Genomic DNA, 54,560 nt, shown 5'->3' with positions numbered 1-54,560 from the left:
ATGACGACGGACATGTAGACCATGGCCCCGGCCCCCACCAGGTGGTGGAGGTGGTGCGCGGCGGCCCGCGCCGCCCACAGCGCGGGCACCGCGGCCGCCCCGGACACCACCGCGTAGACGGGCCAGGCCCACGGCGGCGGAGTGAACGCCGCCGCCGGCACGGCCATCGCCGCCATTCCGAAACCCATCAGCGCCTCACCGCCCGCGGTGCCGCGCTGCTCCCCGGCGCCGCCGCGCATCCGCACCAGGCAGTAGGCGCCGGTCACCGCGCACAGCGCCACCAGCAGCCAGCCGGACGTAGCCGGTCCGTGCACGCCCACCCTCCCCGCTCGACGGTCAGCTCGGCAGTCGGTCCATCGATGCCCGGGCCGTGCGGCGCGCACGCGAGCGCAAGGGTGTACACGGGGGGCATTCGACGGAGCACAGCAGGTGAGGGGATGTGTTTTACAGATAAAACACCTGTTAACCTTACCTCTTGTGAGCAGTACGACCCCCGCCCCCGTCTCCCCGCCCGCCCGGCGTCTCCCGCTGGCGGGCGTGCTGCGCGTCGGCCGTCCCTCGGACATCTGGTTCAAGCCCGCGCTGAGCGTGGTCGCGGCGATCGCCCCGCCCAGCCTCACCCTGCTGGCGCTCGGCCGGCTCGACCTGGCGATGTACACGATGGCCGGATCCCTGTGCGCGCTGTACGCCCACAACCGGCCCTACGCCGCCCGCGCCCGGGCCTTGGTGTGGGTGGTGCTCGGCATGCTCGGCGGGCTCGCCGTCGCCCTGGTCGCGGCCTCGCTCACCGGCAGCGCCGTGGTGCTGGTCACCGTCGGCGCACTCCTGGCCGCCGCGCAGAAGGTGCTGTGCGACGCGACCAGGGTCGGACCGCCCGGCCATGTCGTCCTCACGTTCGTCAGCTCCGCCTCGCTCTTCGCGCCGCAGACCCTCGCCCAGGTCCCCGGCCATCTGGCCCTGGCCGCCGCGACGGGCGTCTGGGCCTGGCTGGTCTGCATGGCGCCCGCGCTGGTCCGCCCGCACGGCCCGGAGCGCCGCGCCACCGCCGCCGCGCTGAAGGCCGCCGCCGCGTTCGCCGCCACGTACGCCGACACGGGCGGCACCGGCGGGGCGGTCGAGGGCCGGGCCCGGGCCCGCGCCGCGGGCTACGCCATTGTCCAGGCCGCCTGGCAGTCGCTGCTGTCCACCGGAGCCCGGTCCCGGACCCGGCGCGCGCTCGAACGGCTCGTCGTCCGTGCCGAGGTGGCCCTCGCCGCGCCGACGGAGGCGGACGCCGGCCGCCTGCGGGCCTGGGCGGACGCACTGCGCGGCACCGGACCCGTCCCGCAGGCCGGGCTGCCGCGCGCGGCCGCCGACGAACTGCTCGGTGTGGACACGGCCCGCGGCCCCTGGGCGCGGCTCGGCCCGCTGACCCCGCTCGCGGCCCGCACCGCGCTCGGCTGCGCGCTCGCCGGCTACGCCTCCCTCGCCCTCGGCGTCGGCCGCCCCTACTGGGCCCTGGTCACCGCCGCCTCGCTCTACCAGGCGAACATCGCCCTGACCTGGAACCGGGCCGTCCAGCGCGTGGTGGGCAACGTCGTCGGAGTGCTCGTCTTCGCGGCCGTCGTACCGCTCGCGCACCTGGGCCGGGCGGCCCTCGTGGTGTGCTGCCTCGCCTTCAGCTTCGGTGCCGAGCTGCTGATCAGCCGCAACTACTGGCTCGGCAGCGTCTGCGTGACCCCCATGGCGCTACTCGTCACCGAGTTCGCCGGGTACCAGAAGCCGGGCGAGCTGATGACGGAGCGGCTCGTGGACACGGTCGTCGGCGCGCTGGTCGGCTTCGCCGCCGCCGTGGCCGTCACCAACCGTCGAGCGGGCGACCGGGCGGAACGCGCCCTGACCGGCGCCGACCGGGCCCGCGAGCGCGCCGCCCGCCTCCTGGCCGAGCCGTACGCCGACGCCGCCGCGCTGGAGGCCGCCCGCCGCGCACTCGCCGTCGCCCTGGCCGATCTTCGCGCCACCGCCGACGCGGCGGCCGGCGAATGGTGGCAGCGCGCCCTGCCCCAGGAGCGGGTCGTGCTCGCCGAGCAGTCAGGACACCGTACGCTCGCCGCGACGGCACGACGCCAGGGGCTGCTCCCGGACCGGGGCACGGACACGAAGACGGAGGACGCACGGCCATGACGGCGACGGAGGGACCATCGTCCGACGGGGGCGGGCCGGTGGAGAACAGGCGGGCGGTCGGCGGGGCCCAGGCGGCGGGGGAGGACCTGTCGGGACGAGGCCGGGCGGCCGGAGGGGATCCGGCCCGTGAGGCCCGCGCGGCTCTGGCCGATGACGCCCCTGAAGCCGGAGCGGGCCTGGCCGGTGAGCCGGTTGCAGTCGGTGCGGACCCCGTCGGGCAGCGGCAGGGCGATACCGTCGCCGCTGTCGTCCGGCAGTGGCAGGCCGTCCACCCCGGGCTCGACACCGGGCCGATGGAGATCATCGGGCGGATCAACCGGTGCGCCGCCCTCCTCCAGCAGGCCGAGGACGCGCCGCTGCGCAGGGCGGGGCTCAGCCGTCCCGAGTTCGATCTGCTCGGCGCGCTGCGCCGCACCGGGCACGAGCTGACGCCCGGGGAGCTGGCCCGGGAGACCTTCTCCTCGGGCGCCGCCGTCACCAAGCGCCTCAAGCAGCTGACCGGACGCGGCCTGGTCGAACGCCGCGGCGACGCCCGCGACCGCCGTGTCGCCCATCTCCGCCTCACCGACGCCGGACGTGAACTCGTCGACGGCATCCTGCCCGCCCAGCTCGCCTACGAGACGGCCGCCCTGTCCGGTCTTGGCGCCCCCGAGCAGGGCGAACTGGCCTCCCTGCTCGGAGAGTTGCTCGCCCAGCTGGAAGGCCGCCTGGGCGCGCTGCGGAGCTGAGGCGTCCACCAGCCGCCCCGCCGTGCTGTCAGAGCACGTCGTGTGCCGTGCGCCGGTGTGTGGAGCGGCGGTCCTCGATGGACTGCCAGCGGTCGCCGTAGATGTTCCGGGTGATGTCGGGATCGCGGACGAAGTCGTGCGGGAAGCCCAGCGGCACCGCGCTCACCTCGTCGAGGCGGGCGAGGGCGTCCGCGTCGAGGCGGACGTCGACGCCGGCGAGATTGTCGGCGAGCTGGCTCTCCTTGGTCGCCGCGATGATCGGGACCACGTTGCCCGGCCGGGCCAGCAGCCAGGCCAGCGCCACCTGGGCCGGACTCCAGCCGCCCTGCTCGGCGACCTCCAGGACGGCACTGATCACCGCCTCCTCGCGCGGGTCGACCTCACCGCCCGTGGTGCCCAGCCGCCCCGTCTCGCCCCTGCGGTACTTGCCGGTGAGCTTCCCGGCCGCGAGCGGCGCCCAGGCCAGCACGGCCAGGTCGAACGCCCGGGCCTGGGGCAGCAGTTCGCGCTCCGGGGTCCGCTCCAGCAGGCTGTAGCGCAGTTGCGAACCGGCGAACGCGGTCCAGCCCCGCAGCTCCGCCATCGTGTTGGCCTGCGCGATCTCCCAGGCCGGCCAGTCCGAGACACCGACGTACAGCACCTTGCCCGCGCGGACGAGGTCGTCCAGCGCCCGCATGACCTCCTCGACGGGCGTGAAGTTGTCCCGGGCGTGCACCCACAGCACGTCCAGCCGGTCCGTGCGCAGCCGCTGAAGGCTCGCCTCCACCGACTGGAGAAGGTTCTTGCGGTGGTTGCCCGCGGCGTTGACGTCGCCCTCGCGGATCCCGCAGGTGTACTTGCTGGCCAGTACGAACGTGTCGCGCCGCCCCTGGAGCAGCTCGCCCAGGATCCGCTCCGAGCTGCCGTCGGTGTAGTTGTTGGCGGTGTCGATGAAGTTGCCGCCCGCCTCCGCGTAGGCGTCGACGATCCGGGCACTGGCCTCCTTGCCGGCGCCCCAGCCCCAGTCGTCGCCGATGGTCATCGCGCCGAGGCTCAGCTCGCTCACGCGCAGACCGGTCTTGCCGAACAGTGTGTAACGCACGGTCTTCCCTCCGGGCAGGTCGTCCGCTCGACGCTATGAGCTGGAGCGCACTCCAGCGCAAACCACGGCCCCGGCGTCACACACGCTTTTCAGCCCTCGTCGCCCGACCGGTACACGCCGAACATCGCCCCCTGCGGGTCCCGCAGCACCGCGATGCGCCGACCGCCGGGCAGGGAGGTGGGAACCATCAGGACGTCGCCGAGCTCCTGGACGACGGCGGTCGTGGCGTCCACGTCCGCCACGGCGAAGTACGGCAGCCAGTGCGCCGGAACCTCGGGCGGGAACTTGTCGTCCATCGTCACCATGCCGCCGAAGTCCGCCGCGTCGACGCCCCACTGCGTGTACCGCTCCGAAGCCTTGATGGTCCACCCGAACATCCGGCTGTAGAAGGCCACGGCCCGTTCGGGATCCCTGGTGTACAGCTCGGCCCAGCCCAGCGCACCGGGAGCGTTGAACAGCCCGGCGCCCGGGAAGGTCCCCGCCTGCCACAGCTGGAACACGGCACCGGCCGGGTCGGCGGCCACCGCGAACCGGCCCGCGTCGAACACGTCCGTCGGGCCGAACAGCGCCGCCCCGCCCGCCTTCGTCACCTCACGGACGGCGGCGTCCGCGTCGGCCACGGCGAACGCGATGTTCCACGCGACCGGCTGCGACGGCTGGTACAGCGGGGCGAGCGCCGCGACGGCCGCGTCCCCGAGGTGTGCGACGGTGTAGCCGCCCGCCTCCTGGCGCGGGTCCGTCTCCGGCCGCCAGCCGAACAGCCTCGTGTAGAACCGCTGGGCCGCCTCCAGGTCGGTGGTCCCCAGCTCGGTCCAGCAGGGCCCGCCGGTCACCGGTGCGTCGAGCTTCATGGCGTTCCTTCCGCGGTCAGTCCCCGGGCATGAGCCTCCCCAGCACGCTAAGCCGCGGCCCCGTCCCCCTGCCATCCGGGGAAACCCACTGGTGTGCCGCACCGGCCCCGGCCGTGACACCCGGCCGCGGCTCGGGTTCCGGCAGGTCGGCCACCCGGGCGATCAGGATGACCTCGGTGTCCCCGGCGTGCCGGAAGCCCGCGCGTTCGCAGACGGCCCGGATGTGCGGCCAGTTGCGGGGCAGGCCGTAGACGAGGGAGGCGGGCAGCGCGCTGTCGGCGTAGAACGCCTGGGCGTTCCAGCGGGCGAACTGTGCCAGGCTGAGGACGGTGTTCACGGAGCCGCGCCGACACCCGCATCCTCACGCCACGCCCGCGCCGCCGGCCTGGCCGATATCGGCAACCTGCGCATCGATCCGGCGCAGCACGGCACCGGACCGGAGCACTGGCTGCTCGCCCAGGCCGCCGACTGGCTCCGCCTGTGCGGCGTGGACCGGCTCGTCGCCTGCGAATCCGCCGCCGACCGCACCATGCTCGGGCACCTGACGGGCGCGGGCTTTCGCGAACCGACCCGTACCGACCGGGGCTGGGAGCACCGGCCCGGGTGACCTCAGATGCCGGGCCGGTAGCGCATGGGGTGGTCCGCCGGGACCTCGACCAGCACGATCGGTGTCCCGTCCGGATCCGCGATCCACATCTCGACCAGTCCCCAGGGCTCCTTCACCGGCGGCCGGACGATCTCCACGCCCTTCGCCCGCAGCTCGTCGTGCGCCGCCGCCGCGTCGGCGACCTGGAGCCACAGCCGCGTGGCCGGCGGCGGCGGGGTCTCGGACCGGCCGGAGACCTCCAGGAAGCCTCCGCCGAGGAAGTAGACCGTCCCGCGCTCCGGGCCCGTACCGAACTCCCGGTACACGGCGAGCCCGAGCCGGTCACCGTAGAAGGCACGGGACCGCTCGGGGTCGGTGGGACGGAGCAGGATCCGGCTGCTGAGTACATGCACCATGCACCGGAGCCTAGTGGTGGCGTTACTCTCATCCCTGCCCCAGCGCGCCACGAACGGAGACGTACACCAATGGACACGGCCGCCACCGGACTGACCTTCCGCGATGCCACGGACGCCGACGTGGACGAGCTGGTCGTGCTCATCGAGTCGGCGTACCGGGGCGATGCGAGCCGGGTCGGGTGGACCACCGAGGCGGACATCCTCCAGGGGCAGCGGACCGACCCGGAGGGGGTGCTGGCCGTCATCAAGTCGCCCGACAGCCGGCTGCTGACCGTGGAGCGGGAGGGGCGGATCGTCGCCTGCTGCCAGCTGGAGCACCGGGGTGACCACGCCTACTTCGGGATGTTCGCGGTGAGCCCCTCGTTCCAGGGCGCGGGACTCGGCAAGGTGATCATCGCTCAGGCGGAGCGGCTGGCCCGTGAGACGTGGGGTGCGACGGAGATGCACATGACGGTGATCTCCGTACGCGAGGACCTCATCGCCTGGTACGAGCGGCGCGGCTACCGCCGTACGGGACGGATGACCCCGTTCCCGTACGGCGACGAGCGCTTCGGCATCCCGCAGCGCGACGACCTGCAGTTCGAGCTGCTCGTCAAGGAGATCGCCTAGCGGCTACGCGGTGAAGCGGCCCGTGCGCTTGATGTCCGGGTGGTCGGTGGTCGCGCCGTCCAGACCGAAGGCGCGGACGAGACGCAGATGGTCCTGCGTGTTCACCACCCAGCCGATGATCCTCAGGTCGGCCTTGCGGGCACGCTCCACGATCTCCAGGGTGAGCCGGCGGATGTTCAGGCAGACGGTCTCGGCACCGGCCGCGACGGCGCGGTCCACGATGTCGGTGGTGTAGCGGCTGGCGATCAGCGCGGTGCGCACGCCCGGCACCAGTGGCTTGATCTCGGCGATCGCCTCGTCGTGGAACGAGGACACCTCCACCCGGCCGGCCAGCCCGCGCCGGTTCATCACCTCGGCCAGCGCCCGAGCCGCCTGCACGTCCTTGATCTCCGCCTGGAGCGGCGCCTGAACGGCCTCCAGGACCTCCTCGAAGACCGGCACCCGCTCGCCCCGGCCCGCGTCCAGGGCACGCAGCTCGGAGAGGGTCTTCTCGGCGATCGGGCCGCTGCCGTCGGTCGTGCGGTCCACGTCCGTGTCGTGCATGACGACGAGCGCGCCGTCCTTGCTCAGGTGCAGATCGAGTTCGATGGCGTCGAGGCCGGCCTCCTGCGCGGCGACGAAGGACCGGAGGGTGTTCTCGGGTTCCACACCCATGACTCCGCGGTGACCGATGGTGAGGAAGTTCAAGACGGGACTCTCTTCCGTCGACAGGCGGCACTGGGGGCCTGACGGCCCCCCTGACCGTATCGCCTGCGCCCGCCCTGCGCAGAGGGCGAGGGCATGGTCGGCGTGCGTGCGGGCAGAAGGGTGACCGACGGGAAAAAGTGCGGTGAAGGGCCGGGTGAGGCAGGATATTTTCCCGAGGTGACCCTTGCTGGGAGGAACCTCGTGTGTATACGGTCGATGTACGCGAGATTCTCCCGTGGAAGGTGTGACATGACGGAAATTCTTGTGCAGGTGGGTTCGGAGGAGCGGGTTCCTCCCGTGGTGCCGGTGGTGGACCACCCGGCATGGCCCGTGCTCAAGGATGCCGTGGAGCGGATCCGGCCATGGCAGTCCAAGGACGGGTCGATCGACTTCGACGCCGAGGGCGCGCCCGACCCGGCCGACGCCGAGCTCGCCGTCCGCCAGGTCACGGACGCGGTCCTGGAGCTCTCCCCGCTGCTCCCGCACGACCGCGCCTACCACGAGGCCCTGGCCAAGGACCTGACCCGGTGGGCCGACGGCGGCTTCCAGGTGCCCGACTTCCTCGACTCGCTGCTGGCCTTCCAGCCCGCCGCGAACCGCGCGGACGGCCTCCAGCACCTGGTCGTCTTCCCGATGTACACACAGAACGGCAACCCGGACCGCAACCTCGAAGCGGTCGTGCTGCGCATGGTCTGGCCGGACTGGCTGGCCGAACTGGAGCGCACCCGCTACGACAACCCGCTGTTCTGCGGCATCAAGTTCGAGGACTTCACGGCGGGCTACGACACCAACTCCGCCGTGCTCTTCCCCGAGACCATCGCCGTGCGCGAGGCCCCCGAGCGGTTCAGCTGGGGCGGCATCTTCTGCGACCGCGAGGCCGCCCGCTTCCGCCGCGTCACCGACGCCGCCGTCGAGATCCTCGGCCTGGAGCTGCCCGAGGACGTCGCCGCGATGGTCCACGACCAGAAGCGCTGCGAGGAGGCCTTCGTCCTGTGGGACATGGTCCACGACCGCACCCACAGCCACGGCGACCTGCCGTTCGACCCGTTCATGATCAAGCAGCGCCAGCCGTTCTGGATGTACGGCCTGGAGGAGCTGCGCTGCGACCTCACCGCCTTCAGGGAGGCCGTGAAGCTGGCGAAGGACGGCGTGCCCCAGGCCCGTGACGTGCAGGTCGCGGTCCTCTTCGACCGGATGTTCCGCTTCCCGGTCACCGGCGAGCGCGTGCGCAACTACGACGGCCTCGGCGGCCAGCTCCTCTTCGCCTACCTGCACAAGCACGACGTCGTCCGCTGGCGGGACAACAGGCTCTCCATCGACTGGGAGCGCGCCCCGCAGGTCACCAACGAGCTGTGCGCCGAGATCGAGCAGCTGTACCGCGACGGCATCGACCGCCCCAAGCTCGTCCACTGGTTCGCCGGGTACGAGCTCGTCTCCACCTACCTCGCGCCGCACCCGGGCTCGAAGTGGGCCAAGGGCCCCGACGCGCTGGACGTGACGCAGCCGCCGCGCAAACTCGTCGATGACGTGCTTCCGGACGAGTTTCCGCTGAGCATGTTCTATGAGGCACTGTCCAAGAAGCTGAAGAACGTGATCGCCTCCACCAAGGGCATCACGGCGGACGGCGCCGAGCGGATCGCCGCATGAGCGATCGGCGAAGCGAGAACACGGCTCAGGAGGCGAAGACCATGGCGGGGAACGGGGCGCTCAGCGGCGCGGTGATCGCGGTGGCCGGAGCGGGAGGACCCGCGGGGCGGGCCGCACTGCTCAGGCTGGCCGAGGCGGGCGCGACCGTCATCGGCTCGGACAACGACCCGGAGCGGCTGGCGGAGGCGGTGGACGCGGCGAGCTACGCGACCGGCGGCGCCACCGTCACCGGTGACACGGTCGACCTGCTCGACCTGCGGGCCACCCACGACTGGGCCACCCGCATCGAGAAGGACTACGGCCACGTCGACGGCCTGGTCCATCTCGTCGGCGGCTGGCGCGGCAGCGAGACCTTCACCCGGACCAGCCTCGACGACTGGGACTTCCTGGAGATGCTGCTCGTGCGGACCGTGCAGCACACCTCCCTCGCCTTCCACGAGGCGCTCCAGCGCAGCGACCGCGGCCGGTACGTGCTGATCAGCGCGGCCGGTGCCAGCAAGCCCACCGCGGGCAACGCCGCGTACGCCGCCGGCAAGGCGGCGGCCGAGGCCTGGACGCTGGCCATGGCCGACTACTTCCGCAAGGCCGGGGGCCCCGAGGGTCCGACCTCGGCGGCTACGATCCTGGTCGTGAAGGCACTGGTGCACGACGCCATGCGCGCCGACCGCCCCAACGCGAAGTTCGCGGGATTCACCGACGTCAAGGACCTGGCCGAGGCCATCACCGGCGTCTGGGAGAAGTCCGCCGCCGAAGTGAACGGAACCCGTCTGTGGCTCACCGAGAAGCCGTGAACCCGCCGAAGACCGACGCCCGTCGCCATCACGACCCCGAGGTCCGCGGTTTCGCCAGCGACAACTACGCCGGCGCCCACCCGGAGGTGCTCGCCGCACTGGCCCTGGCCAACGGCGGGCACCAGGTCTCCTACGGCGAGGACGCGTACACCGAGAACCTGCAGAGCGTCGTCCGCAGCCACTTCGGGGCCACGGCCGAGGCGTTCCCGGTCTTCAACGGCACCGGCGCCAACGTCGTCGCCCTCCAGGCGGTCACCGACCGCTGGGGCGCGGTGATCTGCGCCGAGAGCGCCCACATCAACGTCGACGAGTGCGGGGCGCCCGAGCGGGTCGGCGGCCTGAAACTGCTCACCGTCCCCACGCCCGACGGCAAGCTCACCCCCGAGCTGATCGACCGGCAGGCCTACGGCTGGGACGACGAGCACCGCGCGATGCCCCAGGTCGTCTCCATCGCCCAGGCCACCGAGCTGGGCACCGTCTACACGCCGGACGAGATACGCGCCATCTGCGAGCACGCCCACGCGCACGGCATGAAGGTGCACCTGGACGGCTCCCGGCTGGCCAACGCCGCCGCCACCCTGGACGTCCCGATGCGGACGCTCACCAACGCCGCCGGCGTCGACCTCTTCTCCCTGGGCGGCACGAAGAACGGCGCCCTGTTCGGCGAGGCGGTCGTGGTCCTCAACCAGGACGCCGTCAGCCACATGAAGCACCTGCGCAAGCTGTCCATGCAGCTCGCCTCCAAGATGCGCTTCGTGTCGGTGCAGCTGGAGGCCCTGCTCGCCCGGGACCTGTGGCTGCGCAACGCCCGCCACTCCAATGAGATGGCCCAGCGCCTCGCCGAGGGCGTACGCGCCGTGCACGGCGTGGAGATCCTCTACCCGGTGCAGGCGAACGCGGTGTTCGCACGCCTGCCGCACGACGTGACCGAGCGCCTCCAGAAGCGGTTCCGCTTCTACTTCTGGGACGAGGCCGCGGGCGATGTCCGCTGGATGTGCGCCTTCGACACGACCGAGGAGGACGTGGACACGTTCGTGTCGGCGCTGAAGGAGGAGATGGCCCGAGCGGGTTCGGGCCGAACTCCCTGACGCTCAGCCCGGAGTCAGTGCGCCTCGGCGGCCCGCACCTGCTCCGGCGTCGGGGCCGTGCCGCCGAGGTGGGCCGGCATCCACCAGGTGTCGTCCGGGCCCTTCGGGCGTACGGGGTAGGCGCGCTGGGCGGCCTCCAGGAGTTCCTGGACGCGCTCGCGCAGCTGACGGGTGATCGCCCCCGCGTACTTGTCGCGGGAGGCCTCGATGGCCTCGCCGACCCGGATCGTGATGGGGATGTGGCTGCGCTTGAAGTTGCGGGGGTGGCCCTTGGTCCACAGCCGCTGCGTGCCCCACACCGCCATCGGGATCAGCGGGACGCCGGCCTCCTGGGCCATGCGCGCGGCGCCCGACTTGAAGCTCTTCAGCGTGAACGACTGCGAGATGGTCGCCTCCGGGAAGACCCCGACGATCTCGCCCGACCGCAGTGAGTCCAGGGCGTGCGCGTAGGCCGCCTCGCCCTGCTCGCGGTCCACGGGGATGTGCTTCATCCCGCGCATCAGCGGACCCGAGATCTTGTGGCGGAAGACGGACTCCTTCGCCATGAAACGCACGAGACGCTTCTGCGGCAGTGCCGCGAGGCCGTTGAAGACGAAGTCCAGGTAGCTGATGTGATTGCTCACCAGCACGGCGCCGCCCGAGCGCGGGATGTTCTCCGAACCCTGGCAGTCGATCTTGAGGTCCCACGCCTTGAACAGCGTGCGGGCGAAACCGACGACGGGACGGTAGACGAGCTCTGCCATGGGCGGGCCGGACCCTTCCTGCTCTGCCTGGGAAGGGATTCCCAGTGGAAGTTACGCAGCCGTAGGTTTACGGCTTGCCGCAGATCGTGCCCGAAGAACGGCCGGGTAGCCAGTCCCCGTGCCCGCGCGGGAGGAGATTCTCGTCACGTAGCCGCCGGATCCCACCTCGTGCTTTTACGTCCCCATTACTCCGCGCGGACCGTCACCCGCCGCATGAGCAGGTACATCTCGCACCCCAGGCAGTACCCGAACGCGGCGTTCAGGAAGGCGGCCGCGAGCGCGGCGCCGGTCGCCGCGAGACCCAGCCAGCCGGGGCCCAGGGTGTAGCCGACGAGCCCGAGTCCGGCGAAGGCCAGCCCCACCGCCTGGGCGAAACGCGGCGGTTCGGGCGCCTCGAACGCGGTCGGCGGCCCGAGCCGCGGCCGTACGGCCTTGCCGTACAGCAGGCCGTAGGGCGACCGGGTCACGCCGCCGGCCGCGCCCAGCAGGAACGCCAGCGTCTGCCAGGCCAGCAGCCACACGCTCCCCGTGACCAGTGCGACCGCCAGGACGACGGTCGTCACGGCCGCGCCGAAACGCGGCCCTCGTGCATCGATGTCCATGGGAACCCAGCATTCCGCACTACGGGCCGCTGGGATGGGCGGGAATCTTTGCGGTCTCGTGAACGCTTGCAGCAGGTGATGACCGGACTGGTGGTGTGCGTACTGGTGCTCGCGGCGGCGAGCGCCTTCGGAGTGCTGCAACGGCGGCGGAGCGGGAGAGTGCGAGTGCGCGGGCGGGACGACGGCAAGCTGCTGGACGCGGCCGAGCTGGGCGCGGACCTGGGGGAGCGGGCCACACTCGTGCAGTTCTCCAGCGCCTTCTGCGCGCCCTGCCGGGCGACCCGGCGGGTCCTCGGCGAGGTCGCCGGCATGGTCCCGGGTGTGACCCACGTCGAGATCGACGCCGAGGCCCATCTCGACCTCGTACGACGGCTGGACATCCTCAAGACCCCGACCGTGCTGGTCCTCGACGCCGGCGGCCGGGTGGTGCGGCGGGCCACCGGCCAGCCGCGCAAGGCCGATGTGATCGCAGCACTGGGGGAGGCGGTGTGAGGGACACGACCCGGTCGGTGAGTCATCTCCCACATCCGGTCCCGCATCCGGGAACGAACTTGACTGCGCCAACCATTTATCGTCAGCCTGACCCCATGCCTGCGGACCTTCTCGCCACGCCCGACCTCCTGCGCTCGGTCTTCCGGCGGCACGCGGCAGGGGTAGCCGTGATCACCGCCCGTGGCGACGCCGGCCCGGTGGGCTTCACCGCCACCTCCCTGGCCTCCGTCTCGGCCGAGCCGCCCCTGCTGTCCTTCGGGGTCGGCACCGGCTCCTCCAGCTGGCCCGCGATCGCGGCGGCCGGCCATGTCGGCGTCCACATCCTCGGCGAGCACCAGCAGGAACTGGCGGCCACCTTCGCCCGCAGCGGCGCCGATCGCTTCGCGCCGCCCACCGCCTGGCGGGACGGGCCCGAGGGGGTCCCCGTGCTCGACGGTGTCCCGGCCTGGCTGGTGGGCCGGGTCGCCGCGCGCGTGCCCGCCGGAGACCACCGGATCGTGATCGCGGAGGTGGTGCACGGCGACCACACGGGCACCGGCCGGCCGCTCCTCTACCACCAGGGACGTTTCAACCGCCTGCGCGACTGATCCGCGTGTCCCCGGTGCTGCGGGACCGTCGAGTTCCGGTTACGCTGCGTTGCGAAGGTCACAGTTCAAAGCGCTTGCTTAGCGGGAACGAACTGGATGTACTGGTGAGTAATATTTCGCTCGGAGCGTGGGTCGCCCCGACCGGGATCGGCCGCTTGAGGCGCCTATGCTGCCTGCAAGTAGGCAGCATGGAAATGACGATGCAGTAGGAGAGCCGGCGTGAGCTTGAGGATCGTTGTCACTGTGAAGTACGTGCCCGACGCCACTGGCGACCGGCACTTCGCCGATGACCTGACCGTCGACCGGGACGACGTGGACGGTCTGCTCTCCGAGCTCGACGAGTACGCGGTCGAGCAGGCGCTGCAGATCTCCGAGAACGCGGGCGATGACGTGGAGATCACCGTCCTGACGGTGGGCCCCGAGGACGCCAAGGACGCCCTGCGCAAGGCGCTGTCCATGGGCGCCGACAAGGCGATCCACGTCGAGGACGACGACATCCACGGCACCGACGCCATCGGCACCTCCCTGGTCCTGGCCAAGGCGATCGAGAAGGCCGGCTACGACCTGGTGATCTCCGGCATGGCCTCCACCGACGGCACCATGGGCGTCGTGCCCGCGCTGCTCGCGGAGCGTCTGGGCGTGCCGCAGGTGACCCTGCTGTCCGAGGTGTCGGTCGAGGACGGCACGGTCAAGGGCCGCCGCGACGGCGACGCCGCCTCCGAGAGCCTGGAGGCGTCCCTGCCGGCGGTCGTGTCGGTCACCGACCAGTCGGGCGAGGCGCGTTACCCGTCCTTCAAGGGCATCATGGCGGCCAAGAAGAAGCCGGTTCAGTCCTGGGACCTGTCCGACCTCGACATCGAGGCGGAGGAGGTCGGCCTGGCGGGCGCCTACACCACGGTCGACAACGCGGCCGAGCGTCCGGCCCGTACCGCGGGCACGATCGTCAAGGACGAGGGCGAGGGCGGCAAGCAGCTCGCCGAGTTCCTCGCGGGCCAGAAGTTCATCTGAGCCCCGCATTCGCTGACCGCCCCTCATCTTCCGCAAGCAGGAGAGAAGAAGTCCCATGGCTGAAGTTCTCGTCTACGTCGACCACGTGGACGGTGCCGTCCGCAAGCCCACCCTGGAGCTGCTGACGCTGGCCCGCCGCCTCGGCGAGCCGGTCGCCGTCGCGCTCGGCAACGGCGCCGGTGAAACCGCCGCCACGCTCGCCGAGCACGGCGCGGTCAAGGTGCTCACGCACGAGGCGTCCGAGTACGCCGACTACCTGGTCGTACCGAAGGTCGACGCCCTCCAGGCCGCGCACGAGGCCGTGTCCCCGGCGGCCGTGCTGGTCCCGTCCTCCGCCGAGGGCAAGGAGATCGCCGCCCGGCTGGCGCTGCGTCTGGGCTCGGGCATCATCACCGACGCCGTCGACCTGGAGGCCGGCGAGGAGGGCCCGGTGGCCACGCAGTCGGTGTTCGCCGCGTCCTTCACCACCAAGTCCCGCGTCTCCAAGGGCACCCCGGTCATCACGGTCAAGCCCAACAGCGCGGCCGTCGAGGCCTCCCCGGCCGCCGGTGCGGTCGAGGCGCTGTCGGTGACCTTCTCGGAGAAGGCGACCGGTACGAAGGTCACCGGCCGGACGCCGCGTGAGTCGACGGGCCGTCCGGAGCTGACCGAGGCCGCGATCGTGGTCTCCGGTGGCCGTGGCGTCAACGGCGCGGAGAACTTCGCGATCATCGAGGCCCTCGCCGACTCGCTCGGCGCGGCAGTGGGTGCCTCGCGTGCCGCGGTCGACGCGGGCTGGTACCCGCACACCAACCAGGTCGGCCAGACCGGCAAGTCGGTCTCGCCGCAGCTGTACATCGCCTCCGGTATCTCCGGTGCGATCCAGCACCGCGCCGGTATGCAGACCTCGAAGACGATCGTGGCGATCAACAAGGACGCCGAGGCCCCGATCTTCGACCTCGTCGACTACGGCGTCGTCGGCGACCTCTTCGACGTCGTCCCGCAGCTGACCGAGGAGGTCAAGACCCGCAAGGGCTGATCGACTCCCGGCGGCAGCAGGCCCCCGTGACCGCGCGAACGGTCACGGGGGCCGCTTCTCATCCCAGGGTCATCGAGGCCTGCACCGGCAGATGGTCGCTCGGATACGTCCCGTCCACGCTGAAGGTGTTCATCCCGGCCCAGTGCGTGGTCACCCCGGGCGTGGTGAGGATCCAGTCGATGCGCCGCCCGCCGGGCCTGGGTCCCCGGTAGCCGTGATGCGTCCCGTACGCCGGCCCCCTCGTGGCCGCGGCGTCCCAGGCGTCCACCAGTCCGATGTCCAGCATGAGGTCGTACACCCGGTTGTCGTGGGCGCCCGCGTTGAAGTCGCCGGTGACGATGACCGGTAACGACCGGTCCCACCCGGCGATCGTCTCGCCGATGAGCCTCGCCGAGCGTTCCCGGGCGTACTGGCTGACGCTGTCCAGGTGGGTGTTGAGGACGTAGAACTCCCGTCCCCTGGCGGCGAGGTCGGCGAATCGGACCCAGGTCACCATGCGCAGCCAGTCCGCGCCCCAGGTGTTCGAGGCGATCGTGTAGGGGGTGTCGGACAGCCAGAAGTGATCGAACTCGATCGGATCGAGTCTGCGCGTGTCGTAGAAGATCGCCATGAACTCGTCCTTGCTGCCGCCCCCGCGTCCGGTGCCGATCCAGTCGTAGTGCTCGCCGAGGTCCTTCTCGATCGCGCGCACTTGCCGGTAGAGCCCTTCCTGGGTGCCGATGACGTGCGGTCGCTCGCGCCGCAGCAGTTCTCGCATCACCGGTCGGCGCACGGCCCAGCGCGGTGTCTCGTCGACGACGGTCGCGAAGCGCACGTTGAACGTCATCACGTTCAGGGCGCCCGCGTGCTCGTCGGCGGAAGCTTGGTGTGTGGAGCCCGCGGTGGTGAGCAACGGTCCCGCGATGGCGGCGGCCGCCGCCGCCTTGAGCCCGTGGCGGCGCGTCACTCCGACCTCGTTCGGCACGTGATCTCCCTCCCCTTGCACGTCAGGATGAAGCTTGCCTTCTGAATACGGAAGAAGAGGGTGGGTCTGCAGCGACCAAGGGTGAAGGATGGGGAACCCGCTTCAGGACGGTGTTGACCAGGCCGAAGGTGGGCCGATAGCTTCGCTCTACGGATTGTTGATTCCGTACAGCGGAAAGTAGGAGGGTCTCGGAATGGGTCAGGGGCAACAGGAGAAGGTGGCGACGAGCCTCGCGGGCGCCGTCAGCGAGGAGATCAGCGCCTCCCTCGCCCCGGTCGACGCCGAACTGGAGCGCCGCTACCCCGGAGATCCCGGCACCCGCCAGCCCGTCCACACCGTCTACGTCCCCGGCGACGTCTTCGCCGCCGACACCATCCGCTCCTGGGGCGACCGCGCCCTGGCCGCACTCGACCGACACGCCCCCGACGCCGAGTCCTTCGCCGCAGTCCTCGGTCTCTCGGACGAACTCGCCGAACCCGTCCACGCGCGCGTGCGCGCCAAACTGGAGCGCGAGCCGATCGAGGACCTGCGCGTCGACTTCGAGGACGGCTACGGCAACCGCCCCGACGCCGAGGAGGACGAGGCCGCCGCCCGCGCCGCCCGGCTGATCGCCGAGGCCTACGAGGACGGCACCGCCGCCCCCTGCATGGGCATCCGCATGAAGTGCATGGAGGCGCCCGTACGGGCCCGGGGCATCCGCACGCTCGACATCTTCCTCACCGGCCTGATGCAGGCCGGCGGCCTGCCCGGCGGGCTGGTCCTCACCCTGCCGAAGGTGACCTACGCCGAGCAGGTCACCGCCATGGCGCGGCTGCTGGACGCCTTCGAGGAGACGCACGGCCTGGAGCCCGGCCGGATCGGCTTCGAGATACAGATCGAGACCAGCCAGTCCATCCTCGCCGCCGACGGCACCGCCACGGTCGCCCGTATGATCCAGGCCGCCGAGGGCCGCGCCACCGGCCTGCACTACGGCACCTTCGACTACAGCGCCTGCCTCGGCGTCTCCGCCGCCCACCAGGCCAGTGACCACCCCGCCGCCGACCACGCCAAGGCCGTCATGCAGGTCGCCGCGGCCGGCACCGGCGTCCGCCTCTCGGACGGCTCCACCAACGTCCTGCCGGTCGGCCCGACCGAGAAGGTGCACGCCGCCTGGCGCCTGCACTACGGCCTCACCCGCCGCGCCCTGGCCCGCGCCTACTACCAGGGCTGGGACATGCACCCCGGTCACATCCCCACCCGCTACGCGGCCGTCTTCGCCTTCTACCGCGAGGGCTTCGAGCAGGCCGCCGCCCGCCTCGCCCGCTACGCCAACCGCACCGGCGGCGACGTCATGGACGAACCCGCCACGGCCAAGGCCCTCAGCGGCTACCTGCTGCGCGGCCTGGACTGCGGCGCCCTCGACATCGGGGAGGTCGCCCGGCTGACCGGCCTGACCCGCGCCGACCTGGAGAGCTTCGCGAGGCCCCGGCGAGGCGACCTGACGGCGTCCGCCTGACCACTCGACCCGTGGTCACGAGAACGGGGCAGCGGTGTCAACGGGGGGTCGACGGCCGCCCCCTCATCGTCATGGAGCCGGTCGACGGGCCGTCCCTGGACGACGTACTGCGCGAGCGCGGCCCACTTGACCCCGGTGAGGCGACGTCTACATCAAGGCGGCGGCAACGACGGGCCCGTCCCCGGGCTCCGGGTCTGCTGAGCGCGCAGTGACTCCGCCGCGTACCGCTCCAGCCCGGAGGCCGTCACCAGCTTCTCCTCGACGAACAGCCGCGTGCCCCGCTCGCACAGCCGCCGGTCGGAGCGGGCCCGTGCGCAGAACTCCTCGGGCACCACGCCGAACAGCTCCCTCAAGCGCGGCAGGCCGACGAGCAGCTCGGTGAGCAGCACACGCTGGCCCGGGTGGGTGCGCGGCACGCCGGTGCCGTCGTGCAGGACGCCGTGCCGGTTGACGTACGCGTACGCGCCGGGCAGCCGGGTGCCGTCCGCGAGGTCGATGCGCACGTCGGGCGAGGGCAGCCAGGCACGGTCGTAGTTGCCGGCCGGCAGCGGCACGCCCTCGCTCGCGTCGATCACGGCGAGCTGCTCGGCGTCGAGCCAGATGACGAACAACTCCCGCATGGTGTCCGGGGCGCTGACCGGCGAGGCCGACACGTACCCCATGCGGCTCACGTGAGCCGAGACACCGGCGTCGACGCCCGTCACCCGGGCCTTCGCCATCGGGATCGGCGACCTGATACCGGACTCCTCCATCTTGTGCCGCAGTTGCCCGGGGCAGGCGTTGGAGCCGATGGCGAGCACCGGCGTGCGGTCCTCGTGCACCAGCCGGTCCAGCGGCAGGAAGCGGTCCCCGTCGAGGAGCCCGGAGTCCGCGGGCCACGCGCCCGGGTAGAGCAGGGGGTGCGCGCGCGGGGCCTCGGCCAGCCCGAGTGCTCGCAGCGTGCGATCGGCCAGGTGCTCCATAGGCTCCGTATGTTCCGTCTGCTCTGAATGTTCAGTGTGTTCAGTATGTCTGCTATGGCCCATGGGAGGGGCCATGGCCGCTCAGTCCGCCGGGGGCAGCTCGCCCGAGCCGCGGGTGATCAACCGGGTCGGCAGCTCGATGCGCTCGGGAGCGACGAGGGTGCCGTCCAGCTGCCGGAAGAGGCGTTCCGCTGCGGTCCGGCCGATGGCCGCCGCGTCCTGGGCGACGACGGTGACGCCCGGCTGGAGCAGGTCGGCCAGCTCGATGTCGTCGAAGCCGACCAGGGCGACGCGGCGGGACTGCTCGGCCAGCACCCGGATCACGGTGACCGTCACCCGGTTGTTCGCCGCGAAGACCGCGGTCACCGGGTCCCGGCCGGACAGCATCTCCTCGGCCGCCCGGCGCACCCGCTCGGGGTCGGTGGCGCCGAGGGACATCCAGGAGTCCGCCACCGGTATGCCCGCGTCCTCCATCGCGGCCCGGTAGCCGCGCAGCCGCTCGGCGGCGGTGTGGATGCGCGGCATGTCGCCGATGAAGCCGATGCGTCGGTGCCCGTGCGCGATGAGGTGGGCGACGCCGTCCCGCGCACCGCCGAAGTTGTCCGACAGCACCACGTCGGCGTCGATGTGCCCGGCCGGCCGGTCCACGAACACCGTGGCGACACCCGCCTTGAGCTCCGGCTCCAGATACCGGTGGTCGTCACCGGCCGGGATCACCACCAGCCCGTCCACGCGCCGCGCGCACAGGGCCAGCACCAGTTCCTGCTCGCGGTCCGGGTCCTCCGCGCTGGAGCCGTTGATCAGCAGGGCGCCGTGCGCGCGGGCCACCTCCTCGACCGACCGGCTCAGCGGCCCGTAGAACGGGTCCGCGAGGTCCTCCAGGACCAGGCCGATGCTCGCGGTCCGGCCCTTGCGCAGGACCCGCGCGCTGTCGTTGCGGCGGAAACCGAGCGCGTCGATCGCCTCCTGGACGCGCCGCTCCGTCTCCGGGGTCACGCCCGGCTCCCCGTTCACGACGCGGGAGACCGTCTTCAGTCCGACCCCGGCACGGGCCGCGACGTCCTTCATGGTCGGCCGGGTGCCGTAGCGCGCTGCGGATCGGAGGTTGGTCTGGGGCACGGTGCGGTGTCCTGTCCTGTCGTCCACGGGGGTGCGTCGGTCCTGGGTTTGTATGAGGATGTGGCGTCGAGCATAGAGCCTGGACAACGTTGTCAGGCTCGGGGGAGACTGTCCACCACCATGTCCGGACCGTGCTCCGCTGCTGGCCGGCCAGTCGTTTCACGTAGACGGGGAGTTCCGACACTCATGCACACCGACCTCGTGGCCGCGCTCGACATCGGCGGCACCAAGATCGCCGGCGCTCTGGTGGACGGCCAGGGACGGATCCTGGGCCGCGCCCAGCGGCCGACGCCCGCCCGGGAGGACGGCGACACCGTGATGCGGGCCGTGCAGCAGGTGCTCGGCGAACTCACCGGGACGCCGCTGTGGACGCGGGTCGCGGCCGTGGGGATCGGCAGCGCCGGCCCGGTCGACCGGTCGGCGGGCACGGTGAGCCCGGTGAACGTGCCCGGCTGGCGCGACTACCCGCTCGTCGCCCGCGTGCGGGCCGCGGCCGGGGACCTGCCCGTCGAGCTGATCGGCGACGGTGTGGCGATCACGGCGGCCGAACACTGGCAGGGCGCTGCCCGCGGCCATGACAACGCGCTGTGCATGGTCGTCTCCACGGGCGTCGGCGGCGGCCTGGTGCTCGGCGGCCGGCTGCACGCCGGGCCCACGGGCAACGCCGGCCACATCGGCCACATCAGCGTGGACCTCGACGGCGATCTGTGCCCGTGCGGCTCGCACGGCTGCGTGGAGCGCATCGCGAGCGGCCCCAACATCGCCCGGCGCGCCCTGGAGAACGGCTGGCGGCCCGGCCCCGACGGCGACCCGTCCGCCGCCGCGGTGGCCGCCGCGGCCCGGGCCGGCGACCCGGTCGCCGTCGCCTCCTTCGAGCGGGCGGCCCAGGCCCTGGCCGCCGGGATCGCCGCGACCGCGACCCTCGTGGAGATCGACATCGCCGTGATCGGCGGGGGAGTGGGCAAGGCGGGCGACGTCCTGTTCGCCCCCCTGCGCAAGGCCCTGAGCGCCTACGCGACGCTGTCCTTCGTCCGGCACCTGACCGTGGCCCCGGCCCAGATGGGCACCGACGCCGGTCTGGTGGGCGCGGCGGCGGCGGCGTTGTCCAGGCGGACGGACGCGGCCGCGGCGGGGGTCTGAGACAGAGCAGGAACGTTCAGGCGGGGTATCTCCGAAGCGCCGGCAGGTGATCCGGAGGGAACCGCTCCGGTGCGGGCGTCATCTGGCCCGGCATGGGCATCGGGATGTTCTTCTTCGGGCTCGCGTTCATGGGCGGCTGGGCGGCGGCGGCCGTCGCGCTGGTGTACGCCGCCGTCACACTCGTCCGGGTCTGGCCGGAGGACTGGATGCGGCGCGACGGACACCCCGTGGCGCGGCTGCTGGTGCCGGCGCCCGCCTACCTGCGCTTCGATGTGGCGCTCGCCGTGACGGCGTTTCTGGCCGACCTGTGGCTCGTGTCGATGGCGCTCGTGTTCGGGGCGGACGGCGTCTTCACAGAGGACTGGATGGGCTATCCCGGCATGATGGATCCCACCGGGCAGGGATACCAGGCCGGGGTGGTGAGCGCGTTGCGCTCGACGGCGTGGTGGACCTTCGGGCTCGCGGTCCTCGGGCGGTGCTGGATCACGGCCGGTGTGCAGGTGGGCGTCCTGCCGCTCGCCGCCTGGTGGATCGGAACGTTCGACACGTACTACACCACATGACGGGCTGGGCTGCACCCGGGGGCGTCGGTCCGGGATACCGGGCTTTCCTGCGGAAAGCGACCGAATGTCCGTGCGATGTGGCACGATCACGCATGTGAGCAGCAGACCCGCCCCGGCGCAGCGCCTGCGCGACCTCGCCCTCCTGCGCCGGGTCAAGGACCGGATCGACCGGGAGTACGCACGGCCGCTGGACGTCGAGGCGCTGGCCCGGGGCGTGCACATGTCGGCCGGGCACCTCAGCCGTGAGTTCAAGCGCGCCTACGGCGAGTCGCCGTACAGCTATCTCATGACGCGCCGCATCGAGCGCGCCATGGCGCTGCTGCGCCGCGGGGACCTCAGCGTGACCGAGGTGTGTTTCGAGGTCGGCTGCTCGTCGCTGGGCACCTTCAGCACCCGTTTCACCGAACTGGTCGGCATGCCGCCCAGTGCCTACCGGCGCCAGGCGGTCCTCGCCACCGCGGGCATTCCGTCGTGCGTGGCGAAACAGGTGACCAGACCGGTCAGGAATCGAGAAGCGCCCGCCCCGGGCCGAAACTAGCGTGATGGCCATGGACCTCACCATTCACGCCAGCTTCCTTCCGCACGACGACCCGGACGCCGCCCTGGCGTTCTACCGCGACACCCTCGGCTTCGAAGTCCGTAACGACGTCGGATACCAGGGCATGCGCTGGATCACGGTCGGCCCCGTCGGCCAGCCCGGCACGAACATCGTGCTGCATCCGCCGGCCGCCGACCCCGGCGTCACCGAGGACGAGCGCAAGACCATCGCCGAGATGATGGCCAAGGGCACCTACGGCAGCATCGTGCTGGCCACCCGCGATGTCGACGCCGTATTCGAACAGGTGCAGGCGAGCGACGCCGAGGTGGTCCAGGAGCCCGTGGACCAGCCGTACGGCGTTCGCGACTGCGCCTTCCGCGACCCCGCGGGCAACATGGTCCGCATCCAGCAGCTCAATCCGTGATGGCCCGGTAGCAGCCGGCCCACGGATCCGCACCCCACCCGCAACACCCCCGCGCCCGTGCCTCAGGGCCGGCGCGGGGACCCAGATCGTCCCACCGCGGCAGCCCCGCCCGACAGATGGAGACCGATGAGCATGGCCACGAGGACGGACAGACAGTCGTCCGGACCGCACGTCGCCGACAGCCACGATGTGATCCGTGTGCACGGCGCGCGCGAGAACAACCTCAAGGACGTCAGCATCGAGATCCCCAAGCGCCGGCTGACGGTGTTCACCGGCGTGTCCGGCTCGGGCAAGAGCTCGCTGGTGTTCGACACCATCGCCGCGGAGTCGCAGCGGCTGATCAACGAGACCTACAGCGCCTTCCTCCAGGGCTTCATGCCCAACCGGGCCCGGCCCGAGGTCGACGTGCTCGACGGGCTGACGACCGCGATCGCCGTGGACCAGCAGCGGATGGGCGGCGACCCCCGCTCCACGGTCGGCACCGCCACCGACGCCAACGCGATGCTGCGCATCCTCTTCAGCCGGCTCGGCACACCGCACATCGGCCCGCCCAGCGCCTACTCCTTCAACACCGCCTCGGTCCGGGCGAGCGGCGCGATCACGGTCGAGCGCGGCGCCAAGACCAAGGCCCAGAAGGCGACCTTCGAGCGCACCGGCGGCATGTGCAACCGCTGCGAGGGCCGCGGCAAGGTCTCCGACATCGACCTCACCCAGCTCTACGACGACTCCAAGTCGCTGTCCGGGGGCGCGTTCACCATCCCCGGCTGGAAGTCGGACAGCCAGTGGACCGTGCAGCTCTACGCCCAGTCGGGCTTCGTCGACCCGGACAAGCCCATCCGCGAGTACACGAAGAAGGAGCTGCACGCCTTCCTTTACGGGGAACCGGTCAAGATCAAGGTCAACGGCGTCAACCTCACCTACGAGGGACTGATTCCCAAGATCCAGAAGTCGTTCCTGTCCAAGGACAAGGAGGCGATGCAGCCGCACATCCGGGCGTTCGTGGAGCGGGCGGTCACCTTCACCGTCTGTCCTGAGTGCGACGGCACCCGGCTGAGCGAGGGCGCGAGATCCTCGAAGATCGACGGCATCAGCATCGCCGACGCCTGCGCCATGGAGATCAGGGACCTGGCCGAGTGGGTCCGGGGGCTCTCGGAGCCGTCCGTGGCGCCGCTGCTCACCGCGTTGCAGGGGACGCTCGACTCGTTCGTGGAGATCGGCCTGGGCTATCTCGCGCTCGACCGGCCGGCGGGCACGCTGTCCGGCGGCGAGGCACAGCGCGTGAAGATGATCCGCCACCTCGGCTCCTCGCTCACGGACGTCACCTACGTCTTCGACGAGCCGACCATCGGCCTGCACCCGCATGACATCCAGCGGATGAACGGCCTGCTGCTGCGGCTGCGGGACAAGGGCAACACGGTGCTCGTCGTGGAGCACAAGCCGGAGACGATCGCGATCGCCGACCACGTCGTCGATCTCGGCCCCGGCGCCGGCACGGCGGGCGGCACCGTCTGCTTCGAGGGCACGGTCGAGGGGCTGCGGGCCGCGGACACCGTCACCGGCCGTCATCTCGACGACCGGGCCACCCTCAAGGAGACGGTCCGCAAGGCCACCGGCGCGCTGGAGATCCGGGGCGCGACCGCGAACAACCTCCAAAGCGTCGACGTCGACATCCCGCTCGGAGTGCTCACCGTCGTCACCGGTGTCGCCGGCTCCGGCAAGAGCTCCCTGCTGCACGGGTCGGTATCCGCCGACGCGGGCGTCGTCTCGGTGGACCAGAGCCCGATCAAGGGATCGCGGCGCAGCAACCCCGCGACCTACACCGGCCTGCTCGACCCGATCCGCAAGGCGTTCGCCAAGGCCAACGGGGTGAAGCCGGCCCTGTTCAGCGCCAACTCCGAGGGTGCCTGCCCCACCTGCAACGGCGCCGGTGTCATCTACCTCGACCTCGGCATGATGGCCGGTGTCGACACCCCCTGCGAGGACTGCGGGGGCAAGCGGTTCGAGGCCTCCGTGCTGGAGTACCACCTCGGCGGCCGGGATATCAGCGAGGTGCTGGCGATGTCGGTGACCGAGGCGGAGGAGTTCTTCGGCGCGGGCGAGGCGCACACCCCGGCCGCGCGCCGGATCCTTCAGCGGCTCGCCGACGTCGGGCTCGGCTACCTCACCCTCGGACAGCCGCTCACCACGCTCTCCGGCGGTGAGCGGCAGCGCCTCAAGCTGGCCACACACATGGCGGACAAGGGCGGCGTCTACGTCCTGGACGAGCCGACGACGGGCCTCCACCTCGCGGACGTGGAGCAGCTGCTCGGCCTGCTCGACCGGCTCGTCGAGGACGGCAAGTCGGTCGTCGTCATCGAGCACCACCAGGCGGTCATGGCGCACGCCGACTGGATCATCGACCTCGGCCCCGGCGCCGGCCACGACGGCGGCCGGATCGTCTTCGAGGGCACCCCGGCCGACCTCGTCGCGGCCCGCTCCACCCTGACCGGGGAGCACCTGGCGGCGTACGTGGGCGCCTGACGGCGTTACGCGGGGGCCGTGAGACGAGCCTCGACGCACTCGCCTCACGCCCCCGCTTTTGGACATATGGGGCGAAAGTGTGAATACCGCATGCCTTCGAGGGCACTCCGTTCCCTGACCTCCCAGAGAACGGAGCCGCTGATGATCATCAAGAAGATGCACGAGATGGGTGTCCGCAGCGAGCACGCCTACATGGCCGCCATGGCGTCCATCGGCCTCAGTGTCGCCGCCTGGGTGGGCTCCCTGAAGATCGAACCCGGCACCAACGTCGCCCGCGCCGACCGCTGGGGCATCTTCGTCGGCGAGTGGGCACCCACCTTCTTCGGTCTCGGACTCGCCCTGTCCCACTACGAACAGCAGGACGGCACGCTCACGGCCGACGTCCACGAGTTCCGCCAGACGCAGAAGGCCGGCTGAACGGCCCACTCCGGCGAGCGCCCGGCGCCGTCGCCGCGCACCCTGGTGCCATGGCGTCCGTGAAACCCGTCGTGGTCTACCCGCCCGCCGCGGACGGTGGCCGGCGGGTGCGCGTCGACGACCAGTTCCTGGGGATCGCCTACGGGCTGCTGGACGTCGCCGAGTTCCTGCGCCGGGCGGGGATCGAGGACGCGGACGAGGCGTACGCGGCGACGTCCGGGCTGATCGAGTGGCGTGGCGGCGGCCCCGGCGTCTGGGGCACCGCCCCGGACGACGACCTGGCGTGACGCCCCGGCTTCGGCCGGCCGGGTCCGGGTGCGTGACCGCGCGGCGGGTCCGGCAGTTGAGCCGGGCATGAAGAAGCGCAGCATGCTCGCCATCGCCTCCCTCGCCACCGGGTTCGTCGTCGCGGCGGTCACCCCGTCGCACGCCCTCGGGGACAGGCTCGTCCCCCTCAACACGGACGAGACCCTCAGCACCCTCCCCGACACCGTCGCCACGGACGGCCTGCCCCTCGAGAGGGAGGACGGCGCGACGGAGAAGGGGAAGGGCTGACGGCCCGCCCGTCCCCGGCCCACGGCGCCGGCGCACCCGAGTCAGGGGCGCCGGCGCCGTCTTCATGCGCCCTCAACTGCGGCTGGTTTTCGTGGCAGGGTGGAGCGGGCAAGCCTCAGGGGGCCAACAGAAGAGGGGGACCTGTGACCGTCGTCTGGATCAACGGCGCGTTCGGTGCGGGGAAGACCACCACCGCACAGGAACTGATCGAACTGATCCCGAACAGCGCGCTCTTCGACCCCGAGGTCATCGGCGGAGCGCTCCGGTATCTGCTGCCGCCCAAACACCTCGCCGAGGTCGGCGACTTCCAGGACCTGTCGATCTGGCGACGGCTCGTGATCGACACGGCGGCCGCGATGCTCGCCGAGCTCGGCGGGACCCTGGTGGTTCCCATGACCCTGCTGCGCCAGGAGTACCGCGACGAGATCTTCGGAGGCCTGGCCGCCCGCAGGATTCCGGTCAGGCACATCCTGCTCGCTCCGGCCGAAACGATACTGCGGGAGCGGATAGCGGGCCGCGAGGTTCCGCCGGACCTGCCCGACGGCGAGATGCGAATACGCCAGTGGTCCTTCGACCACATCGAGTCGTACCGCGCCGCCCTCGCCTCCTGGCTCACCGCCGACGCCCACCCGGTCGACACCAGCGACCTCACGCCCCACGAGACCGCCGCCCGGATCGCCGAGGCCGTCACCAGCGGATCCGTGCCCGTCTGCGACATCGTGCAGACGCCCGAGCCCACCGCCGAGACCCTCGCCGCCGGAGTGCTCCTCTTCGACGAACAGGACCGGGTGCTGCTCGTCGACCCCACCTACAAGGCCGGCTGGGAGTTCCCCGGCGGGGTCGTCGAACCCGGCGAGGCGCCCGCCCGTGCCGGTGTCCGGGAGGTCGCCGAGGAGACCGGCATCCACCTCGACGAGGTGCCGAGCCTCCTCGTCGTCGACTGGGAACGCCCCTCGCCTCCCGGCTTCGGCGGACTGCGGCTCCTCTTCGACGGCGGCCTCCTCGACTCCGCGGAAGCCGGCCGGCTGCTGCTGCCCGGCCCGGAGTTGCGCGACTGCCGGTTCGTCACCGAGGAGGAGGCCGCCGACCTGTTGCCACCGGTGCGCTACGAGCGGCTGCGCTGGGCCCTGCGGGCCCGCGAACGCGGAGCGGCGTTCTATCTGGAAGCCGGGGTGCCGGTCGGCTGACGCCGAGTTCCGCCGTTCGTGCCTTTACCCCGCGCGGGGGATTCCGAGGGAAAAGCAAAAGGAAACGTCCGGGGAGCCACTCCCAATCGCTGCCCAAGGAATCTCCCGCACTCCCTCACGCGGCGGGTAATCACCTTCCCCGTGCTCGTCAACACTCGTCCATGAGCGCAAACAATCCCTTTTCCGGCCCCTGCTCCGCTTGACCGGACTCGCACGTGATTGCGAAAGTCCGCAGAGTCTCACGGCGGCACTTCCGACCGCCACTCAATTTCCTTGCCCCAGGGGCAGATCCGGGATGTCCGTACGATGACCACGCAACACCAGTCGGCCGACGCCGGGGGCGGCACCGCGCTGCTGACCGAGCCGTCGACGCAGGACCTCCGCCCCGGCGACACGGTCGTCGCCGGCCGCTCACCGGCCCGTATGGCCTGGAAGCGGATCAGGCGGGACAAGGTCACCATGGCCGCCTTGGCGGCCACCCTCCTGTTCATCGCGATCGCCCTGCTCGCGCCGGTCCTCACCGCGCTGACCGGCTGGGGACCGATCACCCCCGACAACAAGGCGATCAACCCCGACACGGGCAACTTCCCCTACGGATCCCTGGGCGGCATCAGCGCCCAGCACCTCCTCGGCGTCGAACCGGGCACCGGCTACGACCTGTTCGCCCGCATCGTCTACGGCCTGCGCACCTCCCTCTACGTGGGGTTCGCCTCGGCCGTGCTGTCCACCGTGGTCGGTGTCGTGGCAGGGCTCGCGGCCGGCTACTTCGGCGGCTGGGTCGACTCCCTGCTGTCCCGGGTCATGGACGTCATGCTGGCCTTTCCGCAGCTGCTGTTCATCATCGCGCTCACCCCGGTGATCCAGAACGCCCTGCAGACCAACACCCACGGCGGCACCGACGAGAACCTCCGCCTCCTCGTCCTGGTCCTCAACATCGCCGTCTTCGCCTGGGCGTACACCGCCCGTCTGGTGCGCGGACAGGTACTGTCCCTGCGCGAGCGGGAGTTCGTCGACGCCGCGCGACTGATGAGCGCCGGCCGCCGGCACATCCTCTTCCGGCAGCTGCTGCCCAACCTGTGGGCGCCGATCCTGATCTCCTTCGCCCTCGCCGTCCCGCAGAACATCACCACCGAGGCGGCCCTGTCGTACCTGGGCGTCGGCGTCATCCCGCCCAACCCCGACTGGGGAGCGCTGCTGTCGGACGCCTCCCAGTTCTTCCTCCAGGACCCGATGTACCTCTTCGTACCCGGCGTCCTGCTCCTCCTCCTCGTCCTGGCGCTCAATCTCCTCGGGGACGGCGTCCGGGACGCCCTGGACCCCCGCGCCCGGCGCGGCTGACAAAGCCACCCCCCGAGTCTCGGCCCCGCGGCCCCACGAACGGCCGCCGAGCCCGAAGCAAGAACGGAGTTTCCTCAATGACGCGCAGCACGCGCAGATCGCGCACGGTCGCTCTCACGGCCTTTGCCGTGGTGATCGCCCTGGGGGCCACCGCATGCGGAGGTTCCTCCGGCAGCAGCGCCGGCGGCGCCCCCGGAAAGGGCGGCACCCTGACCGTCCTGAACAAGGCGGACTTCGACCACCTCGACCCCCAGCGCGTCTACACGACCGAGGGTTCGAGCATGGACCAGGAGATCGTCCGGGACCTGACGGGCTGGGACGAGACGGGCGCGAAGCCGAAGCTCGTCGGCGACCTGGCCACCGACACCGGGACACCGTCCAAGGGCGCCACGGTCTGGACGTTCCACCTGCGGCACGGCATCAAGTACCAGGACGGCACCGAGGTCACCGCACCCGACGTCAAGTACGGCGTCGAGCGGTTCTTCTCCCCCGACATCAACGGCGGCCCGCCCTACGCGGCCCAGTGGCTCGTCGGCGGCGCCGACTACAAGGGCCCGTACCAGGGCAAGCAGCTCGACTCCATCCAGACGCCGGACAAGTACACGATCGTCTTCCATCTGAACCAGCCGGTGGCCGACTTCAACGAGACCACCTCGATGACCGGCTGGGCGGCCGTGCCCAAGGCCCATGACACCGGCTCGACCTACGACACCAAGGTCTGGTCCGACGGCCCGTACATGATCAAGTCCTACACCAAGAACAAGGAACTCGTCCTCACGAAGAACACGCACTGGTCCCAGGCGACCGACCCGATCCGGCAGCAGAACGTCGACGAGATGGACGTCAAGTTCGGCCAGGACGAGTCGGCCATCGACCAGCAGATCAAGTCCGACGCCGGAACCGCCCAGACCTCGATCCAGCAGTGGCCCATCGCCGGATCCGACCTGGCCCAGCTCGCCGGCGACCCGGCCCTGAAGAGCCGCTACTACAAGATCCCCGCGCCGGGCATCAACTACCTGGCCATCAACACCACCCGCGTCAAGGACCTCAAGGTCCGCCAGGCGATCGAGTACGCCATCGACAAGACGACGGTCCGCGGCGCCTTCGGCGGCTCCGCGTACGGCGACTACGCCACCACCATGCTCAGCCCCGGCATCGGCGGCTACCAGAAGTTCAACCTGTACAGCGCCAACCCGGCGGGCAACCTCGCCAAGGCCAAGGCCCTGATGAAGCAGGCGGGCGACCCGAAGCCCACCATGTCGATCGCCGTGGAGAACACACCCACCCAGGAGCACTTCGCCGACGCGGTGAAGACCGCGCTGGAGCACATCGGCATCCACGTCAACATCTCCCCGATCGACGCGGCGAACTACTTCAGCACCGTCAACAACACCAAGAACCAGTACGACCTGACCTGGGGCGACTGGATCGCCGACTGGCCGAACGCCTCCACGGTGCTGCCCACCCTCTTCGACGGCCGGCTGATCAAGAAGAACCCGCAGGCCAACCAGGACCTGTCGTACCTGAACGACCCCAAGGTCAACGCCCTGATCGACAAGGCCGCCAAGATGACCGACGTCCAGCAGCGCAACGCCGCCTACGGCCGGATGGACGAGCAGATCCTCAAGGACGCCGCCGTGGTCCCGCTGACGTACATGAACTTCAGCGACATGTCCGGCTCGAAGGTCGGCGGTGTCATCCCCGACACCATCCTGGCCGAGCCGAGCCTGGTCCACGTCTACGTCAAGCACTGACGGACCCCACCGCTTCGAACCCCGCCGGCGGCCCCGGCCGCCGGCGGGCATCCCACTCACGTCAGGTCCGGCACCCCATGTTTCGTTACCTCATCAGACGCCTGCTGGCAGCGGCCGTGATCATGCTGGTGATCACCACGATCACCTTCTTCATCTTCTTCGCGCTGCCGTCCGACCCCGCCCTCCTGGCCTGCGGAAAGACCTGCTCCCCCTCCCGGCTCGCGGAGATCAAGCACTCGCTGGGCCTGGACCGGAGCTATCTGACGCAGTACTGGGAGTTCTTCAAGGGACTGTTCGCCGGCCGTGACTTCGGCGACCAGAGCGTCCGCATCCACTGCGGGGCGCCCTGCCTCGGCGTCTCCTTCCAGACCGACACCCCCGTGCTGACCACGCTCCTGCAGGACTTCCCGGCGGACCTCTCCCTCGGGGCCGGCGCCGCCCTCGCGTTCCTGGTGCTGGGCGTCGGCCTCGGCACCGTCGCCGCCGTCCGCAGGGGCCGGGCCGCCGACAAGGCGGCGGTCGGACTCGCCCTGTTCGGCGTCTCGGTGCAGATCTACTTCATCGGCCTGCTCCTGCTGTACCTCTTCGTCGACAAGTTCCAGATCCTGCCGGCCTCCGGCTACACGCCGATCACCGAGGACCCGGCCGGCTGGTTCAAGGGGCTGATCCTGCCGTGGATCACCCTCGTCATCGTCTACCTCGCGATGTACACCCGGCTCACCCGCTCCTCCATGCTGGAGGTCTTCGCCGAGGACTACATGCGCACCGCCCGCGCCAAGGGCCTGCCGGCCACCACCGTCGTCCTCAAGCACGGACTGCGGGCCGCCATCACCCCGATCATCACCATCTTCGGCATGGACGTCGGCTCCCTGATCGGCGGCTCCGCGGTCATCACCGAGTCCGTGTTCGGCATCAACGGCATCGGCAAGCTCGCGGTCGACTCCGTCCAGAACTCCGACCTGCCCGTCATCCTCGGCACCACGCTCTTCGCCGCGACGTTCGTCGTCCTCGCCAACGTGGTCGTCGACCTGGTGTACGGCCTCGTCGACCCGCGCGTGCGCCTCGCCTGAGCCCCTCTTCCGTCCTTAGGAACACCCGTGTCCGTTCAGACCTCACCGCAGCCCGCGGACGTCACGCCCGCCCCCGCACCCTTCCTCGACGTACGCGACCTGAAGGTGCACTTCCCGACCGAGGACGGCCTCGTCAGGTCCGTCGACGGCGTCTCCTTCACCCTGGAGAAGGGCAGCACCCTCGGCATCGTCGGCGAGTCCGGCTCCGGCAAGTCGGTGACCTCGCTGGCCCTGCTCGGACTGCACAAGGGCACCAGCGCCCGGGTCTTCGGCGAGATCCGGCTGGAGGGCAGGGAACTCGTCGCCCTGCCCGAGGCGGAGATGCGCGCACTGCGCGGCCGCACGGTCTCCATGATCTTCCAGGACCCGCTCTCCGCGCTGCACCCCTTCTTCACCGTCGGCTCCCAGATCGCCGAGGCCTACCGCGTCCACCACAAGGTCTCCAAGAAGGAGGCCAGGGACCGCGCGGTGGAGATGCTGAAGCGGGTCGGCATCCCGCAGCCCGAACGCCGGGTCAGGGACTACCCGCACCAGTTCTCCGGCGGCATGCGCCAGCGCGCCATGATCGCCATGTCCCTGGTCTGCGACCCCGCCCTCCTCATCGCCGACGAGCCCACCACCGCCCTGGACGTCACCGTCCAGGCACAGATCCTGGACCTGATCCGCGATCTGCAGGAGGAGTTCGGCTCCGCCGTCGTCATCATCACGCACGACCTCGGGGTGGTCTCCGACATCGCCGACGACATCCTCGTGATGTACGGCGGCCGCCGCATCGAGTACGGCGCCACCCGCGAGGTCCTCAAGCAGCCCCAGCACCCCTACACCTGGGGCCTGTTGCAGTCGATGCCGCACCTCACCGGCGACGTCGGCGAACGCCTGAACCCGATCCCCGGCACCCCGCCGAGCCTGATCAACCTGCCGGACGGCTGCTCCTTCCACCCCCGCTGCGCCTACAAGGGCTGGGTCCCTCAGGGGCCTTGCACCGCTGAGCGGCCCGAGCTGCGCCTCGTCTCCGGCGCCGGAGGGCACCTCGCCGCGTGCCATCTCACCGACGAGGCCAGGCAGGAGATCCGCGGCGGGACCGGCCCGGACGACCGCGGCGCCGCAGCCGCACGGGCCGCGCAGTGACGGCGGCGGACGAAAGGGAGCATGCCGTGAGCACCACCCAGCCCCTCACCGGGCCGACCACCGACCGCCCCGCGGGCGAGAACCTCCTCGAAGTACGCGGTCTCCAGAAGCACTTCCCCCTCCGGCAGGGCATCATCTTCCAGCGGCAGATCGGAGCCGTACGAGCCGTCGACGGCATCGACTTCTCCGTCGGGCCCGCCGAGTCGCTGGGCCTGGTCGGGGAGTCCGGCTGCGGCAAGTCCACCACCGGCCGCCTGATCACCCGGCTGCTCGAACCCACCGGAGGCTCCGTGGTGTTCGACGGCGAGGACATCACCCACCGGCCTCCCGGGCGGATGGTCGAGGCCCGCCGCAACCTCCAGATGATCTTCCAGGACCCGTACTCCTCGCTGAACCCCCGGCACACCGTCGGCACCATCATCGAGACGCCGATGCGGCTCAACGGCATCAACCCGCCCCAGGGCCACAAACGGCGCGCCCAGGAACTCCTGGAGACGGTCGGGCTCAACCCCGAGCATTACAACCGCTACCCCAACGAGTTCTCCGGCGGCCAGCGCCAGCGCATCGGCATCGCCCGCGCCCTCGCCCTGCGGCCCAAACTGATCGTGGCCGACGAACCCGTCTCCGCGCTGGACGTCTCCATCCAGGCGCAGGTCGTCAACCTGCTCCAGGACCTTCAGCGGGAGTTCGGCATCGCCTTCGTCTTCATCGCCCACGACCTCGCCGTCGTACGGCACTTCTCCGAACGCGTCGCCGTGATGTACCTCGGCAAGATCGTCGAGGTGGCCGGCCGGGAGTCCCTCTACACCCGGCCGCGGCACCCCTACACGCACGCGCTGCTGTCGGCCGTGCCCGAGGCCGACCCGGACGCCACCGAGCGGCGCGAACGCATCCGGCTGGCCGGCGACGTGCCCTCACCGATCGACCCGCCCTCCGGCTGCCGCTTCCGCACCCGCTGCTGGAAGGCCCAGGACAAGTGCGCCACCGAGGAACCCCGGCTGGGACGTGTCGAGGGCAGCCCCTCGGGCCATCTCACCGCCTGCCACTTCCCCGAGGAGCCGACGGTCGCGGCGCGCGGGGAGGACATCGTCCTGGATCCGGCGCTCGGCTAGGGCCCTAGGGGTGTCCCAGGCCCGGCCCGGCTACCCGCGCGCCGCGTTCCTCAGCGCCCGGGCCGCCTGCTCCAGCGCCGGATCCCCGTGACCGAAGCAGGCGACCGTCGCGCCGAGTTCCGCCAGTCGCCCGCAGGCGGCGAGGACCTGGCCGCGATCGAGGTTGAGCACACCGGGGATCACCGAGCCGTCCACGGGTGACGCCGCGACCGTGTCGCCCGTGAACAGCACCCGGTGCTCAGGGAGGTGGAGCGCGATGCTGCCGTGCGTGTGCCCCGGCACATGGACGACGTGCGCGCCGCCGCCCCAGTCCAGGATCTCGCCCCCGGCCAGCTCGGTGACCTGCGCCGGCCGCACGAGGTCACCCTCGGGCAGGAACTTCGCGGCCTCCTCGTACAGCGGCCGCTCCCAGTCCTCGAACACCGGCTCCGGGCCCGGGACCTCGCCCCGGACGACGGGCGCGTCCAGCCGGTGGGCCAGCACCTCGGCACCGCTGAGCGCGGCGAACTCGCCCGCCCCGCCCGCGTGGTCCCAGTGGAAGTGGGTGAGCACGATCCGCCGTACCTCCCGCGGATCCCGGCCGAGCGCGGTCACCGCCTCGGCGATCGAGGCACCGGAGCCGGGCGGACCGGCGTCGATCAGCGTCAGGTCGGCGTGGTCGGCGCCGTCGCACCACAGGTAGGCCTGGCCGACCGGGAAGCGCAGTAAGTGGAGGCGGGGGAGGAGCTCTACGACGTCCATGGGACGACCGTAGGCAGGGCCCCCGTGAGCGGACGAGGGCCTTCTGCCGACGGCAGAGCCGTCAGCTCGCCGCGTAGTTGCGCAGGAACAGCGCCTCCGCCACCGACAGCCGCTCCAGCTCCTCGGGGGACACGCTCTCATTCACCGCGTGGATCTGGGCCTCCGGCTCGCTCAGCCCGATCAGCAGGATCTCCGCCTGCGGATAGAGCGCGGCGAGCGTGTTGCACAGCGGGATGGAGCCGCCCTGGCCCGCGTACTGCATCTCCTGCCCCGGGTACGCCACCGCCATCGCATCCGCCATGGCCTGGTACGCCGGGCTGGTGGTGTCGGCGCGGAAGGCCTGGCCCTGGCCGATCTGCTCGGTGCTCACCCGCGCACCCCACGGCGTGTGCGCCTCCACGTGCGCCTGGAGCAGCTTGGTCGCCTCGGCCGCGTCCACGCCCGGCGGCACCCGCAGGCTGATCAGCGCCCGGGCGCTGGCCTGCACGGACGGGGTGGCGCCGACGACGGGCGGGCAGTCGATGCCGAGGACCGTCACGGCCGGGCGCGCCCAGATGCGGTCGGCGACCGTGCCGGAGCCGATCAGTCCGACGCCGTCCAGCACCTTGGCGTCCTGCCGGAACCGCTCCTCGTCGTACTGGAGCCCCTCCCAGGCCGAGCCCCCGGTGAGTCCGTCGACCGTCGTGGAACCGTCCTCGGCGCGCAGTGAGTCCAGGACGCGGATCAGGGCGGCCAGCGCGTCGGGCGCGGCACCGCCGAACTGGCCCGAGTGCAGGTTGCCGGCGAGCGTGTCGACGCGCACCCGGACGAGCGTCATACCGCGCAGGGTCGTCGTGACGGTCGGCAGCCCGACCCGGAAGTTGCCCGCGTCGCCGATGACGATCGTGTCGGCCTCCAGCAGGTCCGGGTGTGCCTGCGCGTACCGCTCCAGGCCGCCCGTGCCCTGCTCCTCCGAGCCCTCGGCGATCACCTTCACATGGACCGGGACGCCGCCGTTCGCCTTCAGCGCGCGCAGCGCCAGCAGGTGCATGATGACACCGCCCTTGCAGTCGGCGGTCCCGCGCCCGTACCAGCGTCCGTCCCGCTCGGTCAGTTCGAACGGCGGGGTCGTCCAGCCGGCCTCGTCCAGCGGCGGCTGCACGTCGTAGTGGGCGTACAGCAGGACCGTCTTCGCGCCCTCGGGGCCGGGCAGGTAGCCGTAGACCGACTGTGTGCCGTCGGGGGTGTCGAGCAGGGCCACGTCCTGGAATCCCTCGGCGGCGAGCGCGTCCGAGACCCAGCGGGCGGCGCCCTCGCTCTCGCTCCTCGGGAACTGGTCGAAGTCCGCCACCGACCGGAAGGCCACCAGTTCGGTGAGCTCTTCCTTCGCCCTGGGCATCAGCGAGGCGACGGTTCCGGCGACCGGATTCGACGACATGGGCACGCTCCTTGTGGGTGCGAGGTGGTAGCGGTGAGTGCCGTAGATCCTCCCACAGCGGCCTTGGGCCAGGTCCGCCGTAGGATGCGGGAGACAGCAGGGGCAGGCGGCTTGATCGGGAGCAGTAGACCATCGTGAGCAGCGAGAACTCTTCGGCGGACGACGTGCGACAGGTGTGGGACGTCGTCGTGGTGGGCGCGGGACCCGCGGGCGCTTCGGCCGCGTACGCGGCGGCGGTCGCCGGCAGACGTGTGCTGTTGCTGGAGAAGGCGGAGCTGCCGCGGTACAAGACGTGCGGCGGCGGCATCATCGGCCCCTCGCGCGACGCCCTCCCGCCGGGTTTCGAGCTGCCGCTCAAGGACCGGGTGCACGCGGTGACGTTCTCGAACAACGGCCGCTTCACGCGCACCCGACGGTCCAAGCAGATGCTGTTCGGGCTGATCAACCGGCCCGAGTTCGACCAGCAGCTCGTCGAGCACGCGCAGAAGGCGGGCGCCGAGCTGCGTACGGGTGTCACCGTCCAGCGGGTCGAGCAGCACGGCTCGGCGGTGCCCGACCGGCGCACGGTCGCCGTGCTCCTCCAGGGCGGCGAGGTCCTGCTCGCGCGGGCCGTGGTCGGCGCGGACGGCAGCGCCAGCCGCATAGGGGCGCACGTCGGGGTCAAGGTCGACCAGGTGGACCTCGGCCTGGAGGTGGAGATCCCGGTGCCGGAGACCGTCGCCGAGGACTGGAAGGGGCGGGTGCTCCTCGACTGGGGTCCCATTCCCGGCAGTTACGGCTGGGTCTTCCCCAAGGGCGACACCCTGACGGTCGGGGTGATCTCGGCGCGGGGCGAAGGCGCCGCGACGAAGCGGTACTTGGAGGAGTTCGTCGGGCGGCTCGGCCTCGCCGGGTTCGAACCGAGCATCTCCTCCGGGCACCTGACCCGCTGCCGGGCCGATGACTCGCCGCTCTCGCGCGGGCGGGTGCTGGTGTGCGGTGACGCGGCGGGGCTGCTGGAGCCGTGGACCCGCGAGGGCATCTCCTTCGCGCTGCGGTCCGGGCGGCTGGCGGGGGAGTGGGCGGTGCGGATCGCCGAGGCGCACGACGCGGTGGACACGCGTCGGCAGGCCCTCAACTACGCGTTCGCGGTCAAGTCCGGGCTCGGCGTGGAGATGAGCGTCGGCAGGCGGCTGCTGACCGTGTTCGAGCGCCGCCCCGGCCTGTTCCACGCGGCGGTGACGAGCTTCCGCCCGGCCTGGCGGGCGTTCAAGGAGATCACGCAGGGTTCGACGTCGCTGGGCGAGATCGTCCGCACGTATCCGGTGGCCCAGCGGGCTCTGACCGCGCTGGACCGCCGTCCCGCCGCGGCGGGCGACGAGGTCAGCCCGTCACCGTGATCTCGAAGACCGGGTGGTCGGGGGCGATCCGGCGCAGCTGGTCGTCCGGGGAGTCGGGGCCGACTCCGTTGAAGAAGACCCCGACCTCCGCCTTCCAGCGCTTGAGGTAGGCGCGCAGGATCGGGGTCTTGTCGTCGTCGGCGACCTCGGTCGCGGCGAAGGTGTCCACGTGCTTGCCGAGGTGCAGTTCGCCGCCGCCCGCGGCGCGCATGTTGTGCGTCCACTGGACGTGGCCGCGGGGGGCGACCAGGTACTGCCGGCCGTCCAGGGTCAGCAGATTGACCGGGGTGGTGCGCCACTGGCCGCTCTTGCGGCCGCGGACGGCGAGGACGCGGGAGCCCCAGACGCTGATGCCGCGGCGGGTCAGCCAGCTGACGAGCCGGTTGAAGACGTTGATGGTGAACCAGCCGGGCTTGCGGACGTGCGTGGACATGGGTCCCCCTGGGTGACTGTGTGAGCGGCGCTCTTATGTGTGAGCGGTGCTCTCGTTTATGAGCGATGCTCTCGCTCTGTGGTCTCAGTCTGCCTGGATCGGTGCCCCAAAGCAAGAGCAGTGCTCTCGTTTGTGTGCACTGCTCTGCTTTCATGGCACACTTCCCGCATGAGCACCGCACACGGCGCCCGTGCCCGGGCCAGGATGGAAGTCACCGCGGCCATCAAGGACGAGGCCCGCAGACAGCTCGCGGCCGACGGCGCCGCCCGGCTCTCGCTGCGGGCCGTCGCCCGAGAGCTCGGCATGGTCTCCTCCGCGCTGTACCGCTACTTCCCCAGCCGTGACGACCTGCTGACCGCCCTCATCATCGACGCCTACGACTCCCTCGGCGAAACCGCCGAGGCCGCCCACGAGGCAGCCGCCGGCTCCGGCCCCCTGCACCGCTGGATCGCGGTGTGCGAGGCGGTGCGGCGCTGGGCGCTGGGCCACCCGCACGAGTACGCCCTCATCTACGGATCGCCCGTCCCGGGCTACACCGCCCCCGACACCACCGTCCCGGCCGCCGCCCGCGTCGGACTCCTGCTCATCGGCATCGTGCGCGACGCCTACCGTGGCCTCGGCCTGGCCCGGCCCTCGCTCCCGGCGGACCTGCGCCCGGAGGCCGAGCGGATGGCCGCCGACCTCGCGCCGGACCTCCCGCCGGAGGTGGTGACGGTGCTGGTCGCGGCCTGGGCCCAGCTGTACGGGCTGGTCGGCTTCGAGCTGTTCGGGCAGTTCAACCGGGTGGTGGAGGACCGGGAGGCGTTCTTCCGGCACGCGGTGGGGCAACTCGCCCACGGGGTGGGGCTGGTGTATCCGCAGAAGGGCTGACCAGGACGCTCAGGCCACCGGAACCGGCGGCCCGGGCAGCGACGCCGGATCCTGGCGCAGGACCCGGGCGTGCAGGGCCCGCAGGCCCGGCCCCGGGCCCGCGCCCATCGCGTCGGCGAGCCGCCGCCGTGCCTCCTCGTACACCGTGAGCGCTGCACAGCCTGTCGGTGATGTTCGGCTGCCTGGTGTGGGGCTTCCAGGGCGGGCACCTGTCCGGACCGCTCGGCTTCACCGCCACCGGGTCGATCGAGCCGAGCATCCCGGTGCTGACGTTCTGCGTGGCATACGGGCGGCCGGCCGGGCGGGCGAACCGGTGGGCGCCGCGGCGGCTGCGCGGGCTGCGGGTCAGGGAGGGCGAGGGGGTCCCGGCGGACGACGTACTTCCACGGGAGTACGTGTGATCACCGCGCCCGGGTGACGCCGCCGCGGGCCGGCGGCGTCTAGCGTGGCCGATATGGATGAGCAGCGGGTGCGGGGCGGTCCGCGGCAGTGGTGGCGGCACGGGCCCGCGCGGTGGGACGGGTGGGGCGAGGGGGAGCGTGCGCCCGGGTGGCCCTGGCGGTCCACCGTCCTCGTCACGGTCTTCGTGCTGGTCGGCTCGAACTTCGCCGCGCACGGCCAGGCGGGCGAGCGGGCGGCACTGGACGTCTTCGCGCGGGTGCTGCTGCTGGTGGCCGGGGCGCTGCTGCTGTGGCGCAAGCGGTATCCGGTGGCCGTGGTCTTCGGCACCGCGGGTGCCGTCATGGTCTACCTGGGGGCCGGGTATCCGTACGGGCCGGTCCTCCTCGCCGTCGCTCTGGCGTGCTTCAGCGCGATCGTCTCCGGGCACCGCTGGGCGGCGTGGGCGGCGATGGGGACGCTCTGGGCCGGGCACGTCCTGGTGGCGCACTGGCTCTACCGGTGGCTGCCGCCGTCGGGGGACTCCGCCGCCGCCTGGGGTGAGGAACTGGTGGTCGCCACCTGGGTGGTGGCGATCGCGGCGGTGTCGGAGCTGTTCCGGGTCCGGCGCGAGCAGTGGGCCCGGGAGCGGGCCGAGCGCGCCGAGGCCGCGCGGCGGCGGGCCGACGAGGAGCGGCTGCGGATCGCGCGGGAACTGCACGACGTGCTCGCCCACAGCATTTCCGTGATCAACGTGCAGGCGGGTGTCGGCCTCGCGCTCCTCGACTCCGATCCCGAACAGGCCCGTACCGCGCTCACCACGATCAAGGAACAGAGCAAGGAGGCGCTCGGCGAGGTGCGCCAGGTGCTCGACACGCTGCGCGCGCCCGGTGACGCGCCGCGCGCGCCCGCGCCCGGGCTGGACCGGCTAGCCGAGCTGGTGGAGCAGGCGGCGAGCGCGGGCCTGACGGTGGAGGTCGAGGGGGAGCCGCCCCGGCTCGCTCCCGGCACGGACCTCGCCGCCTTCCGGATCGTCCAGGAGGCCCTGACCAACGTGGTACGGCACTCGGGCTCGCGGCACGCGCGCGTGCACCTCGCACACGACGCGGACGTGCTGCGGCTGCGGGTCGACGACGACGGGCCCGCGACCGGCGCCGACGCCGGCGGCAGCGGCAACGGGCTGGCCGGTATGCGGGAGCGGGCCGCCGCGCTGGGTGGCACCATCGAGGCGGGGTCCCGGCCGGACGGCGGTTTCCGGGTGCTCGCCGTACTTCCGTTGAGGGCTTCCGTCGGCCCTTGAGCCGTATCCCAGAACCACGTCAGGAGGACGACGGTGATCCGCGTACTGCTCGCCGACGACCAGTCACTGGTCCGGGCAGGTTTTACGGCGCTGCTCGACGCGCAGCCCGACATCGAGGTGGCCGCTCAGGCCGCCGACGGGGAGGAGGCCGTGCGCGGGATCCGCGAACTGCGGCCCGACGTCGTCCTGATGGACATCCGCATGCCCGTGCTCGACGGCCTGGCCGCCACCCGCCAGGTCACCGGGGACCCGGACCTGAAGGACGTCAAGGTGGTCATGCTCACCACCTTCGAGCTGGACGAGTACGTCTTCGAGGCGATCCGCGCGGGTGCCTCCGGCTTCCTGGTCAAGGACACCGAGCCGGACGAACTCCTGCGCGCCGTACGGGCGGTGGTCGCGGGCGACGCGCTGCTCTCGCCGGGGGTGACGCGCCGCCTGATCGCCGAGTTCGCGGCCCGCTCCAAGGAACCCGCGGCGGCCGGCGCGCTGGCCGGGCTCACCGAGCGGGAGCGGGAGGTGATGGCCCTGGTCGGCATCGGACTGTCCAACGAGGAGATCGCCCGTCGTCTGGTCGTCAGCCCGCTCACCGCGAAGACCCACGTCAGCCGCACGATGGTGAAGCTGGGCGCCCGAGACCGGGCCCAACTGGTCGTGCTCGCCTACGAGTCCGGGCTGGTGCGGCCGGGCTGGCTGGGCTGAGCCGCAGAGCGGAACCGGAGCAGCACACTGACGACCCGGGCCACGAAGAGGACGGGCGTGAGCACCAGCGCGGCGCGCAGCAGCAGACGCTCCGGCGTGTCCGGGAGGTCGAAGAGCAGCGCGGGACCGGCCACGGCCCCGAAGACGACCGCCGCCGCGAAGGCCGCACTGCACAGCGCGTACCCGATCTCGACGGTCATCGCATCGCGTTCGGCCTGCGTACGCCGTCCCCCGTGACTGGTCATACGACGAGTCAAACAGCAGTGTGCCCGGCGGGCAAGGCAGCCCGCCGGGCACACCCGGGAGACGGTCTAGTCGCGCACGGCGACGCGCTCCGCCTCCTGCGGGGTGGCCTCGTCCTTCGGGGCGGACGTGGCGACCACCACGGACGGCTGTTCCCGCCGGGGCCGCAGGCCCGTGAGGGTGATGAGCAGGCCGGCGAGGGCGATGAGCGTCACGACCAGCAGGCCGGGCCGGTAGCTGTCGAGGACGGCCTGCGGGGAGGCGTCGCCCTGCTCGGGGGCGTTCGCGGTCACCACCGCCGTCACCACCGCGAGGAAGATCGCGCCGCCCACCTGGACCGAGGTGTTGAGCAGTCCGGAGACCATGCCCTGCTCGTGCTCGTCGACGCCGTTGGTGCCCTGGACGTTGAGGGACGGGAAGGTCAGCGCGAAGCCGGAGCCGACCAGCAGCATCGTCGGCAGGATCACCGCCGCGTAGACCGGGTCGAGGTCGATGCGCAGGAACAGCACGTAGCCGGTCACCATCAGGGCGAAGCCCAGCACCATCAGCCGGGCCGTGCCGAACCGGTCGATGACGGCCCCCACCTTCGTCGCGGACAGCGCCACCAGCGCGCCCGCCGGCAGGAAGGCCAGGGCCGTGTGCAGCGCCGACCAGCCGAGCAGCTGCTGCATGTAGAGGGTCACCAGGAACTGGAAGCCGATGTAGCTGCCGACGAACGTCAACGCGCCCAGTTGGGCCCGCACTTGCGGCCCCGAACGCAGTACGCCGAGCCGGATCAGCGGGCTGGGACTGCGCCGCTCGACGGCGACGAAGGCCGCCAGCAGGACGGCGACTGCCGCGAAGGACAGGACGGTCCGGGCCGACCCCCAGCCCGCCCCGGGCGCCTCGACGACGGTGAACACGAGCAGCAGCATCGAGGCGGTGCCGAGGACGGCACCCGGGATGTCGTAGCCGCCCCGGCCGCGCTCGCGCTCGGTGCGCGGCAGCAGCTTCAGGCCCACGAACAGGGCGATCAGCGCGATGGGGGCGGGCAGCAGCATCGTGAGCCGCCAACTGGCCTCAGTGAGCAGGCCGGAGAAGACCAGGCCCATCGAATAGCCGGTGGCGCCGCAGGTGGTGTAGATGGCGAGGGCGCGGTTGCGCAACGGGCCTTCGGGGAACGTCGTGGTGATGATCGACAGGCCGGCGGGTGCCGTGAAGGCCGCGCTCAGGCCCTTGACGAAGCGGCTGGCGATGAGCAGCGGACCCGAGTCGACGAGACCGCCGAGCAGCGAGGCCAGCGCGAAGACGCCCAGCGCCACCAGGAAGACCTGGCGCCGGCCCAGCAGGTCGGCGGCGCGTCCGCCGAGCAGTAGCAGGCCGCCGTAGCCGAGGATGTAGCCGCTGACGATCCATTGCAGCGCCGAGGTCGACAGGCCGAGGTCGGCACCGATGGAGGGCAGCGCGACGCCGACCATGGACACGTCCAGGGCGTCCAGGAACATCGCGGCGCAGAGCACCAGCAGGGTGCCCCAGAGCCGGGGAGTCCAACGCCCGTCGGACGTGGGAGCGGTGAGCGGAGAGGTCATGCCCGAGAGATTACATGCGCATGCATGAGATGCAAGCGCATTTAATTCAGCTGCAACGACCCGGGTTCTCTGTTACGGTGCGGCGCATGGCGGCGAAGCAGGCCGAGCAGGCGCTCGTGGAACAGTGGCGCGACATCCTGGCGCTGCATGCGCGAACACAGTGTGAACTCGACCGCGTTCTGCACCAACACGGCCTGTGCGCCAGCGACTTCGAGGTGCTCGACGTCCTGGCCGGGTGCCGTGCGGCGAAGGGCACGCCCTCCTACCGCGTCCAGGAGATCTCCGAGCGGGTCCATCTGAGCCAGAGCGCGCTGTCGCGGCTGATCGCCCGGCTGGAGAAGGAAGGGCTCGTCGAGCGCTGTATGTGTCCGGAGGACCGGCGGGGTGTGCGCGTCGCTCTCACGGCGAAGGGGCGCACGCTGCACGGTGAGGTGCTGCCCGTGCAGCGTGCGGTGCTGGCGCGGATGCTGGCGGAGGACTGAGCCCGGCCGGATCCCCTGAGCCTGGCCAGATCCCATGGGCCCGGCCGGATTCCCTGAGCCCGGTCAGACTCCCGAGGTCTCCCGCCACAGGTCGGCGAGCGCACGGTCGCCCGTGACCGACGGCAGGGGAGCCCGGTTCCACAGCGCCAGGTACAACTGCTCGGCCGGGCCGGACAGTTCGCACTCGGCGTCCCCGGACGCGCCCGGCGTGGTCACGGGCGGCTCGGACGACAGTCGTACGGTCCACACCGCGCCGGTGTCGTCCGTGCGCACGCGCAGGACGCGCGGCTCGGGCGTACGGACCCGGCTCCTGGAGCGGGCGTGGAAGCCGCGCAGCAGTTCGTCGATGCCGTCGGTCGCGAAGTCCGGGGTGACGGCCGTGATGCCGGCTCCGCGCGCGGACTCCGCGTCGACCCGGTGCACCGCCGTCTCATGTGCCTGCCGCCGGGTCCAGAAGGCCAGCGGGGACGGTGCGGGCAGGAAGAACCAGCACTCCACGTCGGGCGACGCGCCGGCCAGCGTGTCGACGAGACGACGGTGACCGTCGCGGTACCAGGCCACGAGCTCCGCGCCGTCCAGGTCCGGGGCGTCGCCCAGCGGACGGCGCTCGGTGTACCCATCGGCGACGTACGACGCGGCCCAGCGGTGCACCGCGCCCGTGTGCCGCAGCAGATCGCGCACGTGCCACTCCGGGCACGTAGGCACCTTGGCGTCGGTCCCCGCCTCCTCGGCGGCCGCGGCCAGCAACCGGCCCTCTGTCTCCAGCGCGTGAAGGAACTCGGCAGTCTCCATGCCGCGAGTCTGCCGTACGGGGCGCGTTCAAGCGCCGGGATTTCCGCGGGGGCGCTACGGCAGCGGTGTGCCGCCCGTGGCGTTGACGATCTCGGCGGTGATGTACGACGCCTCCTGGGAGGCGAGGAAGACGTACGCCGGGGCCATCTCGGCCGGCTGTGCGGGCCGCCCGATGGGCGCCTGCTTGCCGAACTTCCGGGTGTCCGGCATGGTCGCCGGGATGAGCGGCGTCCACACCGGGCCGGGCGCCACGGCGTTGACGCGGACGCCCCTGTCGATCACCATCTGCGCCAGCCCTTGCGTGAAGGTGACGATCGCGCCCTTGGTCGTCGCGTAGTCCAGCAGATGCGGGCTGGGCTTGTAGGCCTGCACCGACGTGGAGTTGATGATGCTGCCGCCCTCCGGGATGTGCGGCAGGGCCAGCTTGCACAGCCAGAACATGCCGTACAGGTTGGTGCGCAGCACCCGGTCGAACTGCTCGGTGGAGATCGCCTCGATGCCGTCCGGCTGCGACATCTGGTACGCCGCGTTGTTCACCAGGACGTCGATCCGGCCGAACTCGGCGACGGCACGGTCGATCAGCGCGCGGCAGTTCTCCTCCTCCCGTACGTCGCACGAGACGGGCACGGCACGCCGCCCGGCATCCTCGACCAGCCGGGCGGTCTCGGCGGCGTCGTCCTTCTCGTCGTCCAGGTGGGTGAAGAGCACGTCGGCTCCCTCCCGGGCGAACGCCAGGGCGACCGCGCGGCCGATCCCGGAGTCCCCGCCGGTGATCACGGCCTTGCGGCCGTCCAGCCGGCCGCTGCCCCGGTAGGACTCCTCGCCGTGGTCCGGGGGCGGGTCCATGGGGCCGGTCCAGCCCGGGTGCGGCTGGTCCTGGGAGGGAAACTCCGGGGTGGGGTGCTTATCGCCGGGGTGCTGTTGATCGGTCACGGGTCTGCCTCCTTGTCCATGGCGTACGGCCCGGTGATCACAACGGACGAGGCCCCGGGTACCCCGATGCCGGGGCGCCGATCACCTGATTGTCCCTCTGGATGTTCGGCAGGCGGGCCCGCCGGATCAGCCCGCCGCGGCGCGCCGTGTTGCGAAACCGATGAGCGCGGCCACGGCGGCCAGGATCGCCACGCTGGTGAGCGCGGCCGGGAGGGAGAACCAGTCCGCCATGAACCCGATGGCGGGCGGTCCCAGCAGCATGCCGCCGTAGCCCAGCGTGGAGGCCGTGGCGACTCCGCCGGGACCGGCGAGCGCGCCCGCGCGTTCCACGGCCACGGGGAAGAGGTTCGCGAGGCCGATGCCCGTGATCGCGTACCCGAGCAGGGCCGCCCACAGGCCGGGGGCGAGCGCGCCGAGCAGCATCCCGGCCGCCGCCGTGGCACCGCCCGCAACGACCGTTCGGGTCCGCCCCAGACGCTCCAGGAGCGTGGTGCCGGTCAGGCGGCCCACCGTCATGGCGAGCGCGAAGCAGGAGTAGCCGACGGCCGCGGCGCCCGGCGAGGCGGCCAGGTCCTCTTCCAGGTGCAGGGCGCCCCAGTCGGCCAGCGCCCCCTCGCCGTACGCGGTACAGCCCGCGATCAGGCCGAAGACGAGCACGAGCCCCCGGGTACGGCCGTCCAGGCGGCGCGGGGCGTCCTGCGCCGGCCGCTCCGGTTCCGGCGGTGCCGGCGGCTCGTGCCGGAGCAGCACGGGGCCCGCCACGGCGGTCACGAGCAGTCCGGTGACGGTGAGCAGCAGCAGGTGCCGGGTGGGGGAGAGGGACCCCGCGACCAGGGCGCCCAGCCCGGCGCCGGCCATGCCGCCCAGGCTGAACGCGGCGTGGAAGCTCGGCATGATCGGCCGCCGCATCGCGGCCACGAGCTCCACGGCGGCGCTGTTGAAGGCGACGTTGATCCCGCCGTACGCGGCGCCGAAGACCAGCAGGACCAGGCCGAGCGCGAGGGCCGAGTGGGTCAGCGGGGGCAGGGCCACGCTGAGGGAGAGCAGCACGGCGCAGGCGACGGTGACCCGGTGGTTGCCGAAGCGGCGGCACAGTCGGCCGGTGAGGATCATCGTGACGACGGCTCCGGCGGAGACGCCCAGGAGGGCGAGGCCCAGGGCGCTGGCGGAGGCGTCGGTCTGTTCCTTGATGGCGGGGATGCGCACGACCCAGCCGGCGAAGACGAAGCCGTCGAGGGCGAAGAAGACGGTGATCGCTGTACGGAGTGTGGTGAGGGAGTTGCCGTCGCCCGGCACGGCACTGTGCGTTCGGGGTTTGTTTATTTGCGGCACAAACTCAGGCTAGGTGGGTGCGGGCACCACGACAAGGTGCGACGCTGGGACGAGAGCCATCCACCGAGGGACCTCGGGAGCGTACATGGGACGTGACGTGCCGGCCCTGGTGTTCACACGGGAGGACCGCCGTCGGTACCGGGCCAAGATGCAGACCGGCCTCGAAGTGCTGGCCCGGATGCTGCGCGAGTCCAGCTTCGAGAGCGAGCGCCCCCGGGTCGGGCTGGAGATCGAGCTCAACCTCGTGGACGACCAGGGGCTGCCCGCGATGCGCAACACCGACGTCCTCCAGGCGATCGCCGAGCCCGCCTGGTCCAGCGAGCTGGGCCGCTTCAACCTGGAGATCGACATCCCGCCGCGGGAACTGACGACCGGCGGCCCCGGTGCCTGGGAGCAGACGATCCGGGACGCCCTGAACCACGCCGAGGACCGCGCCGCGGCCGTGGGCGCCCATCTGATCATGGTCGGCATCCTGCCCACCCTGGACGAGGAGCACGTCAGCGAGTCCGCCCTCTCCGGCGACCCGCGATACCGGCTGCTCAACGAGCAGATCTTCGCGGCGCGCGGGGAGGACCTGCGGATCAGGATCGACGGCGTGGAGCGCCTGTCGACGTACGCCGACACCATCACCCCCGAGGCCGCCTGCACCAGCACTCAGTTCCATCTCCAGGTCGCCCCCAAGCAGTTCGCGGACTACTGGAACGCGGCCCAGGCCATCGCGGGCGTGCAGATCGCCCTCGCGGCGAACTCGCCCTTTCTGTTCGGCAAGGAGCTGTGGCGCGAGACCCGCATCCCCCTGTTCGAGCAGGCCACCGACACCCGCCCGGAGGAGATCAAGGCCCAGGGCGTACGGCCCCGCGTATGGTTCGGGGAGCGGTGGATCACCAGCGTCTTCGACCTCTTCGAGGAGAACGTGCGCTACTTCCCCGCCCTGCTCCCGCTGTGCGAGGACGAGGACCCGCAGCGGGAACTCGACAGCGGCGGCGTTCCGCAACTGGGCGAACTGACCCTGCACAACGGCACGATCTACCGCTGGAACCGCCCCGTCTACGCCGTCACCGACAGCGGCCCGCACCTGCGCATCGAGAACCGGGTGCTGCCCGCCGGCCCCACCGTGGCCGACATCATCGCCAACGGCGCCTTCTACTACGGCCTGACCCGCGCCCTCGTCGACGAGGACCGGCCGGTGTGGACGCGGATGTCCTTCGCGGTCGCCGAGGAGAACCTGCACACCGCGGCCCGCGACGGCATCGACGCCCGCCTGTACTGGCCCGGCGTGGGCGAAGTACCGGTCACGGAACTGGTGTTGCGGCGTCTGCTGCCGCTGGCCCACCGGGGCCTGGAACTGGCCGGCCTGGACGCGGCCTGGCGCGAACCCCTCCTCGGCATCGTGGAGCAGCGCTGTGTCACCGCGCGCAACGGCGCCCTGTGGCAGGCGGAGACGGTCCATCATCTGGAGAAGTCCGGCGTCTCCGACCGCCGGGAGGCGCTCCGGCAGATGACCACCTCGTACATGGACTACATGCACATGAACGCGCCCGCGCACACCTGGCCCGTGGACTGACCGCCGCGACACGGGCGGGTCAGGCGGGGCTTGGGGCGGCCTGGCCTCCCCACTCCTCGGCGGCCGTCAGCGGGACGGGAGCGGGCGGCTGCGCCGACGTCGTCAGCTCGATCCGCCGTCCCTCGGCCGACGAACGCAGCAGCGCGGTCATCGTCTCCAGTACGTGCAGGGCGAGTTCGCCGTTCGCGCGCGGTGCCCGCCGCCCGTCGGCGGCGACGAAGTCCAGCAGCCCGACGCCCCGCGCGCCGTCGACGTAGCCCGCGGACGGCGGGAGCGTGCGCCACTGGTCGTCGCCGAGCCCGAAGAGCCGTACGTCGCCGTCGAAACGGTTCGGATCCGGGACGGCGAGGGTTCCCGCCTCGCCGTGGACCTCGATCGGCGACGCCGTGGTGGCCACCCCGTCGAAACTCGTCGTGATCGTCGTCAGCGTCCCGCCCACGTGCTCCAGCACCCCGGAGACATGGCTGTCCACCTCCACCGGTATCCGCTCGCCCGCACGCGGACCGGAACCGATGACCCGCTCCGCGCGCAGCCGGCTGGACGCCCCCGTCACCGCCCGCACCGGACCCAGCAGGTGAATCAGGGACGCCAGGTAGTACGGTCCCATGTCCAGCAGGGGGCCGCCGCCCTCGGTGTAGTAGAAGTCGGGGTGCGGATGCCAGCGTTCGTGGCCCGCCGTGACCATCACGGCCGAGGCGAACAGGGGGCGTCCGATGCGCCCCGCCGCCACCGCCGCCCGCGCCGTCTGGACCCCGGTGCCCAGCACGGTGTCCGGCGCGCACCCCACCCCGACGCCCGCCCGCGCGGCGGCCGCCATGACGGCGTGGGCGTCGGCGAGCGTGGCGGCGAGCGGCTTCTCCCCGTAGACGTTCTTGCCGTGGCCGATGGCCCCGAGGGCGATCGCGGCGTGCGCCCCGGGGGTGGTGAGGTTCAGCACCGTGTCCACGTCCGGGCTGCCCAGCAGCTCCTCGACGGTCAGCGCCCGGACGCCGGGCAGTTCGGCGGCGACCGCGGCCGACCGGGAGGCGTCGAGGTCGGCGACCGCTGTCACCCGCACGGCGGAGCGGCCGGCGAGCGTGTCCAGGTACGCGCGGGAGATGACGCCGAGCCCTACGACGCCGATGCGGTGCGCGTCGCCCACAGCATGCCCCTCTCGATGATGGTGCGGACGTTGGGGTTCTCCAGCACGTCGACGCTGTGTCCCGGTGTCGTCACCACGATCCGCCCGGCGCCCCACCGGCGGGTCCAGACCGCCGGCGAGGTGACGGGCCGGTGCCAGGGCTCCCACGCCCGGGTGGGGTGCGTGGTGGTGGCCAGGACGTCGATGAGGTCGTCGTGGAGCACCCAGTACTGCTCGGTGTGCAGCTCGAAGTCCTCGATGCCGGCGGTGACGGGATGCTCGCGGCCGGCCTCGGTGAGGGCGATCGTGTGCGGCAGGAAGTTGTCCTCCGCCCCGCCCCGGCGCTCGCACGGCTCCTTGCCAGGGTGCGTGGCGAACTGCCCTCCCACCAGGTGGAGATAGTCCGAGGAGGCGCGGAACGAGTCGGCGATGCCGCCGTGCCAGCCGGTGAACCCGGTGCCGGCGACGACCGCCGAGCTCAGTCCCGCGAGCTGCTCGCGGGTGATCTCCGACATCGTGACGCACTGCACGATCAGGTCGGTGCGGGCCAACTCGGCCGTGTCGGCGTAGACGTCGGTCGACTCCTCGACCCGGACGGCGTATCCGTTGCTCCGCAGGAAGGGCAGGAACAGTTCCGTCGCCTCGACCGGCTGGTGCCCCTCCCAGCCGCCGCGGACCACCAGTGCTCTCTTCTGCGTCATCGTGATCTCACTATGCGCGGGGCGTCCGCGCCGGCGAAAGGGGGCCGGGCCTCACGAAATTTTCGCTGCCGAGGCCCGGGCGCCGACCGTCCAACAGGCCGCAGTGAAGCGGACTTCGGAGCCGTGCACGAAGGGCTCGAAGGCGGGACGCACCGTCTCGACGACCCGGTCGCGGGTCTGCTCGTCCACGTCGGGCAGGTGCATGCCGACCGCACCGAGCCGGGTGAAGTAGCGCACCAGTTCCTTCTCCGGCAGGGTGCAGACCACGTCGACCGGCTGGATGTCGATCCCGGCCCAGCCGCTGTCGGACAGGATCCGCCGGACCTTGTCGGGGTCCGCGAAGGCGAACTGTCCCGGCTCGTCCGGCCTGCGGACGGGCAGGTCCGGGAGCAGCGGCGCGGCGGCGCGCTGGGCCGTCGTCATGAACGGGTTCTCGGCCGGATCACGCCAGACGACGCACCGCAGCGCGGCCCCGTCCCGGGCCGCGCGCCGGAGGTTGGCGAAGGCCCGGACGGGATCGGTGAAGAACATGACGCCGAACCGCGAGATGACGGCGTCGAAGGTGCCCGGTTCGAAGGGGTGGTCCTGGGCGTCCGCGCAGAGGAAGGACGCCGGGACGTCCTCCTGCCCGGCGTACTCCCGGGCGGTGCTGATCATCGCCTCGGAGATGTCGACCCCGACACAGCGGCCGGCCGGGCCGACCCGTCGCGCGACGGCCATGGTGAGGCCGCCCGTACCGCAGCCGACCTCCAGCACGTCCCGCGCCTGTTCGGCGGCGACGGCGTCGACGAGGAGCTCCTCGAAGGGTCTGAACATGTCGTCCAGCACGCCCTTCAGATCGCCCCAGGCGTGACCGGCGCGCCCCTTCCAGCGGGCTGCCTGCTCTTCGTCGGCCCTGCGCGCAGCGTCCATGACTGTCTCTCCTTCTGGTTGCCCTCGGCGTCACCGGGATGACAGCGTTCTACTTCAAGTCGACTTGAAGTCAAGGCAATGACAGGGATGACGGAAAAGACAGAGCTGGACATCGCCGAAGTGGCGCGCCGCGCCGGGGTTCCGGCCTCCACCCTGCGGTTCTACGAGGAGAAGGGGCTGATCTCCCCGACCGGCCGGCGCGGCCTGCGCCGGCAGTACGACCCCGGCGTACTGGAGCGGCTCGCGCTGATCGCGCTGGGGCGGACCGCCGGATTCTCGCTCGACGAGATCGCGCAGATGTTCGCGCCGGACGGGCGGCCGCGGATCGACCGGCGGAAGCTGGCGGCCAAGGCGGACGAACTGGAGCACAGGATCCGCGAACTGGGGGTCCTGCGCGACTCCCTGCGGCATGCCGCCGCGTGCCCCGCGCCGAGCCACCTCGAGTGCCCCACCTTCCGCCGCCTCCTCGACGCGGCGGCCTCCGGCGGTGTCGCGGCGCCCGGCAGGCGGGTTCCGGGCCGCTAGGGCCCTCTTGGTCCAATCGTGGTTCGCGCTTTGCCCGATTCCCCGTGGGCCGTGCCTAGCCTCGACGGCGAACTTCGGGAGGCCGCAGTGCTGAAGACCGTGAAAGGGCAGGCAGCGGGTCTGACGAAAGACCAGCGCAACGCCTTCGTCGCCGCCTATCTCGGCTGGGCGATGGACGCGTTCGACTATTTCCTGGTCGTGCTCGTCTACAGCGAGATAGCCGACGATTTCCATGTCTCCCTGACCGACATGGCCTTCCTCACCACCGCGACGCTGGTGATGCGGCCCGTCGGCGCGCTGCTGTTCGGCATGTGGGCCGACCGGCGCGGCCGACGCGTCCCGCTCATGGTGGACGTCGTCTTCTACTCAATCGTCGGTTTCGCCTGCGCCTTCGCGCCCAACTACACCGTCCTGCTGGTGCTGCGCCTGCTCTACGGCATCGGCATGGGCGGCGAGTGGGGGCTGGGAGCGGCCCTGGCCATGGAGAAGATCCCGACGGCGAGGCGTGGCTTCTGGTCGGGGCTGTTGCAGAGCGGCTACTCGCTGGGGTACCTGCTGGCCGCCGTGGCGTTCTTCGTCATCGAGCCCGTCTTCGGCTGGCGGGGACTGTTCGCCTTCAGTCTGCTGCCCGCGCTGGTCGCCCTGTGGGTGCGCAGCCGGGTGGAGGAGAGCGAGGTGTGGGAGAAGACCGTCCGGCTCAACCGCACCCCCGCGCACCAGGTGTTCAAGAACCCGGCGGTGCTGCGGCGCTTCGTCTACCTGGTCGCGCTGATGACCGCCTTCAACTGGATGTCGCACGGCACGCAGGACATCTACCCGACCTTCGTGAAGAAGGGCCTGGAGCTGTCCGCGAACACCTCGATCGCGATCGCCGTGGTGTACAACATCGGCGCCATGATCGGCGGTGTGCTGCTCGGCGCGTACTCCGAGCGGCTCGGCCGCCGCCGGACGATCATGATCGCGGCGGCCGGGGGCCTGGTCGTGGTGCCGTTCTTCGTGCTGTCCACGACCGTCGGCTGGCTGATGCTGTCGTCCTTCCTGATGCAGGTGTGCGTGCAGGGAGCCTGGGGTGTCATCCCGGCGCATCTGACCGAGATGAGCCCGGACGCCGTCCGGGGCTTCTACCCGGGCGTCACCTACCAGCTCGGCAATCTGATCGCCGCGCTGAACCTGCCGATCCAGGAGGCCATCGCCGAGCGCCACGGGTATCCGTCGGCGATGGCGTGGACCGTTGTGCCCACCCTGGCCGTGGTCATCCTGCTGAGCGCGATGGGTAAGGAGGCCAAGGGCATCCACTTCGGAACCAGCGGCTCGCAGGCCCCGAGCACGGCGGCGACGGGCACGGTCCGGCCCTGACGTCCCGCCCGCGGCGCAGACCGGGCGAGGCCCGAGGCCCCGGCCCCCGCGCAAGCCCCACCCGTCGCCGCCGCGCCGCGGACCCGCCGGTGCGGCGTGCAGGGCCTCCTTGTCCGGCCCTGGCCCTTTCCGCGGACGGCGGACACACCTGGCCGCAGCGCCACGACCTCGAAACCGGCGACGGCCACTGCCTGACCGACAACTCCCGCGACGGCCTCAACCGCGAGTTGTCCTACCCTTCCCTCGCCCAGACACCTCCACCGACGGCAGTCACCCAGCGTCCGAATCCCTCACGCCCCGCGTTTTGGAACAGCACTTCTCCTGCGCTGCATCAGCGCTGTACGAGCGCTAACCGGCCTCCCCCGACAGTTGGATCACCGCTCCCGCCAGGGAGAAGGAGACCGGAAGGGGACACGGCCGCATGGGTACCGTCAGGACACCGCAGCGCAGGGCCATACTCACCGGCGGGCTCGCTGCCACCGCAGCCATGCTCACCGCCTGCTCGTCGAACTCCGACAGCACGAACGGGGGCAAGACGTCGGCCGTGGCCGCGGCCAAGACCCCCGCACCCTCGCCCGCGGCGGGCCCGCGACCAAACTCGTCCCGGGCGGCGTTCGCACGGCTGATGGACGGCAACAAGCGCTGGGTGGACGGAAATCTCCAGAACCCCGACCGCGACCCGAAACGGCGCGAGTCCGTCGCCCAGGCACAGGAGCCCTACGGCGTCATCCTCTCCTGCATCGACTCCCGCGTCCCGCCGGAGCTCGTCTTCGACACGGGCCTCGGCGACCTGTTCGTGATGCGCACCGGCGGGCAGGTCACGGGGCCGCTGGTCACCGGGTCCGTGGAGTACGGGCCGATGACGTCCGGCACCCCGCTGATCGTGGTCCTCGGACACCAGCGCTGCGGTGCGATCAAGGCGGCCTACGAGGCGATGCGCGACGGCAAGAAGCTGCCCGGCAACCTCCAGGCGATCTCCGACGCCCTGCGGCCGGCCTACCGGGAGACCACCCGGCTGAAGCACACCGACCCGGTCGACGCCATGGTGCGGATCCACATCAACCAGACCGCCGCCGAGCTGCGGACCAACAGGGACCTCGCCCCGCTCGTGAAGAAGGGCGACCTGGCCGTGGTCAGCGCCTACTACTCGCTCGACACCGGCCGAGTGGAAGTCCTCAGCGGCGCGCCTTCCGCCTGACCCGTAAGACCACGACGACCGGGTGGGAAAAAACGTTCCACACCCGGTCACGTTATACTTGCGGCGCCCATGAAGGCCACGGTCGTGCCTGGTCGCACGGCTGCAACAGCGAGGGGGTGGACGCCGTTCCGGCACGCCCCGCCCGCATCCAGGACGTCGCGGCCGCCGCCGGCGTCTCGGTGTCCACGGTGTCGAACGTGCTCAACCGGCCCGAGCGCGTGACCGCGCAGACCGCCGAGCGCGTCCGCGTCGCCGTCGCCGCGCTCGACTACGTCCCCCACCCCGGAGCCGCCGGGCTGCGCACCGGGCGCGCCTCGGCCATCGGCCTGGTGCTGCCCGACGTGACCAACTCCTTCTACGCGCGCATCGCCCGGGGCGCCGCGGACGCGGCCTACGACCACGGCTACTCCCTCGTCCTCTGCCACAGCGGAGACGACCCGGAGCGGGAGCAGGGCTACTTCAGCATGCTCGCCGAGCAGCGGGCCGTCGGCGTCGTCGTCGTGCCGCTCAGCGCCGACCCGGGCCGGCTCGCCCGGCTGCGCGAGCGGGGCATCCCGCTCGTCCTGGCCGACCGCGCGATGCCCGACCGGGACGGCTGCTCGGCCTCCGTCGACGACATCGCCGGCGGCCGGATCGCCGTAGCGCACCTCCTCGACCGCGGTGCGCGCGACATCCTGGTCGTCAACGGCGAGCGCGGCATACGCCAGTGCGCCGACCGCTACCAGGGCGCCCGGCAGGCCGTGCGCAGCCGTCGCGAGGCACGGCTGGGCCAGGTCGTTGCGGAGCGGATGACCGTCGCGTACGGCACACGGATCGCGCACGGCCTCGGGGACCTGCCCGACGGGGTCTTCTGCACCAACGACTTCCTCGCGGCGGGCCTGTGTCGCGGGCTGACCGACCGGGGCGTGCGGATCCCCGAGGAGGTCCAGGTGGTCGGCTACGGCGACCTCGACATCGCGACCTTCGGCGCCACCACCCTCACGACGGTCCGGCAGCCGGTCGAGGACCTCGGCCGGGCGGCCGTGGAGATGCTCCTCGACGAGATCGAGGCCCGCGCGGACCACGTCCACGAGACCCGCGTCTTCGCCCCCGGCCTCGTCGTACGCGACTCCACCCGACCGTCCGCCGAAGACTAGGGCCCTAGGTGTTCTGTCCACGGAGGTTGGTGACAGCGATCACTGGAGAGTGATCTTGAACGAGTGAGGGCCTTCCGGGTTCGGTGTGGATTGCGACA

The 54,560-nt window shown here is 71.6% G+C and carries 60 protein-coding genes (1 of these 60 running past the window's edge); 36 read left to right on the top strand and 24 right to left on the bottom strand.

Going from position 1 to position 54,560, the window contains the following annotated elements:
- Window positions 1–314, bottom strand: partial view of a DUF5134 domain-containing protein gene (locus ACFZDA_RS17975; protein ID WP_391081921.1) — the 5' portion only. Its footprint begins 244 nt before the window's first position; only the first 314 of its 558 coding nucleotides appear in the window; it begins with the start codon at window positions 312–314; the stop codon falls past the left edge of the window.
- Between the two features lie 163 nt (window positions 315–477).
- Here ACFZDA_RS17975 and ACFZDA_RS17970 point away from each other — a divergent pair, with 163 nt between their 5' ends.
- Both ACFZDA_RS17970 and ACFZDA_RS17965 read left to right on the top strand, forming a co-directional pair.
- Window positions 478–2,163, top strand: a complete 1,686-nt coding sequence (locus ACFZDA_RS17970; protein ID WP_391081917.1) for an FUSC family protein — start codon at window positions 478–480, stop codon at window positions 2,161–2,163.
- A gap of 176 nt (window positions 2,164–2,339) precedes the next feature.
- The gene (locus ACFZDA_RS17965) at window positions 2,340–2,891 is read left to right on the top strand and encodes a MarR family transcriptional regulator (protein WP_391083226.1); all 552 of its coding nucleotides are present in this window, start codon (window positions 2,340–2,342) and stop codon (window positions 2,889–2,891) included.
- A gap of 28 nt (window positions 2,892–2,919) precedes the next feature.
- Here the strand turns inward: ACFZDA_RS17965 and ACFZDA_RS17960 are convergent, their stop codons facing one another.
- The 5 genes from ACFZDA_RS17960 to ACFZDA_RS17940 form a co-directional block, all read right to left on the bottom strand.
- Entirely contained in the window at window positions 2,920–3,972 is a 1,053-nt protein-coding gene (locus ACFZDA_RS17960; RefSeq protein WP_391081914.1) for an aldo/keto reductase, read from the bottom strand.
- An 89-nt stretch (window positions 3,973–4,061) separates the two neighbouring features.
- Window positions 4,062–4,823, bottom strand: a complete 762-nt coding sequence (locus ACFZDA_RS17955) for a VOC family protein (protein ID WP_391081911.1) — start codon at window positions 4,821–4,823, stop codon at window positions 4,062–4,064.
- Between the two features lie 16 nt (window positions 4,824–4,839).
- The gene (locus ACFZDA_RS17950; protein WP_391081908.1) at window positions 4,840–5,160 is read right to left on the bottom strand and encodes a hypothetical protein; all 321 of its coding nucleotides are present in this window, start codon (window positions 5,158–5,160) and stop codon (window positions 4,840–4,842) included.
- Window positions 5,161–5,184: 24 nt separating this feature from the next.
- On the bottom strand, window positions 5,185–5,364 hold the full coding sequence (locus ACFZDA_RS17945; RefSeq protein ID WP_391081905.1) for a hypothetical protein: 180 nt from the start codon (window positions 5,362–5,364) through the stop codon (window positions 5,185–5,187).
- Between the two features lie 68 nt (window positions 5,365–5,432).
- A complete protein-coding gene (locus ACFZDA_RS17940) occupies window positions 5,433–5,825 on the bottom strand; it encodes a VOC family protein (RefSeq protein WP_391081903.1) in 393 nt (130 codons plus the stop codon).
- Window positions 5,826–5,894: 69 nt separating this feature from the next.
- On the opposite strand from ACFZDA_RS17940, the gene ACFZDA_RS17935 reads away from it, so the two are divergent.
- Window positions 5,895–6,434, top strand: a complete 540-nt coding sequence (locus ACFZDA_RS17935) for a GNAT family N-acetyltransferase (RefSeq protein ID WP_391081900.1) — start codon at window positions 5,895–5,897, stop codon at window positions 6,432–6,434.
- Window positions 6,435–6,437: 3 nt separating this feature from the next.
- On the opposite strand, the gene ACFZDA_RS17930 is transcribed toward ACFZDA_RS17935, so the two are convergent.
- Window positions 6,438–7,121, bottom strand: a complete 684-nt coding sequence (locus ACFZDA_RS17930) for a glycerophosphodiester phosphodiesterase family protein (protein ID WP_391081897.1) — start codon at window positions 7,119–7,121, stop codon at window positions 6,438–6,440.
- 249 nt (window positions 7,122–7,370) lie between these two features.
- Here ACFZDA_RS17930 and ACFZDA_RS17925 point away from each other — a divergent pair, with 249 nt between their 5' ends.
- Genes ACFZDA_RS17925 through ACFZDA_RS17915 form a run of 3 tightly spaced genes read left to right on the top strand, consistent with a single transcriptional unit; the run spans window position 7,371 to window position 10,647 of the window.
- The gene (locus ACFZDA_RS17925; RefSeq protein WP_391081895.1) at window positions 7,371–8,768 is read left to right on the top strand and encodes a DUF6421 family protein; all 1,398 of its coding nucleotides are present in this window, start codon (window positions 7,371–7,373) and stop codon (window positions 8,766–8,768) included.
- Window positions 8,765–9,559, top strand: coding sequence for an SDR family NAD(P)-dependent oxidoreductase (locus ACFZDA_RS17920; protein ID WP_391081892.1), 795 nt, complete (start codon window positions 8,765–8,767; stop codon window positions 9,557–9,559). Before ACFZDA_RS17925 ends, ACFZDA_RS17920 begins: the two co-directional genes overlap by 4 nt.
- Window positions 9,556–10,647, top strand: a complete 1,092-nt coding sequence (locus tag ACFZDA_RS17915; protein ID WP_391081890.1) for a beta-eliminating lyase-related protein — start codon at window positions 9,556–9,558, stop codon at window positions 10,645–10,647. The genes ACFZDA_RS17920 and ACFZDA_RS17915 overlap by 4 nt, the downstream gene beginning before the upstream one ends.
- 14 nt (window positions 10,648–10,661) lie before the next feature.
- On the opposite strand, the gene ACFZDA_RS17910 is transcribed toward ACFZDA_RS17915, so the two are convergent.
- On the bottom strand, window positions 10,662–11,390 hold the full coding sequence (locus tag ACFZDA_RS17910; protein WP_391081887.1) for a 1-acyl-sn-glycerol-3-phosphate acyltransferase: 729 nt from the start codon (window positions 11,388–11,390) through the stop codon (window positions 10,662–10,664).
- A gap of 185 nt (window positions 11,391–11,575) precedes the next feature.
- On the bottom strand, window positions 11,576–11,992 hold the full coding sequence (locus tag ACFZDA_RS17905) for a DUF4395 family protein (protein ID WP_391081884.1): 417 nt from the start codon (window positions 11,990–11,992) through the stop codon (window positions 11,576–11,578).
- A gap of 78 nt (window positions 11,993–12,070) precedes the next feature.
- Between ACFZDA_RS17905 and ACFZDA_RS17900 the strand changes: the two genes are divergently transcribed.
- The 4 genes from ACFZDA_RS17900 to ACFZDA_RS17885 all read left to right on the top strand — a co-directional run bounded on the left by ACFZDA_RS17900 (window position 12,071) and on the right by ACFZDA_RS17885 (window position 15,097).
- Entirely contained in the window at window positions 12,071–12,484 is a 414-nt protein-coding gene (locus tag ACFZDA_RS17900) for a thioredoxin domain-containing protein (protein ID WP_391083223.1), read from the top strand.
- 95 nt (window positions 12,485–12,579) lie between these two features.
- On the top strand, window positions 12,580–13,071 hold the full coding sequence (locus ACFZDA_RS17895) for a flavin reductase (RefSeq protein ID WP_391081881.1): 492 nt from the start codon (window positions 12,580–12,582) through the stop codon (window positions 13,069–13,071).
- Between the two features lie 219 nt (window positions 13,072–13,290).
- Window positions 13,291–14,079 (top strand): electron transfer flavoprotein subunit beta/FixA family protein, encoded by a 789-nt coding sequence (locus ACFZDA_RS17890; protein WP_391081878.1) that lies wholly within the window; start codon window positions 13,291–13,293, stop codon window positions 14,077–14,079.
- 55 nt (window positions 14,080–14,134) lie between these two features.
- Entirely contained in the window at window positions 14,135–15,097 is a 963-nt protein-coding gene (locus tag ACFZDA_RS17885) for an FAD-binding protein (RefSeq protein ID WP_391081876.1), read from the top strand.
- Between the two features lie 58 nt (window positions 15,098–15,155).
- Here the strand turns inward: ACFZDA_RS17885 and ACFZDA_RS17880 are convergent, their stop codons facing one another.
- Window positions 15,156–16,061 carry an endonuclease/exonuclease/phosphatase family protein gene (locus ACFZDA_RS17880; RefSeq protein WP_391081873.1) on the bottom strand — a complete coding sequence of 302 codons (906 nt, stop codon included), beginning with the start codon at window positions 16,059–16,061 and terminating at the stop codon, window positions 15,156–15,158.
- A gap of 193 nt (window positions 16,062–16,254) precedes the next feature.
- Between ACFZDA_RS17880 and ACFZDA_RS17875 the strand changes: the two genes are divergently transcribed.
- Window positions 16,255–17,556, top strand: a complete 1,302-nt coding sequence (locus ACFZDA_RS17875; protein WP_391081871.1) for a DUF6986 family protein — start codon at window positions 16,255–16,257, stop codon at window positions 17,554–17,556.
- A gap of 152 nt (window positions 17,557–17,708) precedes the next feature.
- Here ACFZDA_RS17875 and ACFZDA_RS17870 read toward each other — a convergent pair whose 3' ends face one another.
- Together ACFZDA_RS17870 and ACFZDA_RS17865 are read right to left on the bottom strand one after the other, a co-directional pair.
- Window positions 17,709–18,518: a hypothetical protein gene (locus ACFZDA_RS17870; protein WP_391081869.1), complete on the bottom strand. Its 810-nt coding sequence runs from the start codon at window positions 18,516–18,518 to the stop codon at window positions 17,709–17,711.
- An 81-nt stretch (window positions 18,519–18,599) separates the two neighbouring features.
- Window positions 18,600–19,664 carry a substrate-binding domain-containing protein gene (locus tag ACFZDA_RS17865; RefSeq protein WP_391081866.1) on the bottom strand — a complete coding sequence of 355 codons (1,065 nt, stop codon included), beginning with the start codon at window positions 19,662–19,664 and terminating at the stop codon, window positions 18,600–18,602.
- 159 nt (window positions 19,665–19,823) lie between these two features.
- Here ACFZDA_RS17865 and ACFZDA_RS17860 point away from each other — a divergent pair, with 159 nt between their 5' ends.
- From ACFZDA_RS17860 to ACFZDA_RS17795, 14 genes are all read left to right on the top strand, one after another.
- Window positions 19,824–20,777 (top strand): ROK family protein, encoded by a 954-nt coding sequence (locus ACFZDA_RS17860; protein ID WP_391081863.1) that lies wholly within the window; start codon window positions 19,824–19,826, stop codon window positions 20,775–20,777.
- Between the two features lie 92 nt (window positions 20,778–20,869).
- The gene (locus ACFZDA_RS17855) at window positions 20,870–21,340 is read left to right on the top strand and encodes a hypothetical protein (RefSeq protein ID WP_391081861.1); all 471 of its coding nucleotides are present in this window, start codon (window positions 20,870–20,872) and stop codon (window positions 21,338–21,340) included.
- Between the two features lie 64 nt (window positions 21,341–21,404).
- The gene (locus ACFZDA_RS17850) at window positions 21,405–21,878 is read left to right on the top strand and encodes a helix-turn-helix domain-containing protein (protein WP_391081858.1); all 474 of its coding nucleotides are present in this window, start codon (window positions 21,405–21,407) and stop codon (window positions 21,876–21,878) included.
- A 10-nt stretch (window positions 21,879–21,888) separates the two neighbouring features.
- Window positions 21,889–22,302, top strand: coding sequence for a VOC family protein (locus ACFZDA_RS17845; RefSeq protein ID WP_391081855.1), 414 nt, complete (start codon window positions 21,889–21,891; stop codon window positions 22,300–22,302).
- A gap of 126 nt (window positions 22,303–22,428) precedes the next feature.
- The gene (locus ACFZDA_RS17840; RefSeq protein WP_391081852.1) at window positions 22,429–24,822 is read left to right on the top strand and encodes an ATP-binding cassette domain-containing protein; all 2,394 of its coding nucleotides are present in this window, start codon (window positions 22,429–22,431) and stop codon (window positions 24,820–24,822) included.
- 141 nt (window positions 24,823–24,963) lie between these two features.
- The gene (locus tag ACFZDA_RS17835; protein ID WP_086560370.1) at window positions 24,964–25,239 is read left to right on the top strand and encodes a hypothetical protein; all 276 of its coding nucleotides are present in this window, start codon (window positions 24,964–24,966) and stop codon (window positions 25,237–25,239) included.
- 50 nt (window positions 25,240–25,289) lie between these two features.
- A complete protein-coding gene (locus ACFZDA_RS17830) occupies window positions 25,290–25,526 on the top strand; it encodes a hypothetical protein (protein ID WP_391081849.1) in 237 nt (78 codons plus the stop codon).
- Window positions 25,527–25,593: 67 nt separating this feature from the next.
- Window positions 25,594–25,794, top strand: coding sequence for a hypothetical protein (locus ACFZDA_RS17825; RefSeq protein WP_391081847.1), 201 nt, complete (start codon window positions 25,594–25,596; stop codon window positions 25,792–25,794).
- A gap of 143 nt (window positions 25,795–25,937) precedes the next feature.
- Window positions 25,938–26,981: an NUDIX domain-containing protein gene (locus ACFZDA_RS17820; RefSeq protein ID WP_391081844.1), complete on the top strand. Its 1,044-nt coding sequence runs from the start codon at window positions 25,938–25,940 to the stop codon at window positions 26,979–26,981.
- Window positions 26,982–27,287: 306 nt separating this feature from the next.
- Complete coding sequence (locus ACFZDA_RS17815; RefSeq protein ID WP_391081841.1) at window positions 27,288–28,319, top strand: ABC transporter permease subunit; 1,032 nt, start codon at window positions 27,288–27,290, stop codon at window positions 28,317–28,319.
- Window positions 28,320–28,396: 77 nt separating this feature from the next.
- The gene (locus tag ACFZDA_RS17810; RefSeq protein ID WP_391081838.1) at window positions 28,397–30,073 is read left to right on the top strand and encodes an ABC transporter substrate-binding protein; all 1,677 of its coding nucleotides are present in this window, start codon (window positions 28,397–28,399) and stop codon (window positions 30,071–30,073) included.
- A gap of 77 nt (window positions 30,074–30,150) precedes the next feature.
- Window positions 30,151–31,143 (top strand): ABC transporter permease subunit, encoded by a 993-nt coding sequence (locus ACFZDA_RS17805; protein ID WP_391081836.1) that lies wholly within the window; start codon window positions 30,151–30,153, stop codon window positions 31,141–31,143.
- Window positions 31,144–31,170: 27 nt separating this feature from the next.
- Window positions 31,171–32,271 carry an oligopeptide/dipeptide ABC transporter ATP-binding protein gene (locus tag ACFZDA_RS17800; RefSeq protein WP_391081833.1) on the top strand — a complete coding sequence of 367 codons (1,101 nt, stop codon included), beginning with the start codon at window positions 31,171–31,173 and terminating at the stop codon, window positions 32,269–32,271.
- Between the two features lie 26 nt (window positions 32,272–32,297).
- Window positions 32,298–33,383, top strand: a complete 1,086-nt coding sequence (locus tag ACFZDA_RS17795; protein ID WP_391081830.1) for a dipeptide ABC transporter ATP-binding protein — start codon at window positions 32,298–32,300, stop codon at window positions 33,381–33,383.
- 30 nt (window positions 33,384–33,413) lie between these two features.
- Here ACFZDA_RS17795 and ACFZDA_RS17790 read toward each other — a convergent pair whose 3' ends face one another.
- Both ACFZDA_RS17790 and ACFZDA_RS17785 read right to left on the bottom strand, forming a co-directional pair.
- On the bottom strand, window positions 33,414–34,124 hold the full coding sequence (locus ACFZDA_RS17790) for an MBL fold metallo-hydrolase (protein ID WP_391081827.1): 711 nt from the start codon (window positions 34,122–34,124) through the stop codon (window positions 33,414–33,416).
- Window positions 34,125–34,185: 61 nt separating this feature from the next.
- Complete coding sequence (locus tag ACFZDA_RS17785) at window positions 34,186–35,541, bottom strand: M20/M25/M40 family metallo-hydrolase (RefSeq protein WP_391081824.1); 1,356 nt, start codon at window positions 35,539–35,541, stop codon at window positions 34,186–34,188.
- 134 nt (window positions 35,542–35,675) lie between these two features.
- Between ACFZDA_RS17785 and ACFZDA_RS17780 the strand changes: the two genes are divergently transcribed.
- Complete coding sequence (locus tag ACFZDA_RS17780; RefSeq protein WP_391081822.1) at window positions 35,676–36,920, top strand: geranylgeranyl reductase family protein; 1,245 nt, start codon at window positions 35,676–35,678, stop codon at window positions 36,918–36,920.
- Here ACFZDA_RS17780 and ACFZDA_RS17775 read toward each other — a convergent pair.
- Window positions 36,904–37,353: a nitroreductase family deazaflavin-dependent oxidoreductase gene (locus tag ACFZDA_RS17775; protein ID WP_391081819.1), complete on the bottom strand. Its 450-nt coding sequence runs from the start codon at window positions 37,351–37,353 to the stop codon at window positions 36,904–36,906. The two genes, ACFZDA_RS17780 and ACFZDA_RS17775, sit on opposite strands and share 17 nt — an antisense overlap.
- A 168-nt stretch (window positions 37,354–37,521) precedes the next feature.
- Between ACFZDA_RS17775 and ACFZDA_RS17770 the strand changes: the two genes are divergently transcribed.
- Window positions 37,522–38,223, top strand: a complete 702-nt coding sequence (locus ACFZDA_RS17770) for a WHG domain-containing protein (RefSeq protein WP_391081816.1) — start codon at window positions 37,522–37,524, stop codon at window positions 38,221–38,223.
- A gap of 9 nt (window positions 38,224–38,232) precedes the next feature.
- Here ACFZDA_RS17770 and ACFZDA_RS17765 read toward each other — a convergent pair whose 3' ends face one another.
- Window positions 38,233–38,367 (bottom strand): BTAD domain-containing putative transcriptional regulator, encoded by a 135-nt coding sequence (locus ACFZDA_RS17765; RefSeq protein ID WP_391081813.1) that lies wholly within the window; start codon window positions 38,365–38,367, stop codon window positions 38,233–38,235.
- Window positions 38,368–38,393: 26 nt separating this feature from the next.
- On the opposite strand from ACFZDA_RS17765, the gene ACFZDA_RS17760 reads away from it, so the two are divergent.
- From ACFZDA_RS17760 to ACFZDA_RS17750, 3 genes are read left to right on the top strand one after another with little or no spacing between them, the layout of a single operon-like run.
- Window positions 38,394–38,624, top strand: a complete 231-nt coding sequence (locus ACFZDA_RS17760; protein WP_391081811.1) for a hypothetical protein — start codon at window positions 38,394–38,396, stop codon at window positions 38,622–38,624.
- 53 nt (window positions 38,625–38,677) lie between these two features.
- Window positions 38,678–39,901, top strand: coding sequence for a histidine kinase (locus ACFZDA_RS17755; protein WP_391081808.1), 1,224 nt, complete (start codon window positions 38,678–38,680; stop codon window positions 39,899–39,901).
- A 33-nt stretch (window positions 39,902–39,934) separates the two neighbouring features.
- On the top strand, window positions 39,935–40,600 hold the full coding sequence (locus tag ACFZDA_RS17750) for a response regulator (RefSeq protein ID WP_391081805.1): 666 nt from the start codon (window positions 39,935–39,937) through the stop codon (window positions 40,598–40,600).
- Here the strand turns inward: ACFZDA_RS17750 and ACFZDA_RS17745 are convergent.
- Both ACFZDA_RS17745 and ACFZDA_RS17740 read right to left on the bottom strand, forming a co-directional pair.
- Window positions 40,561–40,845: a DUF6332 family protein gene (locus tag ACFZDA_RS17745; protein WP_391081802.1), complete on the bottom strand. Its 285-nt coding sequence runs from the start codon at window positions 40,843–40,845 to the stop codon at window positions 40,561–40,563. The genes ACFZDA_RS17750 and ACFZDA_RS17745 overlap by 40 nt on opposite strands.
- 66 nt (window positions 40,846–40,911) lie before the next feature.
- Window positions 40,912–42,411 (bottom strand): MFS transporter, encoded by a 1,500-nt coding sequence (locus ACFZDA_RS17740; protein WP_391081799.1) that lies wholly within the window; start codon window positions 42,409–42,411, stop codon window positions 40,912–40,914.
- Window positions 42,412–42,497: 86 nt separating this feature from the next.
- Here ACFZDA_RS17740 and ACFZDA_RS17735 point away from each other — a divergent pair, with 86 nt between their 5' ends.
- The gene (locus tag ACFZDA_RS17735) at window positions 42,498–42,893 is read left to right on the top strand and encodes a MarR family transcriptional regulator (RefSeq protein WP_391081796.1); all 396 of its coding nucleotides are present in this window, start codon (window positions 42,498–42,500) and stop codon (window positions 42,891–42,893) included.
- 63 nt (window positions 42,894–42,956) lie between these two features.
- Here ACFZDA_RS17735 and ACFZDA_RS17730 read toward each other — a convergent pair whose 3' ends face one another.
- From ACFZDA_RS17730 to ACFZDA_RS17720, 3 genes are all read right to left on the bottom strand, one after another.
- On the bottom strand, window positions 42,957–43,685 hold the full coding sequence (locus ACFZDA_RS17730) for a maleylpyruvate isomerase family mycothiol-dependent enzyme (RefSeq protein ID WP_391081794.1): 729 nt from the start codon (window positions 43,683–43,685) through the stop codon (window positions 42,957–42,959).
- 54 nt (window positions 43,686–43,739) lie between these two features.
- Window positions 43,740–44,618, bottom strand: a complete 879-nt coding sequence (locus ACFZDA_RS17725) for an SDR family oxidoreductase (RefSeq protein WP_391081791.1) — start codon at window positions 44,616–44,618, stop codon at window positions 43,740–43,742.
- Window positions 44,619–44,744: 126 nt separating this feature from the next.
- Window positions 44,745–45,914 (bottom strand): MFS transporter, encoded by a 1,170-nt coding sequence (locus tag ACFZDA_RS17720; protein ID WP_391081789.1) that lies wholly within the window; start codon window positions 45,912–45,914, stop codon window positions 44,745–44,747.
- A 121-nt stretch (window positions 45,915–46,035) separates the two neighbouring features.
- Here ACFZDA_RS17720 and ACFZDA_RS17715 point away from each other — a divergent pair, with 121 nt between their 5' ends.
- Window positions 46,036–47,514: a glutamate--cysteine ligase gene (locus tag ACFZDA_RS17715; protein WP_391081786.1), complete on the top strand. Its 1,479-nt coding sequence runs from the start codon at window positions 46,036–46,038 to the stop codon at window positions 47,512–47,514.
- A gap of 19 nt (window positions 47,515–47,533) precedes the next feature.
- On the opposite strand, the gene ACFZDA_RS17710 is transcribed toward ACFZDA_RS17715, so the two are convergent.
- Genes ACFZDA_RS17710 through ACFZDA_RS17700 form a run of 3 tightly spaced genes read right to left on the bottom strand, consistent with a single transcriptional unit; the run spans window position 47,534 to window position 50,247 of the window.
- Window positions 47,534–48,655, bottom strand: a complete 1,122-nt coding sequence (locus ACFZDA_RS17710; protein ID WP_391081783.1) for a Gfo/Idh/MocA family oxidoreductase — start codon at window positions 48,653–48,655, stop codon at window positions 47,534–47,536.
- Window positions 48,625–49,335: a ThuA domain-containing protein gene (locus ACFZDA_RS17705; protein ID WP_391081780.1), complete on the bottom strand. Its 711-nt coding sequence runs from the start codon at window positions 49,333–49,335 to the stop codon at window positions 48,625–48,627. The genes ACFZDA_RS17710 and ACFZDA_RS17705 overlap by 31 nt, the downstream gene beginning before the upstream one ends.
- A 51-nt stretch (window positions 49,336–49,386) precedes the next feature.
- Window positions 49,387–50,247, bottom strand: coding sequence for a methyltransferase domain-containing protein (locus tag ACFZDA_RS17700; RefSeq protein WP_391081778.1), 861 nt, complete (start codon window positions 50,245–50,247; stop codon window positions 49,387–49,389).
- Window positions 50,248–50,334: 87 nt separating this feature from the next.
- Between ACFZDA_RS17700 and ACFZDA_RS17695 the strand changes: the two genes are divergently transcribed.
- From ACFZDA_RS17695 to ACFZDA_RS17680, 4 genes are all read left to right on the top strand, one after another.
- Window positions 50,335–50,772, top strand: coding sequence for a MerR family transcriptional regulator (locus tag ACFZDA_RS17695; RefSeq protein ID WP_391081775.1), 438 nt, complete (start codon window positions 50,335–50,337; stop codon window positions 50,770–50,772).
- 87 nt (window positions 50,773–50,859) lie between these two features.
- The gene (locus ACFZDA_RS17690; RefSeq protein WP_391081773.1) at window positions 50,860–52,128 is read left to right on the top strand and encodes an MFS transporter; all 1,269 of its coding nucleotides are present in this window, start codon (window positions 50,860–50,862) and stop codon (window positions 52,126–52,128) included.
- A 421-nt stretch (window positions 52,129–52,549) separates the two neighbouring features.
- Entirely contained in the window at window positions 52,550–53,326 is a 777-nt protein-coding gene (locus ACFZDA_RS17685; protein WP_391081770.1) for a carbonic anhydrase, read from the top strand.
- 116 nt (window positions 53,327–53,442) lie between these two features.
- Entirely contained in the window at window positions 53,443–54,462 is a 1,020-nt protein-coding gene (locus ACFZDA_RS17680; RefSeq protein ID WP_391081767.1) for a substrate-binding domain-containing protein, read from the top strand.
- Window positions 54,463–54,560 lie beyond the last annotated feature (98 nt).

The organism is Streptomyces sp. NPDC007991 (assembly GCF_042958445.1).
Taxonomy (GTDB): domain Bacteria; phylum Actinomycetota; class Actinomycetes; order Streptomycetales; family Streptomycetaceae; genus Streptomyces.
The sequence above is the reverse complement of the archived record's forward strand: the minus strand, read 5'-3'. Positions and strand labels throughout refer to the sequence as shown.

Excerpts from the sequence above, each read along its gene's own strand:
- ACFZDA_RS17775 (WP_391081819.1), bottom strand. The coding sequence starts at position 37,353 with ATGTCCACGCACGTCCGCAAGCCCGGCTGGTTCACCATCAACGTCTTC.
- ACFZDA_RS17845 (WP_391081855.1), top strand. The coding sequence starts at position 21,889 with ATGGACCTCACCATTCACGCCAGCTTCCTTCCGCACGACGACCCGGAC.
- ACFZDA_RS17700 (WP_391081778.1), bottom strand. The coding sequence starts at position 50,247 with ATGGACGCTGCGCGCAGGGCCGACGAAGAGCAGGCAGCCCGCTGGAAG.
- ACFZDA_RS17760 (WP_391081811.1), top strand. The coding sequence starts at position 38,394 with ATGTTCGGCTGCCTGGTGTGGGGCTTCCAGGGCGGGCACCTGTCCGGA.
- ACFZDA_RS17925 (WP_391081895.1), top strand. The coding sequence starts at position 7,371 with ATGACGGAAATTCTTGTGCAGGTGGGTTCGGAGGAGCGGGTTCCTCCC.
- ACFZDA_RS17905 (WP_391081884.1), bottom strand. The coding sequence starts at position 11,992 with ATGGACATCGATGCACGAGGGCCGCGTTTCGGCGCGGCCGTGACGACC.
- ACFZDA_RS17735 (WP_391081796.1), top strand. The coding sequence starts at position 42,498 with ATGGCGGCGAAGCAGGCCGAGCAGGCGCTCGTGGAACAGTGGCGCGAC.
- ACFZDA_RS17745 (WP_391081802.1), bottom strand. The coding sequence starts at position 40,845 with ATGACCAGTCACGGGGGACGGCGTACGCAGGCCGAACGCGATGCGATG.
- ACFZDA_RS17695 (WP_391081775.1), top strand. The coding sequence starts at position 50,335 with ATGACGGAAAAGACAGAGCTGGACATCGCCGAAGTGGCGCGCCGCGCC.
- ACFZDA_RS17730 (WP_391081794.1), bottom strand. The coding sequence starts at position 43,685 with ATGGAGACTGCCGAGTTCCTTCACGCGCTGGAGACAGAGGGCCGGTTG.
- ACFZDA_RS17810 (WP_391081838.1), top strand. The coding sequence starts at position 28,397 with ATGACGCGCAGCACGCGCAGATCGCGCACGGTCGCTCTCACGGCCTTT.
- ACFZDA_RS17805 (WP_391081836.1), top strand. The coding sequence starts at position 30,151 with ATGTTTCGTTACCTCATCAGACGCCTGCTGGCAGCGGCCGTGATCATG.
- ACFZDA_RS17885 (WP_391081876.1), top strand. The coding sequence starts at position 14,135 with ATGGCTGAAGTTCTCGTCTACGTCGACCACGTGGACGGTGCCGTCCGC.
- ACFZDA_RS17940 (WP_391081903.1), bottom strand. The coding sequence starts at position 5,825 with ATGGTGCATGTACTCAGCAGCCGGATCCTGCTCCGTCCCACCGACCCC.
- ACFZDA_RS17715 (WP_391081786.1), top strand. The coding sequence starts at position 46,036 with ATGGGACGTGACGTGCCGGCCCTGGTGTTCACACGGGAGGACCGCCGT.
- ACFZDA_RS17875 (WP_391081871.1), top strand. The coding sequence starts at position 16,255 with ATGGGTCAGGGGCAACAGGAGAAGGTGGCGACGAGCCTCGCGGGCGCC.
- ACFZDA_RS17825 (WP_391081847.1), top strand. The coding sequence starts at position 25,594 with ATGAAGAAGCGCAGCATGCTCGCCATCGCCTCCCTCGCCACCGGGTTC.
- ACFZDA_RS17790 (WP_391081827.1), bottom strand. The coding sequence starts at position 34,124 with ATGGACGTCGTAGAGCTCCTCCCCCGCCTCCACTTACTGCGCTTCCCG.
- ACFZDA_RS17835 (WP_086560370.1), top strand. The coding sequence starts at position 24,964 with ATGATCATCAAGAAGATGCACGAGATGGGTGTCCGCAGCGAGCACGCC.
- ACFZDA_RS17830 (WP_391081849.1), top strand. The coding sequence starts at position 25,290 with ATGGCGTCCGTGAAACCCGTCGTGGTCTACCCGCCCGCCGCGGACGGT.
- ACFZDA_RS17840 (WP_391081852.1), top strand. The coding sequence starts at position 22,429 with ATGAGCATGGCCACGAGGACGGACAGACAGTCGTCCGGACCGCACGTC.
- ACFZDA_RS17850 (WP_391081858.1), top strand. The coding sequence starts at position 21,405 with ATGTCCGTGCGATGTGGCACGATCACGCATGTGAGCAGCAGACCCGCC.
- ACFZDA_RS17685 (WP_391081770.1), top strand. The coding sequence starts at position 52,550 with ATGGGTACCGTCAGGACACCGCAGCGCAGGGCCATACTCACCGGCGGG.
- ACFZDA_RS17755 (WP_391081808.1), top strand. The coding sequence starts at position 38,678 with ATGGATGAGCAGCGGGTGCGGGGCGGTCCGCGGCAGTGGTGGCGGCAC.
- ACFZDA_RS17955 (WP_391081911.1), bottom strand. The coding sequence starts at position 4,823 with ATGAAGCTCGACGCACCGGTGACCGGCGGGCCCTGCTGGACCGAGCTG.
- ACFZDA_RS17770 (WP_391081816.1), top strand. The coding sequence starts at position 37,522 with ATGAGCACCGCACACGGCGCCCGTGCCCGGGCCAGGATGGAAGTCACC.
- ACFZDA_RS17815 (WP_391081841.1), top strand. The coding sequence starts at position 27,288 with ATGACCACGCAACACCAGTCGGCCGACGCCGGGGGCGGCACCGCGCTG.
- ACFZDA_RS17870 (WP_391081869.1), bottom strand. The coding sequence starts at position 18,518 with ATGGAGCACCTGGCCGATCGCACGCTGCGAGCACTCGGGCTGGCCGAG.
- ACFZDA_RS17920 (WP_391081892.1), top strand. The coding sequence starts at position 8,765 with ATGAGCGATCGGCGAAGCGAGAACACGGCTCAGGAGGCGAAGACCATG.
- ACFZDA_RS17740 (WP_391081799.1), bottom strand. The coding sequence starts at position 42,411 with ATGACCTCTCCGCTCACCGCTCCCACGTCCGACGGGCGTTGGACTCCC.
- ACFZDA_RS17895 (WP_391081881.1), top strand. The coding sequence starts at position 12,580 with ATGCCTGCGGACCTTCTCGCCACGCCCGACCTCCTGCGCTCGGTCTTC.
- ACFZDA_RS17910 (WP_391081887.1), bottom strand. The coding sequence starts at position 11,390 with ATGGCAGAGCTCGTCTACCGTCCCGTCGTCGGTTTCGCCCGCACGCTG.
- ACFZDA_RS17935 (WP_391081900.1), top strand. The coding sequence starts at position 5,895 with ATGGACACGGCCGCCACCGGACTGACCTTCCGCGATGCCACGGACGCC.
- ACFZDA_RS17705 (WP_391081780.1), bottom strand. The coding sequence starts at position 49,335 with ATGACGCAGAAGAGAGCACTGGTGGTCCGCGGCGGCTGGGAGGGGCAC.
- ACFZDA_RS17900 (WP_391083223.1), top strand. The coding sequence starts at position 12,071 with ATGACCGGACTGGTGGTGTGCGTACTGGTGCTCGCGGCGGCGAGCGCC.
- ACFZDA_RS17855 (WP_391081861.1), top strand. The coding sequence starts at position 20,870 with ATGGGCATCGGGATGTTCTTCTTCGGGCTCGCGTTCATGGGCGGCTGG.
- ACFZDA_RS17785 (WP_391081824.1), bottom strand. The coding sequence starts at position 35,541 with ATGTCGTCGAATCCGGTCGCCGGAACCGTCGCCTCGCTGATGCCCAGG.
- ACFZDA_RS17860 (WP_391081863.1), top strand. The coding sequence starts at position 19,824 with ATGCACACCGACCTCGTGGCCGCGCTCGACATCGGCGGCACCAAGATC.